We start from the raw sequence: 51,666 nt of genomic DNA on the forward strand, positions 1-51,666 counted from the left end.
TGGCCGAACTCGGCCACGACGTGATCGGCATGGACGCCGACATGGACAAGGTGCACGTCCTGGGCTCCGGCAAGGCCCCGTTCTTCGAACGCGACCTCGACGACCTGCTGGCCAAGCACACCGCCTCGGGCCGGCTGAAGTTCACAGCCTCCTACGCCGAAGCCGCCGCCCACGGTGACCTGCACTTCATTGGCGTCGGCACCCCGCAGCAAGCCGGCGAGAACGCCTACGACCTCACCCATCTGTTCTCCGCCGTCCGCCAGCTCGCCCCGCGTCTCCACGGCCCGGCCGTCGTCGCGGTCAAGTCAACCGTCCCAGTCGGCACCGCACCGCGTGTCGCTGAACTCCTGCGCGAGTACGCACCGGCGGGTGAGAAAATCGAGGTCGCCTGGAACCCGGAGTTCCTGCGCGAGTCGTTCGCGATCGAAGACACCCTCCGCCCCGACCGGCTCGTCCTCGGCTTCAACACTGAGCACTCCTGGGCCGAAGCCGTCCTGCGGAAGTGCTTCGGCAAGATCATCGAAGCGGGGACACCGACGATCGTCACCGACTGGGCCACCGCCGAACTTGCGAAAGCCGCCGCGAACTCTTTCCTCGCCACGAAAATCTCGTTCATCAACGCGATGGCCGAAGTCTGCGAGATCGCGGGCGCCGACGTCGGCCAGCTCGCCGACATCCTCGGCCACGACGTCCGCATCGGCCGCCGAGGTATGCGCCCCGGTCTCGGCTTCGGCGGCGGCTGCCTCCCCAAGGACATCCGCGGCTTCATGGCCCGCGCCGGTGAACTCGGCGCCGACCAGGCCCTGACGTTCCTGCGCGAGGTCGACGCGATCAACAACCGGCGCCGCGCACGCATGGTCGACCTCGCCCGCGAACAGCTCGACGGCACCCTCATGGGCAAGCGGATCACCGTCTGGGGCGCCGCCTTCAAACCGAACACCGACGACATCCGCGACTCACCCGCCCTCGCCGTTGCCCAGCAACTCCACGAGCTCGGCGCCACCGTCACCATCACCGACCCTAAAGCCCTCGACAACGCCCGCAAACTGCACCCCGAACTCGGTTACGTCGACGACCCGATCGCCGCCGTCCAGGACACCGACCTGCTACTGCACCTGACCGAATGGACACAGTTCAGCCACGCCGACCCACACCGGCTCGCCACCCACGTCACCAGCCCGAAGGTCATCGACGGCCGCGGCACCCTCGATGCCGACCGCTGGCGCGAAGCCGGCTGGACCATCCGCACACTCGGCCGCCCCTGACCTCACGGTGGCTGCGACCGCAGACCGGCGCAGCCCACCGGCGTGGCCCGATGGTGCCGCTCGTTCACCCAACTCTTGGTTTCGTGGCCTGCGGTCCGCCCCCTCCCCTCATGAACCCCCGGTAGCACTGCCCTGTGAGCGCCAAAATGCCACTAGCCCTGGGCTTTTCCATCCTGCTCGACACCATGGCGGAGTGGATGAGGCAACCAGCGGCACGGCGCCCGGCACGAAGGCAGCCGTCCGGCAGGGCCGGATGCAATCGCGCATTAGCACGCCAGAAGGCCTTCTACTCGCGGGATCCGGACTGGAGTTGCCTTCCAGCGACGGCCGCTCGCAGATGTCACGTAGCCGCACGCTTCGAGCACTCTCTGACGCCGTCATCGCCAACCTGACCCAACCCTGGAACTCCGCCCTCGTTGAAGGCCACGTGAACCGGATCAAGATGCTCAAGCGCCAAATGCTCGGCCGAGCCGGACTCCAACTCCTCCGGAAGCGTGGCTGCTGGCATGAACGAGATGTCGAGGTCCAGCGACACTCGAGACCAGAACTGCTGCTAGCCGTGACTCGCGGGGTGGGATGGGGCCGACCGGATTCGAACCGGCGTCCTCCCACATGCGGTGAAGGCGCGACAACCACTGCGCTACGAGCCCCATCCCGCTCGTGATCATATGAGCCAACTGCATTCCGCCGCTCTTGAATTGACGAAGACGACGGATCACTCAGCGTGACAGCGCCACAGAACCTGAGCGAGAACCAGAATTGACGGCGTTGAGGGTCAGAGAAGTGTCTTGGCCATCACCTGCTCCCTGGTCACGCCGTCGGGCAACAGGTCCCCAAGCTCTTCGGTGGTGAGGAACCCGTTGCGTTGGTAGAGGGCGATGGCGGGCTTGTTTACTGGGAGCACCGCGAGCTTCAGTGTTGTGGAGCCCGATCGCAGGGCCCACTTCGTGACCGCCTTGATCAGCCGGTCTCCGACACCGTCGCCTCGCGCCTCGGGGCTGACCCACAACGACCTGAGTTCGCTCGTCTCTGCATCCGCGGGGACGCCCCTGACCATGCCGACAGGGAGACTGCCCCGCAGTGCGACGACGTTGTAGGAACCGGGGATGGCCAGACGAGCACGCCACTGCTCCTGGCCACCCCTGTGCCAGTCGCCGAGCCGGGATTTGAACGCATGCGGCGCATCGGTCAGGGCGGCGACACGGATCTCCTGCCACAACGGCCAGTCACCTGCCGTAAGGACTCGCAGATTCACCATGCCATGGAGTTTGTCGTAGGGCCGGCAAACGGGTAGGCAGTACTGGCGTCAGGGGACGTGCTTACGATCAGCCGAACTTGGCGGGTTCCTCTGCTCCGGCTCTTGTGCTGGCGAGGCGGTGACACCTCACGATGCCAAGCTGTCAAGCCGGGGCCGTGAAAGGCCGGTGTAGCCTCCTGTGGGTTCGATTTCAGGGCACGGGGTGGGGGTGCGATGGACGTTGTGCGCGTCATGGAGTCGTTGGCGGAGCAGGGAGTCACGGTGCTGTTCAAGGCCGACGCCGAGCGCATGCGCGATGGTACGAAGCCTTGGACCTTCGTCGCGAGCGGAGCGCCGTTTCGGGATGATCTCCTGGTACGCACAGACGCCGTGTCCGTGGAGGCGTGTCTGGAGGTCTGCCTTCCACGACTGCGCGAGTTCGGCCTGGTGATCCCCAATTGACGGTGCCGTGCCGGCCGAGGAACGTGCCGTGATCGAGCTTCCCGAAGGGTCGTGGTAGGACTACGTCGTTGCCTGGGAACCCGGCCAGCTGCGCCTGGGCGCCGGGCACGACCTCTCCTATACCCACGGCCTGGAGCTGGTGTTCAGCGACCCGGCCTTCGTCACGTGCCCGGCCGCCTTCCAGGATCCGGTGTTTCGCGAGCCGACACCTGACGAGGTCCGCCTCGTTGCCCGGCAGGTCGGTGAGACACCTCCCGTGCTGGTCGCCTTCGAGGCCGATGCGGGCGGGCCAACCCTCGCCTCGGGCCTGGTCGCGGCCGGGCAGCTCGACATCGTCCAGGGAACCGTCTTCCGGTACTCGCGCGAAAATCTTGGCACTAGGTGAACGCCTGGCTCCATGAGTGAGACCTCCGGTGTGATCGGTCTCCGTCCTATGCAGCTGCCGCACCTAGGGCTGCGCCTGAAGTCGGGAAAGCGGCGTGTTCGTCGAACGGCTGGCGGGCCTTGAGGCAGTGGTAGAGCTGGCCGAGCATTCGGTTGAAGAGGTTGCGCTGGGCGGCAGCGTGCCAGTCCGCGTGCTCGTCGCGTCGGCGCCCGTAGTGGGCCTTGGCTCCCGCAGAGGCCCTGAGGGACGCGAATGCCCAGAGATAACCCGCATGGTTGAGCCGGTCATTCTTCACCCAGCGCCGAGAGATGCTCGACTTCTTCCCAGAGGCCTCGGTGATGGGTGAGGCACCGGCGTACGCCTTTAGGCCACGGGCATCGGAGAACCGCTGGCAGTCGTCTCCGATCTCAGCGAGCACGCGGGCGTCGAGCTGGACGCCGAGGCCGGGCAAGCTGAGGATGATCTCAGCGTCCGGGTGCTGCGGGAAGGCTTCCTCCACCGCCTGGGCGAGGTCGTCGGCGGCGGTGCAGGCGGCCGTGAGCCGGCCAAGGAGGGTGAGCATCTGCCTGCCGAGCGCGTCCTCGACCAGCGGCGGCTGGTGCGCCCAGTCCTGGCGCAAGGCGCTCGACGGCTAAGCCCAAGGCCCCGCTGTGCTGGGTCAACGTGCACCGTCCGCGCGCTCGTCGTCGAGGCGGCGGCGGTTGGTCGTAGTAGCCCACGAGGGTGTCCGCCCGGCTGCGTATAGCTGGTCTCCCGGAGCGGAGCGTGGGGGCGGCGGTAATTCGGTGTCGATCTTTCGAATTGTTTCGAATCACGTCTGATTCCGACTTAACGGAATGCCTGCGGGAGCGGGCCGTGAAATTGCATGAATGACAGATTCCGCTTCTGTGGCAGTTTCACTACCTGGGGCGATGAACTCTTTGTCGTAGGAAGGGATTTGATGGCGCCGCAGCTGGACGGGCGCTACCGTTCATTCACGCGACGACGCGATGCTGAGGAGCCCCGGAAGGATTTAGGAAGCCACCGGGGCCCCTCTGAGTTCGACCAATCAGGGAAAGGAAATCCCATGTTTGACCGGTTTTCCGCTGCGCGCACTTTCGTGTCCGCAGCAGGACACGACGGTAACATTCCGCAGCTTGCCCCCAGCGAAACTCAGGCCCTGAATGCCTGGGCTGTCACGCTCGACGCGAGTGCCTTCCTGGCGCTACTTGTCGCACCGTTGGTCGTGATCAGCGGCATGTGGCAGGACCCCGCCGGCGCCGTGGTTCTCCTGACCGCTCTGGGCGTCACGCGCCGCTCACAGATCACACACAAGCGTGTGCGCGTGGGCTGAGCGATGTCCCCGGCTCCGGCGCACCGTTTGGGAATCGCTTCCATTGCGGTGCGCCGGAGCCGGGAGGTTTGGAGAACGCGGAAGAAACAACGTCGAGTTACAAGGAGGGGCAATGGTCCAGCCCGGCAGCTACCGCTCGTGCCGCTATTGCGGGCACCGGTTCGAGGAACGGCAGCAACCTGGCCGCAAAAGGGAGTACTGCAGTCTGGGCTGCCGCCAGCAGGCGCAGCGGGAACGTGATGGCCGCGTGCCGGTTCAGCCCTCCCCCAGCCTGGTGGGGCGGCCCATCGCTGAGGACTTGCAAGGCCTGGCGGCCGGTCTGCTGGCCGCTGAGTACGGCGGGCAGGATCTGGAGACACTGCTGCGTCTGGCCGGAAATCTGGCCAGGGAGGTCGAGCACTATGCGGCGGCTGCGGTCAGTGACGCGCGCTCGGCCGGAGCCGGCTGGGAGCAGGTGGCACGGGCGGCGCAAATCAGTGTCCCCACGGCGCGGACGCGGTGGAACGACCAGGAGGTCATGCGCCGGATGAAGCGGCGTGCTGCAGACAAGGCCGCAGTGCACGACGGAGATGCAGGCGGGCAGAGCGTGGCCGATACGGGGCAGTCGGCTGCCCGGGCGGGCCGCCGGCTTGCCTCGGCGCTGTCGTATCTGCATCGCACCAGCGGGCTGACGATCCGTGAAGTGGCCGAAGAAACGGGCCTGTCGGCTTCCTATGTATCGAGGATCCTGTCGGGAGAGCGGACGCCGACCTGGTCGGTGACATCGGCGCTTGCCACCGCTTTTGGCGGGGAGCCCGAGCAGGTGAGTGTCTTGTGGGAGAGCGCTCATTCGATGACGCCCGTGGCACGTCAGCCTTTTCCTCATCAGGCTGGTCGGCTGCGCTCTGCCTTGTGGGGGCTTTACCTGGCCGCGGCTCGTCCGGACACGGCGCACCTGTGCCGCATCTGCCCGGGCGTGCTGACTCCGGAGGTCGTCGAGGACCTGCTGAGCGGTGATCTGCTGCCGGACTGGGAGACGACCGGTGCGTTCGTCTCGGCGCTGGGGGGGTGGCCTGCCGACATTCGGCCGCTGTGGGAGGAGGCCCATTACGCGTTCCTGTTGTGGGTGCATCCCCTGCCGGACGCCGCGGTGCCGGGCCCGCAGGAGCCGCCCGACGGGGCCCGTCGGACCTGAACCTGCTGTGCCGACGCCCCAGGGAAGGAGATCACCAAGATGGCCGCGAAACCTCACCAGGGTTCATCCGGTCGCAGTAGCGTTCGCGCCCACCAGCCTTCGGGCCTGTCCGAGCCACTGACGATCTGCCTGCCGCTGGACTACACCGCGTTCTGCCTGCTGTACCGGGATGCCTACCTGCGCTATGCGCAGGCTCGTCTGGCCGATGCCGAGACGAGCCGGACAGTGGTGGAGATGGCGTTGGGGCAACTGGCCTTGAATTGGTCTGCGGCGCTTAGTTCCTGCCCTGCTGCCGTCGCCTGGCAGCTGCTCGGACATTTGATCACGTTGTCGTCGGGGCAGGCGGCGGCCGTCGCGACGGGCCGTGAGGACATATACCGGCAGCTGCCAGCCGTGCAGGCCGACGCGGTGATCCTGTGCCACCGCCTGTCGTTGACGCCGGGCCAGGCGGCGGCTCTGATGGGAGTGGAAGAGCCGGCCGTCAACAGTCGGCTCAGTGCCGCCCTGCGCAGATTGCCGGCCGCCTGAGACAAACTCCCGACGCCGCGAAGCACGTTGGGCGCACTGCCTTGTACCGTCCGTGCGACCCACATACGCGGGGGGCATATGCCGAGCGGCCGGTTCACTTCTGCTCGCTGCCGGTTCCCCCTATCGGGGCCTGGCTCTGCTGCTGCTGCCTTGCCTACGATGTGGCTTCACCGAAGCGACGCGCTGTCAAGGCAGCGCGCTGGGGGGCCGGATGCACCACGGGGAGAAAGAACTGTCTACGTCCATCGATGTGACCGTGCCGAGCGTGGCACGCATGTATGACTTCCTTCTGGGCGGCAAGGACAGCTATCCCGCCGATCAGAAAGCCTGCGCACAGCTGCTGGAGCAGGTACCCAGCACGAAGGCCCTGGCCCTGAACAACCGGCGCTTTTTGCAGCGTGTGGTGAAGACGCTGGCGAAGGAGTACGGGATCCGTCAGTTCATCGACCACGGCTCCGGCCTGCCGACCCGCGACAACGTTCACCAGGTCGCCCAGCGCGTAGATCCGTCCTCGCGAGTCGTCTACATCGACAACGACCCGATCGTGCTGGCGCACGGGCGAGCGCTCCTGGAGGAGAACCTCTCCACCACCGTCATCCACGCGGACATGCGCGATACCGATGCCATCTTCGACCACCCCGACACCCGGCGGCTCATCGATCTGAGCCAGCCGGTGGCCGCTCTGTTCGTGTCTGTGCTGCACTGCATTCCCGACGACGACGATCCAGCAGGCCTTATTCGCCGGGTGGCCTCGCGTCTGGCTCCGGGCAGCTTCCTGGTGGTGTGCCAGCTGGTCAGCTCGGACCCCGCGGTACGCAAGTTCGTCACCGACTTCATGGCGGAAAGCACGCAGGGCAACTGGGGACGTGTGCGTGAGGAGAGCGACGTGCACTCCTTCCTCGAAGGCCTGGAGATCATCCGGCCCGGCCTGGTCGAAGTCTCCACTTGGCGGCCCGACTCAGACCTGGCACCTCGCCAGAAGACCATGGAGTGGATCGAGTTCGGCGGCGTGGCCCGCGTTCACTGACCACGACCGCAGGACGGGCATCATGTCGCGAGTTCCCGGATCGTCTTCTGCAGCAGCTCACGGGTGGCGCTGGGGGTGAGGGCTGCCGCGGACAGGCGGTCCAGCAGGGCGCGGTACTCCACTGTCGCCTCAGGGCGCTCCAGGAACTCCGCACCATTGAGCTGTTCCAGGTAGACGACGTCGGGCACGTCCTGTTCCGGGAAGCGAAGATGGGTGAAAGGGGTATTGGACGACAAGGCCTCGGGTGCGTCCTGCGGGACCACCTGGAGTGTGATGGTGGAGTTCTCGTCCGAGAGGGTGGAGACGTCGAGCAGGTGCTGCAGTTGCTCCCGCATCACCTCGGGCTTGCCAAGGGTCCGGCGGAGCGCGGATTCGTCGACCAGCGCCCACAGCGCCGGCGGGTCCGGGCGCTTCAGCATCTCCTGGCGGCGCATCCTGAGCCTCGTTCGGTCCTCCACCTCAGCGCGGCCGGCCATCGGAAGGCCAAGGCTGATCACCGTGCGGGCGAAGCTTTCGGTCTGGAGCAGCCCCGGAATGAGCTGCACCTCGTAGGTGCGGATCGTCTCCGCGGACTCTTGGAGACCGATGAATTGCTCGAGCCAGTCGGGCAACATGCTGTGGTTGTAGCGCTGCCACCACACGGAGCCTTCGGCCTGCCGCAGCAGCTGGCGAACTACGGCCGCTTCGTCCGGGTCGGCGCCGTAGAGCCGGAGCAGGAGCACCACGTCCTGCTCCTCGACCGGCTTCTTTCCGTCGCCCTGCTCGATCCGGCACAGCTTCGAATTGCTGAAGCGGACGCTCTTGGCGGCTTCGCCCTGGGTAAGGCCCGCCTCCTCACGCAGCGCTGTCAGGTGGCGGCCCACGAGCCTCTTGAGAAGGACGGGGGCAGCACTCGGGCGCTGCAGGTAGCGCTCGAGAGACTCAACTCGGTTCGGCAGGGCGGACATAAGGGCTCCAGCTCAACGACAGGGTCGAAGCTGAGTGTCGCATTCAGAACCCCGCACGCCGCCCGATGTCCGCTATGTCGCACGCCCGTTCAAGCGAAGCGATCAAATTGCCCGTCCTTGGCACCGGCGATAAATGCGCCGATCTCCGCGCGCGTATATACCAGCGCAGGCCCCTGCGGGTCACGAGAATTACGCACCGCAACCTGATCGGATGAAACGTCTGCTACTTCAACACAGTTGCCCACAGCGTTGCTGTGCCGGCTCTTCACCCAGGTGACACCGACCAGAGAATCTGCCGGGATGCCGTTGCTGACCTGCCGCATAACACCTCTCCCACCGAACTGTTCGAACCCGCAGCACGACAACACGAACCCCATGGGTGCCACAATCAAAGGAACGGACGTTCCATAAAGGCAGCGGTGGAATTTCTCCTGCAATTGCACGCGGCGTACGGATGACCGGGATACTAGCTTCATCACCAGGCCGCTCACGGTGCCGCCTATCGGCACCTCCCGGGGGAGACAACGTGCCGCCACATGCGACAACCGCGCAGAGTCAAGCCGCTCGCACCACGGCACTCCCCGCGAGCAGACCGGACGGTTCACCCGAAAGAGAGCCGCAAGGACAGCATCCGACCCCGGACTGGGGCATCAATCTGCGGATCAGCGCCGCGGGATTCGCCGCACGCCGCATCACCCACAGCGCCGACGCACTCACCCGGGCACGGTCCCTCACCCGCCACACCCTCAACACCTGGGGCCTTGGCGCCTACAGTGACGACGCGCTGATCATCACCGGTGAACTCATCAGCAACGCCATCCGCCACGCCCTGCCTCAAAACCCCCACGACGATGGCGCCTGGCTCGGACTGATCAACAATCCCAAGCACCTGCTCATCGCCGTTACAGACCCCGCCCCCCACCCGCCAGGCATCGCCTCCCCCGCGCTCCTCGCCGAAACCGGGCGCGGCCTGCGCATCGTGGAGACCCTTGCCGACTCCTGGGGCTGGACCCCACCCACCCGCACAGGAAAAACCGTCTGGGCCGTCATCCGCACCTGGCCCCACCGGCCCTGTCCCTCCGTCTAGGCAGCATCGGGCGGTAACGCCGTCGACCGCGGTCCAAAGGCGCTCCTCGCCTGCCGGCGGGGAAGCTTATTCGTGTCGTGGCGTCCGAGGTCCGACCACGTGACGCCGCAACAGTCCAGCTGAGACACCAGTCTTCCTGCATGGAAGATGGACAAGACACGGGTCCCAGTGATGGCATCCGGCCGCTTTGCGCAGCATCTCTGCTGGGGTCTGGCAGCCCTGGTAGACCGGTCGTGTCCCACTCTGCGCCGCTTAAGGACCGAAGAATGCTGCTCACCGCTGACAGGATCTGCCCGCTGGTACTCAGGGGGCAGCGGGTCCAGGCGGCGATCACCGTCTTCGAAGACGAGGCCCAGCGCCGTGCCGCCGCCGGCCTCGGCGCTCTCGACCAACGGTCGCTTCTCACGTTCCTGTTCAACCTGCCCGCCGGTGTACCCGTCCCTCTCGACCAGTTGGATGCCAGCGATCGACGCAGGGCATCCACCGCCCCTTCCGGTGTCGTGGAAGTGGACCAGGAACATGGCGTCGTTGTACGGCGAATCGTCCCGGTCGTGCGTGTGGAGCAAGTCCTCGTACACGCCAAAGACTGGGACCAAGGAGTGCGCCTGGCTTCCCAGTTCGGTCCGTTCTGCACCCGAGCTTTCATCGTGCCCGAAGGAACGCCGGACACCGACCTGATCGTCCTCAAAGCGCGCTACTACGGCGTCGGCGTTGCCGTACAGGCCCCGGGCGGCAGCAGCCGCTGGCTCCTGGAGCCCGCACCGTACCGGCCCCGTCGGCACTCCCCTGCCCAGTGGCTCTTCCATGAACAGGCATGGCGTCAGATGGGCTCTTGGCGCCGTTGAACGGGAGCGAGCGGCATCGGCGTCGGGCGACGCCAGGCTTGCAGGACTTTCGGGAAGTCGATCTCCATCTCGATCTGCCGCGACAGTTGGCGATGCAGTTCGTAGGAGTCCCCCAGGGTCTGTCGCCACCACTCGAGCCGGTGGTGCCCGCGATGGCAGGCGGCCATGTCCTGGTGCAGAAGATAAAGCTGGCGGACGCTGTGCTGGCGCGCCTGAAGAACATCGGCAGCCTTGTCCGTGAACCGGTCCAGCGCGGCTCCCCTGCACACGGCGCAGTCGCAGGTCCACGGGTCACTGTGCGCGAACCAGTCCTGCAGCGTCGTGACCCTGAAGTAGCGCAGCAACCGGCCGAGGAGCACGACGGTAAACGGATTCCACGGACCGCCACCCCCGTCGCGGGCCGGATCGACGGCGTGGCGCAGGCCGGCTGTCACGCCGACGGCACCGGCGAGGGCGCCGTGCGTCATCGCGTCGAATGCCGCCAGGTCGGTACGCCACAGCACCAGGTCCGGACACGCCCGGCACAGCTGGCGCAAGCCCTCCGGCACCCCTCGGCGTTCCATCGGGTCACTGTCGGCCTGCAGCGTGAGCGCCACCGGATGACGACAAGCCGCCAGCTGCTCGGCGAACTGAACCAGTGCGGGCGGCTGGAGCCACTTGTAGCTGCAGGCGACCAGCACCACGGTGTCCTCGCGCTCCAGACGATTGGCCGCGGCGATCACCGAGCGCAGGACCGGGGTTCCGCCCTCGTAACCTAGGAACGTCGTCGGGGTCACGGCGAAGGAAGCGCCGTTGTGTATCTGGCCATCAAGTACCTCGTTCAGCGCGCCCGAGCCCAAGTGGCGCCATCCCTCAACGCTTTGGATACTGAAGGGAGATTCCTCGGTCGCGTAAGCCCGGGTGTGATTCTCGTAGTCGACCGCCAGCACGAGGTGCGGCGCCACATGCCGCAAGGCTCGGCATTCGGCAAGCGACCGGAATCCAGTGAGGACCATCCCACCCGACCGCTGATCCACGTGAGGGAAGACATCCACAGCCAAGCGTGAGTTGACCATGGTCAGTAACCGGTCGTGCAGTAGCTCTCTGGCCCCGATCCGACCCACCATGAGCCGCCCCCTCTACAGGTCGGGGCGAGCACCGTGTGCCTGATCCCCTGCCTCGCCCCTCCCCAAGTGTCCGGGCCACCACGCATCCCGCACAAGACGGCCTCTTCGGACAAGCCCGCCCGAGGGGCGGGGCCACGGAGGACGTCGGGACTCCCGTCTTCTCTGTCTGTTAGGGACAGCCATCACCCACCAAATATCGACAGGTGCTTTGCGCTGTCGGCAGATCTGGCTTGCGGGTGGTTGCGAATTTCGAAGCGAGCAGCAGGCACCGCTGGGTAGGTAAGGCAGGGGAACAGTGCCTGCACCGTCGCGTAGCCCGTGACTGGCGCGGGACCTAACACTTCCTTTGGAGAAGAAATGCGCCACCTGCGCGTTCCCGCAGCGAAGTTCATCGGCCGCCATCTCGAGCCCGCGTACGAGGCGGCACTCGGCGGCGAGGAAACCCATCGCCTTCTGGCCGCTGCCCACGCCGATCGTATCTGTCCTCCGAGCGGCCACAGGATCTCCTGGAGTGACTGCTACGCCTCAGCAGACCTTCACCCTCTGCCCCGCAAAGCTGGCTTACTGCTCGACCCGTCCGGCGATGCGCTCCCAGTCGTCGAGCTCCTCTCAGGCAAGGCCCAGGACCGGGCTGTAGCAGCTGGCAGGCTGGCTGAGCGGATCCGGCGCGAGGCCCGCCGTTTGGGCGTGGACCGCTAGGCGCAGTCTGGGGCGGGCGGGCCACGTGTCCGCCCCGTCCTGCAACGCGGCAGGAACCTCGTCGCCCGATGTGTCGATCCCGCGACCCTCCAGTTCGTCGAGTCATCGGTTCCGCTGGGGAACCACTCCGCTCACACCAGAGGCAAAGGGCGAGCTCTTTCAGAGGGTGCCCCCTCTGTCGGTCGCAGTCGGCCAGCCCTGGAGCACCGGCACCGTTGAAGTCCTCATTCGTTTAGGGGATTGGTCCGCACGGAGAGAACCAGGGGCAGCTGTGCGACGTCGCCATGGATCATGGACCACATTGACGAACAGCATGTCTCGGCGCCGGGTCTGCTCGTGTTGGATATCGCCGCTGCGGACGAGTCGACCGCGCTCGCCGCCCTCCGCCAGCTGAGCGAGTGCTGGGCTTCCTCCGGCACCCACCGGGTATGGCGGGTGCCGGGCGAAGCCGGGGTGCGAGCACGGCTGTACGCCGACATGCGCCGCCCAGGTACCAATGAGGGATGAGTGATCCGAGCGGGTGAGCTCACGTCGAAGTGTCCAGGCAGGCACCGTTCCCGCAGGCACGGATGCCCAGTTGGCTACGGGACGAGTTCGAAGGTGACGGTGGTGTCGGCGCAGCCTTCAACCAGCAGCTGTAGGGCGTCGTGTTCGGGGGCATCGAGGGTCAGGCCCCAACGCAGTTTGGTGGCAACCCAGTCGGCCGCGTACTGGCAGTGCACTTCGGCGGCCGGAGGCAGCCACTGTGCGGGGTCCTTGTCGGCTTTCGCCCGGTTGGAGCGGGCGGTCACGGCGACCAGGGAGCGTTCGGCGTCGAGGTCGTTGGCGTATGCCTCGCGGCGGACCGCAGTCCACTGCCAGGCCCCCGAGTCCCAGGCTTCGGCGAGCGGGACCATGTGGTCCACGTCCAAGGCGGACGCTGCGGTGACGTGCTGCCCGTCGTAGTACGAATGCCACACGCCCCCGGTCAGCGAGCACCGCTCCCCCACCGTCGGCGCCTCGATAGCCTCGGCGATGAGGACCTCGGCACGGGCGTTGCAGCCGTCGTCAAGTTTGCCTGCGTTCCAGTGCTTGAAGCTGTTGCGCTGGTACCCATCGCGGGACTCGGCAGCGAAAGCAAGCCGCTCGATGCCTTGGGACAGGGGCAGGCTTTCGGCGGCGTGGGCGGGGGCGGGCATCGTCGTGGTCAGGGGCAGGATGGTGAGCGCGGCAACCGAAGCGGCCCGCAGAAGAGACTTGATCACAAACGTATGTGTAGTGCCTTCCGCGAGCCGACCTGAGTCGATGAAGCGGCAACCCACCCATGTGGGTGGTCAAACTCACCGCAGAAACGACCATCTGAGGGCGCTGCGGAGGACGAGCGTCGACCGCGAACCGGCACTCGCGAGAGCTGCTTGAAGTCGGGAGTGGCGCCAAGGGCGGCGAGCCGTTTCACGTGGGGTGAGCAGCCGGCAGGCCGGGGCTCGCGTCGAGCATCGAGAGCGGCACTTCTCCTCAATGCCGAAGTCCGCATCGCTGCCTCCTGGGGTTGATGCTGGCTGATTGCGCGGTTCACCTGTGGGGCAGTGCTCATCAGGGTTCTCCAGACCGGGGGTGGGGCATGGCTCGTAAAAAGTCGCTGGCAGCTCAGGTGGTGCAGGCGTACCGCGATGCGCAGAAGGCGAAGGCGGCAGAGGCGAAGCGTCAGCAGCAGGAACAGGATCGTAGAGAGAAGGCCGCTGCGCTGGCGCAGCGGCAGCGTGAACAGGTGGCGGCCAAGCGGGAGCGTGAGCAGGCGCAGGAGGGGGTGCGGGCGAAGAAGGAGAAGGAGCGGCAGGAAGCGGAGAAGGCCCGTAAGGCGGAGCAGGTGGTGCGGGAGTTGGAGAAGCGTCAGGCGGCTCGGGAGCGTGAAGCGGAGCTGAAGAAGAAGGTGCAGGTGAAGGCAGCGGCAGAGGCGGCGAAGCTTGCCAAGCAGCGTGAGGTCGAGCAGTTGCGGCGTGCGGCGGAGGAGCGGACGGAGGCTGTGCAGCGGCAGGTTGCCCGGATGCATTCCGTCCTGGTGGAACGTCCTGGTGGCTTGCAGGCACACCGGGGTGCGGTGGAAAAAGCATTACTTCACGAGGGGCCTGAAGGGCTCATGGCCGCTGTGGACGAGGTGCTGGCTGCGGTGCCGTATCCGGAAGGGCTGCGGGGAACGTGGCGCTCGGCGTTCGCTCCCGAGACACGAGAGCTGCTACTGGAGATCGACCTGCCCGGCCAGGACGTAGCGCCGACGACGGCGCTCTACCGGTTCAAGGCGTCCGTACCACCGGCGGTGGTGCCGCAGCCGCGGAAGGACTCCGAGGTCAAGGAGTTGTACCGGACGTTGGTAGCTCGGCTGGCGCTGCGGGCTATCGACGAGGCGTTCGCGGTGACTCCCCCGTCGCTGGTGGACGTGGTGGCGTTCAACGGGCACGTGCACTCCAAAGACCGTGCCACGGGGAAGGCGATCAGGCCGTGTCTGGTCAGTGTCCGCAGCAGCCGCGAGACGTTCGAGGACCTGGTGCTGGACGAGCCGGAGCTCGACCCGGTGACATGCCTGCGCCACCTCAACGCCGTGGTGTCGCAGCACCCTTACGACCTGGAACCGGTACGTCCAGTGGTCACCTTTGACCTGAGCAAGTACAAGCGGGCGCCCGAGGTCGACGTCGTGGCCGGCCTCGACAACCGGCCCGACCTCGTGGCACTGGACCCGATCGAGTTCGAGCACCTAGTCCGCCGCCTGTTCGAAGCGATCGGGCTCAAAGCCTGGGTCACCCAGGCCTCCCGCGACGACGGCGTCGACGCGGTCGCCACCAACGAGGACCCCATCATGGGCGGGCTGTGCATCATCCAGGCCAAACGCACCAAGAACACCGTGCCCACCGAAGCCGTCCGCGCCCTGGCCGGTGTCATGCACGACAAAGCCGCCGCCAAAGGCATCCTCGTCACCACCGCCTGGTTCGGCAAAGCAAGCCACGACTTCGCCCAGCGCACCGGCCGCATGCAACTCATCGACGGCCGCGGCCTCAAAGCCCTCCTCCAAGAACACCTCAACATCGACGCGCTGATCGGCCTGCCCAAACTCCCACCCGGCTGGGAAACCCGCGACGTCCGGTAACAACCATCTGCTGGCGATCGGTTGAACCGTTGGCTCGTGAAGTGCATGCGGTCCTGGTGCCCTCACCGAGCCTCATCCACCACCCGCGGCCCGGCCGGTGTTGATGGTGGCGGCTGTTCAGTGTGCATGGCCGCGTTGGTTCAGTGAGAGGAGAGCCGGGCTGGTGACACCCAGGGCAGTTCCGGTGCTGCCCACCAGACGTCGTCCTCGTCCTCAGTAGCGTCGGGCACAGTGAGTTCGGCTTCCTGGAAGATTGGCTCCGGTTCGATACCGAGGGCGGTCAGTGCAGAGATCTGCGGTCCTGTCAGCTGTGCGGTGTTGGTACGGCATTTCCTGATCCAGCGGCCGAGGAGGACGTCGTCGCCGTGGAGGTTCTCCCGGTGCCCGATGGTGACCTGGACGTGCCCTTCTCGCTGGTGGAACTGCCGGGCGGCTTTAAGGCCGCGGTGGAAGGCGCGGGTCCGTGGAGCGGAGGCCGGCAGGAGCAGCAGGCTGTGGGGGTGGATGTCGGGGTGACGGGCGGCTAGGTCGTTCAGGAGCCGGACCTGCTGGGTGTGCAGGTCGCGTAGCTGTGTGATCTGTCGGTCCAGCCAGGTATGGGGGTCTTCGCCGGAAACGGGTGCGGGCTCGAAGGCAGCAGTGTTGGTCTGGGTGGCGAGCTGAAGGCATACGTGGGTGTAGTCGTGCTGCCAGGCCACCCCCCACGGCGGGTTCCACCACGGGTCGACAGCGTTGAGGGCGGCGGTCCGCGCGCTGTGCATGCGTCCGCTGTCGGCCAGGGCGCGCTGGCGGTTGAGCCAGCGGATCATCGGACCGTCGCTGCTGCTGGGGACGATGGTGAGGGCGAGAGTGCCGTGGGTGTCGGCGAAAGTCACCGCAGCTTCGAGGCGGTCTTCGAAGCTGCCTGGAGGATGGGGCCAGGAGATGTTGAGGCTGGACAGCGCCAGGGCCCGGTCGGGGGCAAGGCTGCCGTTGGCGTACAGGGAGCGCTGTTGGCCGATCCAGAGTCCGAGGGGGTAGCCGGACGGGTCGGTGTATTCGCTGGGGACGTTGAGGTGCTTGCGGCGCTCGTAGAAGCGGATGGCGGCGGTCCAGCCTGCCGACCATATGCGGGTGTCGGTCTGGTGGGCGCGCAGGCTTGTGATGGGGGCGATCTCGGCGGCGCGTTCGGGTGCAAGCGGGAAGGGGGCTTTGTCGTCGCGGTCGGGGTCGTGGCCTCCGCCGCCCAGGCGGCGCCAGACTTTGGCGTCGTGCTCGCGCAGCCCGTTGAGGACCTCCCAGAGAATCTTGAACTCTGAGGATTCCAGCGCCTGTTCAGTGGTCTGCCGGCGGCCTACGTATACCGGGATGATCAATACGGCGATTTTGCCGGAGCCCGGCGGCTGGCGGAGTGCGCGGCCGAGGGCCTGGATGATGTCGGAAGGGCTGCGTTTGGGGTCGGCGAACAGGACTGCGTCGGCGTCCGGCACGTCGACGCCTTCTCCCAGGACGCGGACGTTGGACAGTACGGCGCCGTCGACGGCATCAGGATTCCTGGTGCGGCGGCGCAGTAGGGGGATGCTTTCGAATTCGGCGAGGCGGCCGGCTCGCTCGCGCAGGGGCTGTCCGCTGTGGAGGGGGTAGGCCCATAGGCGGCGGATGCCGATGCTTTTGGCGGCTGCGGCGACGGTGTCGTGGAGTGTTTGGCTGAACTGGTGGGCGTTGGCTATGCGGCTGTGGAAGCTGATGACGCGGCGTACCTGGTGTGTGGCCATGGTGCGCAGGAGGCTGACCTGGAGGGCGGACAGGCGCAGTCCGTCGATGTGCTGGGTGGCGCCGCGTGTCTGGAGTACTTCGCGTAGCTCGTCGTCGTCGATGACGGGGACGACGATGCGGTAGTCGGCGAGAATGCCGCGGTCGATGGCGTCGGCGAGGCCGAGCTGGTAGACGACGGGGCCGTAGATCGTGGGGTCGTCCATCGAGGCGAGGGGTTCAGGTGGGCCGTCGGGGGCGGAGGGCTTCCTGCGGCGCTTCTTTTTGCCGGGGTCTTCGAGTCCCCAAGTGCGGGGGGTGGCGGTCATGTAGAGACGCCGCCGGGCGGGCACGGCGCTGTCCTTGTGGATGGCCGCCCACTGCTTGTTGCTACTGCCGCTACTGCGATGGGCTTCATCAATGATCGCGATAGCCCACGGCGGGAGCCGGTACTTCTTGTGGGCGCGGGTCAGTGCCGGGAGGGAGGAGTAGGTGGTGAAGACGACTGTGGGCCCGGTGTTGCCCGCCACGAGTTCGGCGATCCGGCGGGCATTGGTCGTCAGCGGGAGGCGAACGGTGCCGGTCTGGGCCGGGCTGAGGGAGCAGACGCCGAGCATGTTCTCGATGACGCTGTACCTGGCCCAGTGCCCGGCGGTCTGGCTGACCAGGTTCAGCGACGGGACGACGACGAGAATGTTGCCGCGGCTAGCGAAGTGCTCGGCGATCCGCATCGCGGTGATCGTCTTGCCGCTACCGGTGGCGGAGACCACGGTGACGCGGGGCATGTGGGCCAGGCTGCGGACGGCGGCTTTGAACGCTTCGCGCTGATGATCCCGCAGCTGGATGCCGGGGTGCGTCATGGGTCTGCGGGTCTCTCGCTCTCGTACCTGCGCTTATGCGGCACCAGGTTATGCACCAGTACGGCCCGGGTACCGAAAATGGCTCTGCGGCAGCGAAATTACCTTGTCAGGAGTAATCTCGCTCGTCGTTGCCGAAATCACCTGCAGGGGGCGAAGCGCCACACAGGAGTCAGCGCAGGGACGAGGTTCTTCAGTGCACCCACGGTCGCTGCCGCTCAAGGTCCGTTTCCTGGCCGGTGAGTCCACCGGCTCATACATGACACGTCTCGCCACCCGCAACGGACTGACTGCCAGCCGGCTCCTGGACAGCCTCGGCGAAGGGCAGTCCGCACCTGATGTGGATCCGCGCTACACCGAGCTGTACGTCAACCGGGCAGCAAGGGGCCGTCTGGCCGCACTGATCGGCCGGCCCGTCGGGGAACTGACCAGAGCGCTGCCCAGCACCAGTGACGAACATCTGCTACCCGACAACGCTGACGGCGGACCGGTGTGGAAGTGGCCGTGGGTGCCCCACGGCGGGTACCTGGTGCGAGGGTGCGCCCTGTGTGCCACCGTCCGGGAGGTCGATGAACCTGTGTGGCTCATCTGTCCCGACAGGTGGCACATTTGCGTGCGGCACGGGCGGTTCAGTGACAATTCGCGCGACGACAAAGTGCCCTTCATTGACCTGGCCCCCGGCCCCCACGTGGTGGAGGCAGAGCGTCGGCGCGTGGAGCTCGTTCGCAGGCTGGGGCCGGCGGGCCGGGTCCTGGTGGCAGATGCCTTCGGAGTCCTGGCACACGAGGCTGTACGAGCGCCGCGCCTCGGCACCGACCGCACCACACCCCTGCGGCTGCTGCCGACCGTGGTGAAGGTAGCCAGCGCCATGATCTCGGCGGAGCGCCGACGCGTCGAGGGACGCCTGACCCGTGTCCACCAGCGTGAGTGGTTGAGGCAAGCGAAGTCGGAATTTCGCTCGGACATTGGGATGGCTCTTCAGGCGTGGAGCGAGAAGCACACCCTCCCCCGGACGCCGGTTCAGCCGCGACCGCGCGGGACCCACCTGCCCCTCGCCCTACCGCACGAAGAGATCGGCGGAATGCAATCCGTCGACGAGATCACGTGTGTCCCATGGGGAGTCCTCGCAATGACCGAGCGGCCCTATGGCTGACCGAGCGGCCCCGTCGCGGCGAAGCGCCGAAGGCCAGCTATCCGCATACCCGTTCGCTTCACTGCCGTATTCTTGTGGCCAAGAATACCAAGCGCCCTATTTTGCCGGTGTCACCCAGGATTCGGGGATGGCGCTTCTGACAAGAGCACGCGCTTCGGCCTTGCCGCCGCGGGAGACGTATCAAGCACGACCACTGTCGACCAACTGCCAAAATTTTTCAATGTTGCCGTCGTTGACTAATGGCCCATCGCTGACCCGTCGCCAGCATGGTCTGGCGCGTGAAGCCGTTTCGTATCCGGTAAGAGTCCTTCGGAGGCCAGGTTCTCGTGTCGGTCAAGGAGTCTCCCAAAACAGAGTCCATGCCTGTGCTGCGGGCTCTTCCTCAGAGGATCGGCTTTCTGGCAGGTGAGACGAACGGTTCGTACGTGCAGCGTCTCGCCCGGGCCAATGGGCTGGGGACGACCGACCTGTTGACGCTGCTTGGCTCCGGTCCGGCGGGCCCGGTGCAGCCAAGCGAGACGGAGCTGTATCTGAGTGCCGCCGCATTGGAGCGTCTCTCCGTCCTCTCCGGCCGTCCCACAGCTCAACTGCAGAAGGCCCTGCGCTGTTTGCGTGATGGATCCCTGCTGGCAGGGCTCACCCCGCAGAGCGCCTGGCGATGGGAACGCCCTGCGCCGGGACTGCCACGTCTACTGCAGGGCTGCCACAGGTGCGCTGCGGTGAAAGGCTCTCGGCATCCGGTTTTCGTCTGGTGCGACATGCCGTGGCAGGTATGCCGACAGCATGGGTGCTGGCTGGATGCCCAGCCTGAACAGCAGACCATCCGGGCATCCTTGTGCGGTCGCATCCCGCAGGTGATTCGGGCAGAACAGCAGCGGATCCGCTTCGAGCAACGGCTGGGCACCACGGGCCGGCTCTTATTCTCCGATGCCTTGAGCGCCTGTGCCTACTGGTGGAACAACCCGCGTCTTTCGCTTCCTGTGTGGATCGAGCGGCAACGGCCGTTTCCCGCACTCGACTACAGTGACCCGTTTCCCGCGCTCGTCGTCATCTATCCGGAGGTCGTGCGGCTGGCGCAGATGTTCGCGCAGTGGCACCAGGGTCAGATGGAGGGCGGACTGAACCCGGGTGCGTGGGAGCGCCAGATGCGGCAGCTCTTCCGCTCGTGGGGAAGCCCGTTCGAGGTAGACGAGGTTCGTCTACCGGTCGAGCTGTGGCTGCATCGGCATCGCAGCCATACGGTGTCGAGGACCCGTGCGCCGCGCTGGAATCCCCGGACAGGGCTGGCGCGGGCTCTTTCCGAATGCGTTCCCCGGGGCTCCCGCAGACCAGTTGGAAACGTACAGGCGTGGGTTCAGCGGTCCTGCCTGCCGTTCAGATACGGCCGCGGAGTGTGGTCGTTGCCGAAGGAGCGCCGCAGGGACATCCTGCACTTGCGACCCTACTACGACCCTGTCGACGGAGGGGTCTGGGAGATGTTGCCGCAGCCGCTGCCTGGGCACGAAACGCTAGATCCGCGTCGTCTGCAGTGACCTAAACCCAATAATCACCCAAGAGTGCCATTCCAGCGAAATTCATACCAAAAGTACGCCTTGGCGACAGAACCTGTCCGCCGCCGCGAAGCGGCATTCAGTCGACCACGAGCACACCTGCACGTGGCGCCCGGGCCCCAGCCGATCTGTGCCGGCCGGGGCCCGGCCCCCGTCAGCCGGTCTCGCGCCACCAGGCGGGAGACACGCTGAGGCTCCACACGTCACCCGTCGACCCATGGGTGGCGGCGTCCACGCGGACCAAGATCCTCACGCCGGACTCGGGAACCCGGTAGCGGTGGAAGTCCGCGGCCGTCCCGTCGTCGTCCGGTTCGACCGAACAGCCGAGGCGGGTGATCGCGGCGACCAGGTCCTCGAAGGGCATCCGAGGGGCGAAGTCGCCGTACACGCTCCGGAGGGGTGCCGGCACGGCCGACTCCGTGTCCCACCGCAGCCGGTGCAACTGAACGCTGATCCCGAAGCAGGGCCAGGCACCGTGCTCCTCCTGGAACGACAGCTCCACGAGCCCGTAGTCGCGCCGCAGCAGACCTCCGTCCGCGTCGTCGACGTAGTCGGCCCCCAGCCGGCCCACCCACTCGGCGGGCTGCGCGCCGATGCCCACGCCCAGTACGTCGCCGCGGGCGGCGACGTGGGCGTAACAATCCAGATCGGACATCTACATCTTCTCCATTGCCTCAATCAGGGCCTGCAGTTCGGCCGTCCGGTCGTTGCTGAAGCGCCACTGCGGATTGCGGCCTTCCTTCATAGCCTTGGCGCTGGACTCGAAGACCTCCTTGGCACCCTTCGTTACCCTGATCATGTCCGCGCGCCACTTGGGGTCGGACTTGATCGTCGCGACGACGGCGTCGACCTGCTTCTGAGTGGCAGTGCCGCGCGACAGGCGGATCGCCTCGCCCCGGATACCGCCCTTGCCGTCCGGGCGCAGGGCCACCTCCATGCCGTCCTTCATGTTGACGTGAGCGCCCTTGGTGACCCAGTCCTGGTCCACCTGGCCGACGTGGTCGATCTCAAGGCTGCACTTGTTCTTCTTGGCATTGTGGACCAGGACGGGCGTGCTTCCGGCGAGCACGTAGTACGTGTGCAGCCGGGCGACGGTGAGGTTGTGGACCGTCTGTGGAACGGTACTGGTCTCGACCGCGGTGATCTGCGCTGCGGTTCCCGTGCTGGTGCGCAGCCACGTCTCGGGAGTGAGGTCGACCGCGTAGGTCCAGCCGTCGGGGCCGAGCGTCCGGAACGGGTGGTGGTCGGTCGCCGTGATCGTGTCCGTGCGGTCGCCGGCCGTGCCGTCGGTGTCCACGGTGAGAGTGACCAGTCGCTTGTCCCCCGATCCAGTGATCAGGTCGGTCACAGGTTCCGGCCTGGTGTTGCCCGTCTCAGGATCGGTGGCCAGGACCTCGTCGCCCTCGCGTATCCGCTCGATCGGCGTGGCGGCGCCGTCGCCCATGAGGACCAGAGTTCCGGCCGGGAAGCTGTTGTCCGTGACACTTCCAGCCACGCACGTGGCCTTGCGGGCGTCCCTCACGTCGTCTCCGGTGAGGGCCTTCTTGCCGACCTTGAGCCAGCGCAGTACCACCAACGCGCCCGTGGCCCGGTCGAGCCCGCTGAGCTCCTCCTCGGTGGCGAGGTCCTTGCCCGTGACGGCCTCTACGATGCCCTTTCCGTCCCCGATCCCGGGCAGCAGATCCAGCAGCAGACCCATGCGACGCTGCTGCTCGTCGGCGTCGAGTCCGGAGGTGCCGGAGCTCCAGGTGTCCTTGATGTGGGAGAAGTCGAACTCGATACCGGGCATCTCCTTGAGCTTCTCGGCGCCCTTCTTGATGCCCGGCACGTGCTTGTTGAGCTCGTCCATGCCCTTGTTGGCCTGGCCGACCCCCCGATTCATCTCCCCCATGCCCTTGTTGGCCTGGCCGATCCCCCGGTTCAACTCCTCCATGCCCTTGTTGGCCTGGCCGATCCCCTGGTTCATCTGGTCCAACGCACCGTTGACCTCGCCCAGCGACTTGTTCATGTCGTCCATGGCCCGACTCATCTGGCTCAGACCGGCGTTGATCTGGTCGAGGTCCTTGCCCACTCCCTCCAGACCGGTCCTGACGCTCTTCGCGGCCTTCTGGAACTCCGGGTCGCCGACGATGGCAGCCAGCGCGAAGATCACCTGCAGGAAGGCGACGGTGACCTCGGCCAGGGCCAGGACTGTCTGAATGGTCTCGTTGACCTTCGCCAGCCGGTGATCGACATCCGCCCGTGCGGCGGCGTAGGCGGCGTGGATCCGCTTCTCCGCCTCGGCCCGGGTGGCCGGGTCGGCGATCTTGGCGGGCTCCTGCTTCACCGCCTCCTTCAGCTGCTCGAATCCGGCGAGTTCCTTGCGCAGATTGACGAAGTGCTGGGTGCTGTCCTTGTGCAGGTAGTGAATGGCGTATCCGGCCACGCCTACGCCGACGCCGGCCCGGATCGCCTTGTCGGCGAACTCCCGGTAGCAGGCGGGCTTCTCCAGCAGCGGCTTGGCTCCACAGCCGGAGTACTTGGCGGCGGCCTTGACGATTCCCGCGATCTTCTCGGTGGCGTCAGCGGCCGCCTTTCGGTTCTCAATGCCCTCGGCCGCCGCCGCGGTTTTCTCCCCCAGGCCCAGGCAGAGAAAGACCGCCAGGACCGTCAGAAACGCGACAGTATGCCGCGTCATACGGTGATGCATATACGTCCTTCATCGAGGCCCGCGCATGCGTCACGGCTGGTCGACCGGCGGCGCGAACCCAGAGTCCTCGGACGAGAACTCCCCCTTAAGTTGCCAATCAGTAGCATACGTGGGCTGGGCGCCTGATCCGTGTGAAGCTCTTGAACGAACTGCCGGTTGAGCTCCCATGGAGGCCGGCCGCCTGCTGGCCTTCCCAGCAGACAGGCTGGATGAAGCCGTATCGGCTCTGGGCCTTCATGACCTGAGGCTGGCCACGACCATCGTGGGCGTGGCCGCCGCCCCCGAGGCCACCGATTCCTTGGAGTTCCTGGATCCCCGGGGTCAAACGGAGACTGCTTACCGGGTCTTCATCACCCCGGAGTTCGAAAGCTCACCAACTGCGGGTCTGCAGCGTGCCCGGCACCGACGGAGCAATCGCGCCGGTCCTGGTGCAGGTGGTTTGCGGGAGCCGTCGGAGGCTCTGGCGGACACCACCACGGCCGGGGTCTGATGAATCCCCGCAATATTCCCGTGGGCCTACGCCTGTTCCTGGTTATCCTGCCTCGTCCTGAACAAGCCAGGGAGGTCCACCATTATGAGTAGCACCATGTCGTCCTTGCCCGAGCGGATTGAGCTTTCGGGGGAGGGGCTTGTCCTCCGCGACTGGACGGAAGTGGACCTGTCCGCGATGCCGGGGCTGTTTGACCACCCCGACATCGCGTACTGGACACCGATCGTCTCACCCTTCGACGAAGCCGCCGCCCGTGCACCGCTGGACCGGGACCGGCAGATGCGGGAGGAGGGCACGACCATCCTGCTCGCCATCACCGTCGACGGCGGCGCACCGCTCGGCGAGGTAATGCTGCGGCGTGCACCCGAGGGCACGGAGCTCGGCTATGCGGTCGGCCCGGTGCACCGGGGCCAGGGGCTGGCAGCGCGGGCGGTGCGGGTGATGGCCGCGTACGCCTTCGATCAGCTTGGCGCGGAGCAGGTGATCCTGGAGCTGGAGGCCGAGAATGCCGCCAGCGTCGCCGTGGCCACCAAGGCGGGCTTCAGACTGCTCGACGTGCCGCTGATCACGGGTGAGGAGAAGGGGCGGCCATATGCCTTGCAGACGTGGGGTCTGAGCCGCCCCTGACCCTCAGACTCCACCACGCGCACCCGACCGAATCCTTCCTGCGCTGGGCACGGCGGCCGGTACCGGCAAGCAACTGCGTTCACAGGCGCGAGAAGCCGGAAGCCAAACACGGGCGCACACCCATCCACAGCTACTCCCGCAGGACTGACACCCGGACACTACGGCCACGGCCCCCAACTCGACGCTACCTGCGACGACGCGGTATCCGGCACACCAACTCGGAATACAGCTGCCCTCCGACTACCAAGTCCTCGTCGACGCATACGCTCCAATCCATCTCAACGGCCATCTGTATCTGTCCCATCCTGCGACCGAGCGATGGAACCTGGGGCAGTGGATCCGGGACACGGTCCGGGCCTTGAACGAAGTGCCCTGGGACGAACTCGACCTTGACACCGACGAAGATCCCCGCCTGCTGTTCGGACTCAAGGAGCTGAGCTTCGGCACCACCGACGGACTGTGGCCGATCGCGAGCACCGACCGTGGCGAGACCATCTTCCTGGCCCCTGGATCCGTCATCCCACGGCTCCTGGTCGAAGATGGAGAGATCGGCTGGACCGAACACCACATGAGCTTCGCTGAATGGGTCTACCGCTACCTCATCGGCGAGGACATGGCCGGCCCCAACAGCTCAGCCTTCTACCCCGGCCCTGTGCAGCTGCAGCGGCTCCCATGTCCGCCACCGAACGCCCAGAGCCGTGGAGCGGCCCGGAACGCGTCTTGTATCCCCCGTCAGTCACAAGGATCCGGGCACTTCTGGCCGCAGTGGCAAACCAAACGAGACGATCTCTAAGTCCGCCAGATAGCCGCCCAAGGGAGCAATTGCAACCTGTCCTGTGGGCAGCTTGCAATTGCCTATACCATCGGCCCGAGCACGTCACGCCGCCAAGGGCTGCGGGATGACGGGTGCGGGAAGGGTTGCCCTGGCCGATGAACGTACAGGTGCAGTACCGCAACGCGGCAGGCCGGACCTGCCGCGACGAGCCGGCTGGGCTGCGGGGTGTGCCGGTCGAGGAGCGTGAGCCGCTGTCCGAACCCCGCGCTTACAAAGGCCGCCGCTCCATCCTGACCAAGTGGGCCTCGGCCACCACCGGGCAGGTGGTGTGGTGCACGAGCACGGTGCAGATGGCCGCGGCGATGCTCCTCGACTTCGACCCGGACATCGTGTGCTTCCAGTCCGGTGTGGTGCAGGTGCAGTGGGAGCTGGACGGCCGGCGCGGCACCGTAGAGCCGGCATTCGTCGCCCGCACCCGCGACGAACGCCGACTGGTCTTCGCGCACCCGCCCCGCGACGAGGCGGGCGTGGAGGAGCGGGTACTGCGGCAGGCCGGCGACGAGGCGGGCTGGGAGATACGCCCGCTGCAGGTGCCGCAGGGGGTGCTGCGGTCCTCGCTGGAAAGCGCCGCGCACTTCAGCGGCCCGGAGTTCGCCCCCGCCGATCACGTCCGCCATGTACTGCTGGAGGTGTTCGCCACGCCGCGCCCGCTGCAGGCGGGCGCGGCCGCCTCGGGCCTCGGGCTGAACGCGCCCGGCTATGCCTGGCATCTGGTGTGGACGGGCGAGCTGAAGTGTGACTGGACCAAGCCGCTGCTGCCGACCTCGCCGGTGTGGGCCAGCCAGGCGGCTGATGCCGAGGAGGCATAAAGGGATGGCAACAGCCGTGAGGCAGCCGGATACAGGAGAGCAGGCCGGACTGCGGCTAGGGGCGAGGCTGCGCTGGCAGGGCGGCACCTACCGGGTCCTGGTGCTACAGGGTGCAGAAGTGCAACTGGGCTGCCTGGATGAGGAGGGAGCGGATGCCCGAGCCCTGGTCGAGGCCGTGGTCGGCGCCGACGACTTCGCTCTCCTCGACGAGGACCTGCAGGGACTCGAGCGGGAACAGGTGACGGACACTAGCCGTCTGTCCCTCCTGTCGGAGGCCGACTTGAAGCTGGTGCGGGACTGGGAGCGCCATCTGCGGGAGATCGAAGACGGGGTGCCCCCGGATGCCGAGGAGGGCGCGGTACCGCGCCCCGGCTACGACCCCGACCGCTTCACCGTGCGCCAGCGTCTGGCCGCCAAGGCCACGGAAATGAAGACGCTGGGCTTCCGGCATGCCTCGGCCGGCACGCTCGAGCGGCGCAGGCGCGCGTATCAGGCGCGCGGCGTGTTCGGGCTGATCCGCGAGATCGTGCCGGGCTCGCCCTGGGGGCGCACCGACGAACGGGTAGTAAAGCTACTGCTGGCGGAGGTCAAGTCCGGGCTCGGGGAATCCGACGGGGACGCCAGCCGGCTGTACGAGCGGCTGCAGGCCGCCGTGTGGCGCGAACACGAGGCCGAGTACGACAAGTTGATGATCTCTAGGGCCACCTTCTACCGGCTGCTGGGGCGGCTGGGCATCAACGTGGCCTCGCTGCACTGGCCCACCGACCGCCGCCTGGACGAAGCCAACGGCGCGGTGCCTCCCTACACGCCGACCCGGGCTCGACGGCTGGGCGAGCAGGTGCAGATCGACTCCACCGGCCTGGACATCATCGCGATCGGCGACGACGGGCGGCCGGTGCAGGTGGAATTGACCGCGGCGATCGATGTGGTGTCGAGGACCATCATCGGCGCGATGATCGTGCCGAAGGTGCGGGGCCGCGGGCCTAGGGGGCGGCGGCTGGGCGGACGCGCCACCCGCTCCTTCGACGCGGTGCTCATGCTGGCCCAGGCCCTGGCCCCGATGCCTGCCCGGCCCGGCTGGTCGCCGCGGGCGCTGGCGGAACACTCCGAGATGCCGTACGCGGATCTGGTGGCGTGCGATCCGCGGATGGCCGGTGCGGCCGCCCGGCCGGTGATCCGCCCACGGATGGTCGTCGTCGACCACGGCAAGATCTTCAACAGCGAGCACTTCGACGACGTGTGCCGGATGCTGCGCATCAAGGTCCGCCCGGCCCGGGAACGCACCGCCACCGACAAGGCCATCATCGAAAGCACCTTCAACGCGATCAAGCGGCGGTTCTCGCAGTACGTCGCCGGCTACACCGGCTCGGACCTGAAGCGGCGCGGCAAACACGTCGCCGACGGGCCGCTGTGGAGCCTGAACGAGCTGCAGGACCTGCTCAATGAGTGGATCGCCCTGGACTGGCAGCAAAAACCGCACGACGGGCTGCGCAGCCCGTTCTTACCCGGCCTGACCATCAGCCCGAACCGCATGTACGCCACCCTGGTGGCCGCCGAGGGGCATGTGCCGCTGGTGCTGACGGCGCACGAAAACCGCAAGCTGCTGCCGTTCAACTATCTGAAGGTGACGGACAAGGGCGTCAGGATCGGCAACCGCACCTACAACAGCGAGGCCCTGCAGGAGTACAAGAACCGGCACACCCAGATTCCCGGACAGGGCAGGCGCTGGCAGATCCGCTACAGCCCCTACGCGCCGCGGTTCGTGTGGCTGTGGGACCACAACAAGGACGACTGGGTGGAGGCGGAATTCATCCACCAGCGGCTCATCAGCGACGAGTGGACCGAATGGACGTGGGAGCAGGCCACCCTCGCCGTCCTTGAGGACGGCGGCCACAAAGAGGATCAGCGGCGCATCGCCCGCGAGGTGTCCCGTCTGCGTGAGCGGGCCCGGCGCGGCCCGGACCCCGACACTGTGCGAGTGCCGCAGTTGTTCACCGGCCCGATCCTCGATCTGGACGTGCCGGTGGCCGATCCGTACGAGGGCATCCCCGACCCTGACCCCGCCACCGTGGTGCGGGCGCCGGCGCTGACCATGGCCGCCGAACACTTCCTGCACGCACCCCGTCCCGCCCCTCCCCCGCTGCCCGCTGATCCGGGCACGGAGACCGACACGGATGTCGAACCGGCCGTTGCCGGCCAGCCCGCGGCCACCGGCGGCAAGGGTGTGCAGGAACCCGCCCGGGCGTACCGGACGGGCGCGCTGAGCCTGCGCGGCGGTGCGGCCGAGGTATTCGGCATCACCCAGCAACCCGCCCCCCGACCGGCTCCGCCCCCCACCGCAGAGCCTGGTGCCGAAGAAGACGACGGAGAAGCATCATGAACCGAGAAAAGCTGATCAGCGTCTTCGGCCCCGGCGTAGCCGAGGCCGTGACCCAGCCCGTCGACCCCCCGCTGCTGACCACACGGGAGGGCTGGAACCTTGCGGCCTCGCGTCGCCTCGCCCCGCTCGAGCGCGCCGACTGGGCGCCCAAGGGCACCGAGGTCGGGCCCCGTGACCCGCGCCTGATGTACCACGCCGAGATGCTCCCGGTGATCACACCGGCGTTGTGGCGGGGTCTGCTGGACGCACGGCGCCAGCTGCGCAAGAACCGCTTTCGCAGCGTCGGCCGCGCCACGGACATGATCATCGACGGGGACCGGGGCACCGGCAAGTCCACGCTGCTGGTGCAGATCGGCCGCGGCTTCCAGGGCCTGATCGAATCGGACCTGGGCCCTGACCCCAACCGCATCCCCGTCGTCTACGTCACCGTCCCGCCCGAGCGGGGGAGCAATTTGCACTGGTCGCTGCCCTTTGCCGAGTTTCTGGGTCTCAACCACACCCTCCATCCGGACGACCGCAACCGCCGCACCGCCGACATGACCGAGGCCGTCGCCCATGTGATGCGCCAGGCGAAGACCCGGCTCGTCCTCATCGACGGCATCAACCGAATCCAGGACAACGAGATCGCGGCCGCCTTCAGCTACTTCGAAGCCTTGCAGGACCGCACCAACACCACGTTCGTCTTCTGCGGCACCGGCGCTCGCGAGATCGTTCACGAGGCCCGTTACGACAGGCGGCGCAAGAACCTGCCCGACGTGGTCAAGGGCAAGACCTATTTCAGCGACCTGCCGGTGCTGTGGGCGGGGATCATCCCCTACGGCGAGGACTGGCACAGCGTCGTCCAGGGCTTCGACGAGGACCTGTGCCTGTACGACCACAAGCCCGGCACCCTGCTGAAACTCTCTAAGTACCTGCACCAGCGCACCGGCGGCTACATCGCCTCCCTCAGCGACCTGATCTGTCAGGCCGCCCAGGAAGCCATCGAAACCGCCACCGAGAACGAACCGGAAGCCATCACCAAGCGGCTCCTCGACGACATCCGCATCGGCCGCGGCGACAGCCGATAGCCCCCTGCCTCTGCACGTCCGGCTCTCTCACCGGCGGCGCGGTGCCTCCCGCAGCCAAGCTGTGGGAGGCACCGCGCCGGATGAGTTCCGCACGAGGAAGCCGGTCTGCAGGACCCTAGCGCCGGATGTGATCGGGCTTTCAGCCTGCACCTGGAGTGGCGCGCAGCGGTGCCGCGGCACACGTCAGTCCACTCCTCCGGGGAAGACACTGAGCTGGTTCAGCTGCGCTTCCAGATCGTTGAGGCTGGAACTGAGCAAGGCGTGTTCGCTTCCTCTTGCCACCATGCGGGTCGTCTCGGTCAGAAACTCCCTTACGGGTGCGGGCGGCAAGGACAGCAGGGCTGTTCCGGTGGGTGACTTGAGCTGCATGAAAGCGCGCGGATGACCAGAATCGGCAGGGCTGGTCCAGATGCTGATGTCGCCTCTGCCCGCCTTGCCATGCAGCCCGTCCGCCAAGAGATCTCTGGCGAATGTCCACGTCACCTGGTGTGGCCCGGGATCGAACACGGCTTCTACCGCGTAAGGATCCGTCAGGCGGTAGTTGAGGTGTGTAGGCAGCGGCAGGGGGCTGCTGCCGACACCTGGATGGAGATGCGCCGTGATCGAGGCGTGAACCATGCCGTGCCACGATTCGATGCGCGCCTCGCCGGTGTCGTGCTGTTGCTTCTTGTCTGCCGTGGAAGCTGCTGCAGACGCGTGCTGATCGTTGGGCGCGGGATGATCGGTCGTACGGAGCGCCCGGCAGGCCAGTCGCAGCCCACGTACCGTGGCCAGCTCCACTTCGCGTGGTGCGTCGGGCCAAGGTGCGCTGACGTGGCTGGCGTGTCCCATCTCGTTGAAGACGCATGCGTACATAAGCGGCAGCCAGCCGTTGTCGGTGGGCGCCGTGGCGTGCAGCCAGTTAAGCCACCCCTCGGAGCCGGTCGCGGCCAGTCCGTTGCGGTCCAGAGGCCGCTCGCCTGGTGCGGGGCCGAGTCGGGCGATACGACGCAACAGGTCCTGGGGGGAAAAGGGGGCGTCGGGCGGCATCGCTGGGTGCCGCCGGCAGTTGCGCCGAAGGCACCGCATTTGCTTGGTGCGCAGCTGCGGCCCGTCCGTTCTGCTCCACGGCATGCCCGGGAAGGACTGGTTATCGAGGTCTGCCGGTGTCTCGTCCGCGTCAACAAGCCACGAGAAGGCTGTCGCCTCTGGCCAGGCCTGCCCCCAAAGGTTCTGTTCACTTGTGCCGTGCCGCATGTCCGCCATCCAAGTGGCGAGGCGCATAACTGCAGTTGCCCGGCGGTATGCCCTGTCGACCGTCTCGAAGTCGGTGAGGAGACGCCGGACTAGCTTGTCGTGCAGCGCGTCGCGCTCCGCCCCCGCTGGTCGTTCAATGCGGCGCAGGGCAGCCGGGAGTGCGCTGGTCTGGTGGAACAGCTGGCACAGGTCCCCGGAATGCCGTGGGGCGTGCGAACGGCTGGTCACGCGGTTGCTCAGGAGCGCGGCCAGATATCCCTGTACCTGCACAGTGATCGGGTTCGTCGACCGGTGAGCCTCGTCGAGCACATACAGGGGCAGTGAGGCAAACGGCCGGGGCCAGGCGGTGACGGCGAGACGTGCCGGTCGGCTGGTGAATCCCTCTTCGATGTTCGTACGGCGGCGTGCCTGGCTGGTCTGGTCGAGGAAGGCGTGCGTCTTTCCGGAGCCGGTCGAGCATGTGATGAGTCCGACTTCCGTGACCACGGCCCTGCCCTCAGGGTTTGAGGACGTGGGTCGTTGGGTCTGTACACCGGTGTCGGCGGGCGAGTCTGCCGGGGCGGGGCTGCAGGACGCAGGGTGGTGTGCGGCGGTGTTGAAGCGCCGTCGGGCGTCCGGGGTGGCCGAACCGAGCGCGGCGACCACTCGCGGTGCCCCGAGGCTGGAGGCGTCCAGCAGGGCGTCGAAGTCGTCGTAGTCCGGCGTCTCGGAAATGTTCATGGTCCCTTCGCTTCGGACGTTCATCGTGCTCCTCCCTCTCCCAGTTCGAGCTGGCGCACGCGCGGGGCGAGGCGGTCACGCAGTCGGCGGGTGCGGCGCTCGAGTGCTTTCTCCGTCAAGCCGGCCCGCTGCGCTGCCTGTTTCTGGGTGTATCCCATGGCACGCCATCCGAGGGCCTCGCGGACCTGCGGGTCCGTCACCAGCGGGAGGAGACGGTCGAGGTAGTCGTGGGTGACCGCGGTGTGGGCGGGATCGGGGGCCCGCTGGTCGGGCACGAGGGAGAACACGTCGGCGTTCTCGTTGCGGTCCTGGGAGTGGTCCAGTTCAGTCTGCCTCTGCTGGTGGCCGTCGAACCAGCGGATATACACACGGGGGAAGGCGCGGATGACCGCACCGATGAAGTAGGTGTCCAAACTGGCGCCGCCGTCGGGGCTCCAGCGGCCCTGGACGAGCCCGTAGGTGCGAAAGACGTGCAGGCCGCCCAGGACGCTGTCGACGACGACGCCGTGCCGGTCCTCCGGCGTCCAGCCGAAGGTGATCTTCTGTACCGGCACGGGCCGACCGGCCTGGCGGGCCTTGCGGAAGGCCTCGCCGCTGGCGGTCCACTTGTTCATGGTGTGGTAGCCGTACTCCGACAGCCGGTTGACGACCTTCTGGTAGCGCGGGCCCGCGAAGCCGTCGGCGCGCAGCACCTCGACGATGGTGGCGTCCGCCTGCCGGCGCCGGGCGGCGTCCTGCGGGTCCGTGACGTCGCCGAGGTCGCGGTCGAGGCGGGACAGGTCGTCCGGCGTCAGCTCCGCGTCCTCCGCATCGAGGGGGCACATAGGGGTGCAGGCGGTGTTCTCGCCACCCTCGAGCGCTTCCGGCACATCCGCTCCCTTGCATCTGCGACAGGTTCCCGGCGGCCCGTGCGGACCGTCTCGCGTATGTCTTAGACGCCACGCGGCTGCTTCCCCCCGGCATTCCTCAAGAAATTTCCGGTAGCTGACGGTGATTCACGTCACAGGGGGTGACGTGCTCGGTTCCCGCCTATACCTCCTGCACCAGCCGCACCTGGAAACACACAGGTGCATTCCCCTACTTTGCATGGAGTGTGACGGTGCCTCAGCCCAATCCGCAGCCTCCGCTGCTCAGCCAGCGCGCCGCGGTCATCCTGTTGCTCGGCGTCCTGACCGCGGCGGCCGCCGCCGGCCTGACCGTCTGGACCGGCGGTACACCCGCGGCAGGCCTGCTCGCCGGTGGCGCTGCGTTCGCCGGAGGCGTGCTGTTCTTCAACGTGATCATCTCGTGATCGCGTCGGCGCCGTCGCGCCGACCCGGCTCTCCTCGGACGCCGTCCGAACGAGGTCACGGCTGATTACCGCGATGACGCAGCGCCGACTGGGTGGGCACGTGCAGCCACCAGCCGACCGTGTTCGCGTCAGGCGGGGATGTCAGGTGTCGCCCTGCACTGAGGACCGAAGGCTCCTGATCATCTCCACGACGAAATCCGATGGTCCCTTCTCTATCCAGTATCCGTTTTTTGTGCGGTATCCGGGGCCGACGATCAGGTGCACGGTGCGTTCGGCGCGAGTCAGGGCCACGTAGAAGGCGCGGCGCTGTTCCGCCAGTTCCTTCGGGGTGGGGCGGCGCCACCTCCCGCGCTCTACGACGTCACGCGGGATGATCCCGTTGAGCAGGCCGGGCAGGATCACGGTGTTGAATTCTCGGCCTTTGGCGGCGTGGTAGGTGGTCAGGAGGATCTTGCCGATCACTTCTTCGCCCTGGGCCAGGTCCTGCAGCATAAGGTTTTCTCTCTGGCACAGGTCGGCGAGGTCGTCGAGGCAGGTGTGGTTGTCCTGGTCGGGGTGCAGGGCGGCGATGGTATTCAGTGCGAGGCTGGCCCGCAGTCGCTCCAGCCAGGTGGCGGCGGGGGCGTCGGCCGGGTAGGAGGGCATGGGGTCGAGGGTGTGCTGCAGAGCTCTGAGCAGGGCCAGGCGGGAGGCGGGCGGGGGCATCTGTGCCTCGTGTCGAAGTCTCGTGAGGAAGAGGCCCAACGCGGCCAGTGTGGGGGCTTCGGCCCGGCGCAGCATGTCTCGCCGCTCGGTGTGACCGGCTGCGTGGATCTGGTGGTTGGCCACGGCGCGGCTGGCGCAGCGCTGGACGAACTGGGAAAGCGATCCTGCCGGAAGTTTGTCATCCCGCTCGTAGAGGAAGGTCAGCTGGCGCCGGGTCAGTTCGTGCAGCAGGGCATCGAGCAGCGGGCCCCGGTGCGGGTAGAGGATGGCGATCCGTTCCGGTCGCACTTGCCGCTGCTGGGCCTGTTCGACGAGATCGCAGGCCGCCTGGGCATGCTCGTCCAGGCCTCCTTGCACCTGCCACGTGTTGACGTCTCCGGGAGGTGCGCCCTCGCGTGCGCGTCGCCCCCGGTGTTCGCCCAGCGCGGCCTCGGCGGCGGTGATGATGTCCTGGCCGCTGCGGTAGTTCACTTCGAGGGGTAGGTCGAGGAAGTCGTCACGGCTGGCCAGGGCGGTCAGGTATTTTGCGTCGGCTCCGGTGAACCCGAAGACGGACTGATCGGTGTCCCCGACGGCGAACACGGTGATGTCGGCGAGGTCGTGCAGGGCTACGACGAGTTCGTGGAGGACACCGCCGAGGTCCTGGTATTCGTCAACGATGAGGTGGGGGAAGCGGGCGCGCAGGAGATCCCGTACGGGTTCGTGGTCGCGGACGACGCGCACCGCTCGCGTCACCATTGCCTCGAAGTCGATCTCGCCTCGGGCGGCGAGTTCTTCCTCGTAGCGGGCGGCGGCTGCGACTTCGCGGGGGTCGAAGGCGTCGAGGGGTTCGTCACACGCCAGGGCGCGGCGGATCTTGGTGTTTTCGGGCATCCGGAACTGGGCGAGGGTCTCGGCGATGCCGATCTGGTCGAAGCAGTGCTGCAGGAGCACCTGTGTGGCCGTTTCCCCGAGGACTTGCCCGGCATGCGGCGCTGGCTGCCCGATGATCGCCGGGAAGGCGCGCAGGATCTCGTTGAGGCAGAAGGCGTGGACGGTGGAACAGGTGAGGCGGCCCTCGGCGTGCACGCCGCTGTGGAGTACGCGCCGTCGGATTTCGTCGGCCGCCGCGTTCGTGTAGGTGATGCAGGCGACCCCCCGGAAGGCGGACACCTGTGTCTGCAGCAGGTACGCCACTCGGGCGACGAGGGTTCTGGTCTTGCCGCTGCCAGGGCCGGCGCGCAGGACGACGTTGCCGGGGTGAAGCACGGCGGTGCGCTGGGTGGGGTGGAGTTCTTCGAGTTCGCGCAGCAGCGCATCACTGACCTGAGGCATCGGCTTCCCGTTGCTCGCTGGTGCCTTCGCCGCGTGCGAGGGCCGGGAAGAGGGGGGTGCCGCGCACCTGGAGGGAGATGTCGTCGAGGGCCAGGAGCAGGTAGGACTCGGGGCCCAGGCGGCTCAGGGCCTGGGCGTCCATCGCTCGGGTGGTGTCGTCGATGCCGAGGGCCGTGCACAGGCGGGTGCGCAAGTCGCTGCGGCTGATGTGCGCGGCGAGCCGCTGGGCGAAGCGGCCTTTGCCCAGGGCGGCGATGCGGTTGAGCATGGTCGTGCGGATGTCGAGATCCGGGGACAGCTCCTGCTCGTTGGCGACGCCGCGGCGCACGTCGTCAACGGCGCCGGGGTTACCGTTCAGCTCTTCGAACGCGCGCACGATCTCTTCGCCGAACAGCAGGCACAGGTCGGCTTCAAGGGTCTGGGCGCCAACGTAGATGCCGAGGTCTTGCAGTTCCCGGACCAGGGGGCCGCGCCGGTTGTAGTAGTCGGCTTCCTCGTATGGCGGCAGTTGTCGGATGGCGTCGACGAGCGTGGTCCTGCGGGCGGCGTCTGGGTGGAGGCTGGCCCCTCGCCGCAGTCCTGCTTCGCGTCGGTTGAGCTGGTCGGGGGTGGCGTCGCCATCGGTGATGATCACGTGGGGTGTGTTCAGGCCGCTGGGTCCGAGCAGGGCCCGGTAAGGCTTGAAGTCGGTTCCGTGGGCGCTGGCGACGACGGTCCCGTAGGCGTCGAGGTCGAATCCCGCAGCGGCGGCCACGGCGGGCAGTACGTACAGTTCCGCCAGGCCTTCGACCAGGATGACCGCGGAGGCGAAGAGCACCTCGGCGCGGCTGATGTCGATGTAGCGCTCCAGGTCCTGGGCCTGTTCGTCGGTGACCGGCAGGGCGGCGGTGCTGGCCCCCACGGTGCCGCCGTCGGTGGCGCGCAGCACGATGAAGGAGCGGATGGGGGCTACGGCGGCGATGTGCGGGCTGTGTGTGGTGAGCATGAGCGAGGTGCCTGTGCGCAGTAGGTAGCCGAACAGGTGGCGTTGCAGGCTGACGTGGAGGTGTGCTTCGGGTTCTTCCACGGCCACGAGGGTGGCGACGAACTGTTCGTCCAGGCGTTGCTGGCTGAGCGCTTCCAGCAACAGGCCGAGGTAGATGACGTTGGCGCTGCCCAGGCTGGTCTCGGAGATGCCTCTGCGGCGAGCCGTGTCGACGAACAGCCTTACAGAGCGGATGAGTTCGTCGGGTTTGGAGGAGGCGAAGCCGAGGGCGGGGTCGACGGCCAGGCGTGGTCCCAGCATCTCTTTGAGCCGACTGGACAGGTGCTGCTCGAGCTTCGTGATGTTGGCGTCTTTGGTCAGCTGGTCGACGGCGGCCGCGACCGCGGTCGCGGTGGCCTCCAGGTTGGCCGGGTCCAGGGGAAGCCGCTCCAGAAGGTCGCGCAGGGGGTTGCGTCGCCAGTACTGCAGGTCGCTTTCGGCGTCCCGCAGGGCCGGCAGGACGCGCAGGGTCACCTCGCGGCGGATGGAGCGGATGTCGTTGCTCTCGTTGTCGCCGCCGAAGACGACGAAGTCGTAGTCCTGAGGGGTCAGCGGCCGCCCGGTGACCGGCGTCTGCTGCCCGGCGGCATCGATCTCGGTGCGGGGAGCGAAGCGGTAGGTCAGGCGGGCGGTGTAGGGGGCGTAGTCGACAGTGGCCGTGGCCAGGACAGCCTTGGCATCGTCGTCCCTGTCGTAGCCCTGCAGCTCGATGACGACGCTCACCTCAGCATGGCCGGACAGGCCCGTCGGATGGCCTTCCCAGATGTCCTCCTCGCGCAGCAGGCGCCGCGCGTCGGGTAGCGAGGGATCAAGAACCAGGCGGATCGCCTCCAGCAGGTTCGACTTGCCCACCCCGTTCTCGCCGACGATTACCGCGTGGACCGGGAAGTTGTCGATGACCAGGTGCTGGAAGTTGCGGAAGTTCTTGATCTCGATGCGCGAGATATGCAGGCCCATGCGTCCCCTTGCCGGCCTTTGCGTTGGTTCCGTACCAGGTCAGCATCCCAGATCACCATGCGCACCGAGCAGCAATCGTTCCGTTCGGCCACCCCGTCGGCGCGGCCCCTCACGCCAACGGGGAAACTTGCCGACGTAATCTTGCTGTGTGAGCGGGACATGCTTTCGAGACCGCCATCCCGGGTACTTGCCTGACCCGGTTTCGTGTGCTCCTGGAAGCGGAGACGGCTGATCGCCGACATCTCTGGCCTGGTCGGCCGCGATACCCCCGCAGATGCCCGGGATTCCGGTCCCGCCAGGTGTCAACCCTCGGCGGGGAGATCACCCCCGCTCGACCCCCGATGGGAGAAAGTGGGCAGGCCACGTTCTGCCGTTAAGGCAGAGGAGTCCGGGGGCCGTTGCGTTCCGCCCACTGCTGGGAGCTGTTGCCGTGACCGGACTCGCTACGGTGGCCTGGTGACTTTCGTACGACTCGGCGGGCAGCGCTGCCAGCTGCGCCGGTTGCCGTCTCTGTCGGGCTGTCCGTGACTCCTCCCCCACCTGAAGGTGCTCGAGGCACGCGCCGGTACGGCCTTCGACCCGAGTGAAGTACGCGGTCGCCGGGACAGCTTGGGGCTGCGCAGCCGTCACTCGTGCTCAGCCGGAATCTCCGAACAGTGTTGGGCATCCTCGCCTCGTTACCAACCGAGCGAGGTGGGCCGTGCCTGGCCCAGTCTCGAACCGTCAATTCTTGTCGTCCACCGCCCGAAGGCTGCGGGTACGTTCTCAGGCTGGTCGGCAGGCATTCGCGGGTTGGTGTCAGTGGCCACGGCTAGGCTCAAGTACCACCGCTATGGGGGAGGTTGTATGACATACGGTCTGCTGACGCCTGATGTGCCGCTCGGTCCGTTCGAGGGTGTTGCCGTCACCGTGTGGTCGGCTCAGGGCAAGCGATCGAAGCTGCACACCAAATCCTCATGCTCGTATCTGCGTTCGGCGCGCGTCACCGAGCGGGAGGTGCGACTGGACGCTACGACGGTCGGCCGACTCTGTCCCCAGTGCACGGCGTACGGCTCCTTGGCACGTCCCGGCACGGCTCTGGCCATTTTCATGGATGCGGTGACCGGTCTGGGGCTGCTGTATGAACTGGACCGCTGTCACGAGGCGGACGAGGACTCATACAGCGACGAAGAAGTAGGCCAGGCGGCATCCGTGCTCTTCCGGGCCGCTTCGGGCAGTGAGGAGAATGCCCCTGCCGACGGTGAGGAGGAAGTTGAAGACGAAGCGGAGGGCGAACGCTGGGAAGAGCTGCAGGAAGCCCGCCACGTGCGTTTGACCGTCTTCACTGAATGGCTCGCCGCCCTGACCAGTCTGACCCGCGTGTACCAGGTCTTGGACCTGTTCCCCTGGCTGAGGTCCTGGGCCGAGGCAGGAGTCCAGCGCAAGGCCGACCATCTGGAGGCGCTGCGTGCCCAGGCCGCACGGCTGGTCGCCGCGGACTCGCTAGTGCTGGCAGCAGCGGTAGCGGCCATGGAGGAGCCTGGCGTCCCCGCCGATGACCCGGCATTTGCCCTGCTGGGGACCCCTGCCGAGGCGGCAGCGAAGTTGACGTCCTTGTGGCGGCGGTGGCACAGCAAGGTGGAGGACAGCTGGGATTATCCGCGCGAGCAGGAGTACCTCGTCCACGACCTGGCGAGCGGAATGAGCAGCCGGCGCAAGGGATATCACCCAATGCTGGAGCGAGCCCGGGTGCTGCTGAGCACGTGGGAGGAGGCTGCGCGGTCGATCGTGGCCGGCCAGGGCGGCGAGCGTGTGCTCGTCGCGCGCGTTCCCGGCGCTGCTCTGGCGGAGCGCGGCAGCCGTGGGTCGTTGACGGACCGGCTGAGTGAGTGGGAGCAGGGAGTGCTCGCCTCGTTCACGGTCGCCGTGGACTGGGGGGCGCGGCTGGCCGTCACGGTGCGGGTCCCAGAGCCGGTGGCCGCGTGCCTGCTGTCGCGGCAGTCCGTTTTCGCCTACGAAGTGCTGGACCAGGACACGTCGACATGCGTGGCCGTGCCGGAGCCGTCGCTTGGGGCGGACGAGGGGCTGTTGCCCGGGGTGTTCGACGACACGCCGGTCCATGGCCGCCGCCTGCTGAACGCGGAGCATCTGCGCGCACTGCGCAGCACGATGCCCGACGCGGAACAGTTGTATGCGGTGGTCGGTGTCGGCACCGGCGTAGAGGTGGTGGCGCTGAGTGTTCTGGAGCAGCGGTGCGCCGCCGGATGGCAGGGCGTCATCCTCGCCGGCGCAAGCGACCTGCCTGAAGCTCTGCTCGAGACCCGCCTACAGGCCATTTCCGCAGGCGAGCCTGTTGGCGCAAGCGTGTGGACTGCCCGTGTGTACGACCCGCACGATGAGGCATTCGGCCGCAGCCTGAGCGCGGTAGAGGGCGAACGGGTGCTCGTGCGATTGTGCGAAGGGCGCCGGGACGTCGGCCAGGCGCTGAGGTCCCTGGTCCTGGCCCGCTCGGTGCCAGACCTGCGCGATCTTGAGGCTGGCGGATACGACGACCGGGGACATCCGCGCAGTCCTTTCACGCCGGACGTGGAACGGTCTGCTGGCGATGGAGCAGTTGGACCTGGAACCCTTTGAATCCGACTCGGACAACGACTGGCCCGGCTCGGGCCTTCCCCTAGGTGTCCTGGCTTCGGTACAGGCCTACACCACGGACGCGGCCGGCCGCTACCAGGGCCGGGCCCACTCCCCCGGCTGCGCGCACCGGCGCCCCTATGGCGGGGTCGACCACCACGACGAGATGGTGATCATCGAGGAACTGCTGGACAACAAGGAGTTCGACCCGTGCAGCAAGTGCGGCGGGTACGCGGTGCGCCGCCTCACCGACCCCCAGGTCGCCTACTACCGGGCCGCGCATCAGCTGCACTACCTCGCGCAGCGTGTCCGTGCCAGGGTGCGGCACCGGTCAACGAACCGCGAACACCTCGCCACCACGCTGGAGGGGCTCAGCGATCTCGATACGCGAAGTGTCCAGGCGTGGTTCTCGTCCCGTGCCCAGGCTCGCCAGTGGCGGCGGATCGTGGCCAGTCTGTCCCGCGAGCTGCGTGACTCCTCAGCCGGGTGACGGGCCTCGCGTCTCGTCACCACTGATCATTGCCGTCTTCAGGTGATCTCCATGGGGTACGGCCGCAGAGGGCTGGTCATCGCCCGCGCTGCGGTCGTGCCCTGTGCCGTGAAAGGGGTGAACCGCACGATGCGGGGATGCGCCGTGTGTGGCGTGGACATCAGCCACCGGCACGGACTGGCGAAGTACTGCTCGGACGCCTGCGTCCGAGAGGCCCGCCGACTGACCATGCTGGTATGCCAGGAATGCGATGCCCAGTTCACTCGTCCAGACCGTGTTGGGGCTCCGCCCCGCTTCTGCTGCGAGGAACACCGCGTCGCCGCCAAGACCCGCACAGCCGCTGTCTACCATTCAGCGCAGCACGAGAAGCTGCGCGTGGTCCGCGGCGACAGACGGTGCCTGGAGTGCGGCGCTGATATCGCTCACCGCAATGCCAACGCCCGCTACTGCAGTAGGAAATGCAGCTATGCATCTCTCGGTCATGTCCGTCGTCAGCCGGACGTCATACCGCATGAGGAGAGGCTGCGCAGGCGTCGAGCGCGTCGAGCCGCCCTCAGGCCTGCCTCGATAACGCTGTGGTGCGACGCCTGCGGGGGCAGCTTCGACGTTGCTGGCAACAAGCCTGGACGCAAGCCGACGAGCTGTCCGAACTGCCGAAAGCCCTCGCGCCGCCCAGGGGCGGTGTCCTGCAAGGGCTGCGAACGCCCTGTCCCGTCGCACAGAGGTGTCCTGGCGCTCTACTGCTCGATCGAGTGCCAGGTCGACACCAATAACCAGGCGCAGGCGGAACATCGCAAACTTCAACGCGCCGAGGCCAAACAGGGACGGGAGTGCGCCGTCTGCGGCGCGGCACTCGGAGCCGGTGCCCACGCTCTGCGCAAGTACTGCGGTCACGGCTGCTGGTATCGCGCCAACTACACGCCGGTCCTGAGGGACCAGGCTTGCGGATGGTGCGGCGGTCATCTGTCGCATCGTCGAGCCACCGCCAAGTACTGCGGGCAGGAGTGTTATCTGAAAGCCCAGTACAAACGAAAAGTCGGGACGGCCCTGCGGTCACGTCCATGCGTGCAGTGCGGCACGCGGATGCCGCTCAGTACGGCGCACCGGATGTTCTGCTCAGGCCGGTGTTCCCGGCGTGCCTACTTCGAAGCCGATCCGGAAAGGGTGCGCGCTGCGAAGCGACGAGGGAATCATCAGCGGCGGGCGATGCTGGCCGCCGTCCGTCGGCACCTCGTGACTGAACGTGATCTGGCCCGGCTGTGGGGCCGGTACGCGGATGCGTGCGCCTACTGCGGCGAGTCCTCGGCGTCCCTGCACCAGGAGCATGTCCTGCCCATTTCCCGGGGCGGGGCGGACGGGATCGGCAACCTGGTGCCCGCCTGTCCGGAGTGCAACTTGGCCAAGGGGGACCGGACCGTCATGGAATGGCGGCTCGGAAAGAAGGCACCGCGCTACCGCAAGCCGTCTGCCGCGCGCACTGGCCTGTGATCTCAGGGGTTCCAACCCGTGCGCGACGGATACGCGGTGCCGCCGCCTTACCGGCCCCCCAGGCCGCCGCTTGCCGTGCCAGGCACCGGATGCATGACCTCGTCCAGCGCGGCCGTAGGACTTCTCGACGTCAGACCGCCGATGCGCAAGAGACCTGCGCGAGCAGCGAAGGCAGATCTCGGTAGATCGCCTGGTCACCCTGCCTCTATCCAATCCGCATGGGTACGGGTGCTTGTGCCAAACAGCCCAACACACCGCGCTGGCGTCGGATGCGGGGAGCCGCTGCGCCGTGTCCGCGCATCCGGCGCGGCCGCTTCCGCCTCGGGGGCCCGGGGGCGGTTAGGCTGAATGCGGCGGGCGCCGGGGGCGGGCGCAGCAAGCACACCACGCTGGAGGTAAGCATGGGGTTGCGCCCGACGCACCTCGGTTACGCCTACCAGGATCTGCTCACCGCGCTGCGTCTGGTGGACCTGGCGGTGGGACATGCGAGGTCGGTGACCGTGGACACGAAGATGTTCGCCGGGGACCGGTTCGATGACATCACGTGCGAGTGGGGCACCGGCAGCCGCGAGCGACTGCAGATCAAGCACACGGATCACGACCGCGCGTTGTCGGCGGAGAGTTTCATTAAGGACAGCCGGGGCCTGCGCCTGGATCTCCTTTTCTCCTCCATCGACCGTGACCTCACCTCACAGCCCGCTACCTCGCACCGTCTCGTGGTCCGCGACACGGAGCCGGACGAACCTGATCTGATGCGTGTGCTGCGGCCGGTCGGTACGGGCATCGACCCGGGGCCGGCGCTGTATGGCCTGAGCAGCAAGCGGTTCCGGTTCGACGCTGCTGCGCTGCGGGCCCACGATCCGTGGAAGTCCATGCTCGCCGCTGTCAGCGATGACGTGCTCGAGCGTGCCTGTGCCTGCCTGATCGTCGACACGGGCGTTGCGGCGTGCTCGCTCAACATCCGCGAGCCCGGGCCGGCCGAGGCGGCGCTGCTGCACCGCATCACCGAGGAACTCGGTGCCGGACGGCCGCCGAACCGGACCCGTACGGCCGAGGAGGTGGCGCTGGCTCTCATCGAGACGGCCAAGGCGGCCCGCAGCCGGACGGGCACTGTGACGGTCGAGGATCTGCTTCCCCGGCTGGGCTTGGAGACCGACTTCGGGGCTGTGCGTGAGGGACACCCCGTGGACCGTGCCAGCGAGGTGGCCCGCCCCGCCGTACTCACCAGAGTGATCGCGGCCGTGGAGGACACCGCGCAGCAGGGCGGTGTTGTGGTGGTCACCGGCGCTCCCGGTATCGGCAAGTCGTGGTTGTGCGAGCAGCTCGGCGACGCGCTGCATGAGACCTGGCTGGCGGTACGGCATCACTGCTGGCTCGGCGCTGCGGATGCCGACCGCGGTGAGCGGGTGCTGACCGAGGTGGTGATCGGCAGCCTGCTGCGGCAGCTGGAGAGCGCCGTGCCGGAGGCGGTGGCGCAGGTCAGGCCCCGCTACGCGGCCACTAAGGAGACGCTCGTGGCAGCGGTCACGGCTGTGCGCGGCCTGGCCCCGGATCGGCCCGTCGCGTTGGTCGTGGACGGGATCGATCACGTCAGCCGGGTACTTGGGCACAGAAGTGGCGGCGCGTTCGGTGAGCCGGCGGACCCGGCCGCCTGCCTGGTTGAGGAACTCACCTCGCTCAGCCTGCCGCCCGGCGCCGTTCTTGTCCTGGCCAGTCAGCCCGGCCCTCATCTGGAGGCGGTCGACGCCCGGGCCGCCCGTTTGACCGTTCCCCCTCTCGACCGGGCCGAGCTGGGTGCGCTGGCGGAGCGTCTGGGTGTGCTGTCGGCGCTGGCGCCGTCGGCTGCTGGTCCGGGGGCTGCCACGGATGCTGAGGCCGCTGTCACCCTGATCGAGGAGCGATCACGAGGCAACGCTCTTTACGCCACGTATTTGTGCCGTCAGGCCCTGGGCCCAGCTCCTGGTCTTGGCACGCCGCTTGCGCCGGGCGCCGTCGGTGATCCCCTTGAGCGGCTGCGCGCGGTTCCGTCATCGGCGCACGACCTGGACGACTACTACGCCTATCTGCTGCAGGCGTTGACGGTCGAGCAGCGTTACGCAGTCAGCACGCTGGCAGTCTGCGACTTCGCTGTCAGCGCGGACGAGCTGGGGGAGATCTTCCCCATGCCGGCGATGATGATCGGTGCCGCCCTGACCAGGGTGGCACCGATCATCGCGCAGCAGCCGGGGATCGGCGGGCTGAAGATCCACCACGAGAGCTTCAGCCGTTTCGTGCGCCGGGCCGAGGGTGACTCCCGATGGGTGGACCAGGTCCGGACCCAGGCCGCCCAGTGGCTTTCCCAGCGCGGGTTCTTCACGGACGCGCGTGCCTTCCGGCACCTGCCCGAACTCCTGTCCGCTCTGGGCCGTGACGAGGAGCTGGCCCTGCTGATCGGGCCCGACTTCCTCTCCCGTGCGATCGCCGGCCTGCAGCCGCCGCAGGCCATCGTCCATACCCTGGCCGTCGTCGCCCGGCGGGCGGCGGCGTGCCGTGACTGGCCCACGCTGGTGCGCTGCATCGAACTGAGCCGGGCGCGGTCGACCTATGAGGAAGAAGGCCTGCCGGGTTCCCTGGTGCCGTATGCGGATGTGCTGGTGGCGCTGTCGGGAGCCGACCATGTGGCGGCGGGCCTGCTGTATGAGGGTGTGCCGACGCTGTCGGCGCGGTGGGGCCTGCAGTTGTGCGCGGCGGTCGACCGGGCCGGGTTCGCCGCCCCGTGGGAGGCGTATCTGACGGCCTGGGACAAAGATCGCGGTGGTAAGTCCGGCCACGACGGTTCCGCGGGCGATGAGGCGGTGTTCCTGGCGGAGTTGCGAGGGCGGATCAGGCTGCCTGGCCACGGCACCGACCAGCGCGAGTCGCCACAAGACCACCCGCTCACGCTCGCTCAGCGGGTGGCCCGGTTCCTTGATCAGGAGGCATTGGACTCCCCCGAACCGGCGCTCGGTGTGCTGCTGGACTGCCTCGGCGCCGAGCCGCTGCTGGAGAGCGCGGCGCTCATCGAGCGTCCCGAGCGGCGTGCGGCGCTTTTGCTGCATCTCGCCGACGCCAGCGACAGTGCGGGCAACATGCTGCCGTCGGCGCGCACGCTGGCCGCCGCGGCCTGGGCCACAGCTGCGTGCGGCCCGCGGCGTCTGCTGGACCACGGCGTGCCGACGGAGGAACTGGCAGAGGAAGTCTTCCGCGGCAACGTCACCACCATGCTTCAGGAAGCAACCCAAGCGGTGCTGACCAGCCGTTACAGCGACCTGTCAGGGCCGGTCAGCAGGTGGCTGGAGCTGCTGGCGGTGGCCCAGGCAGCTGATCCGCACGCGCCCGCCCGGCTGCTGCCCCTCCTGGACGGCGAGGGTTTCTACCGTGCCTGGCTGCGGTTCGCCGTCACCACGCTCGGTCTTGGCCGCGACGTCGATGCGGGCCGCATCCCCGCCGACCGCGGGTCCACTGCCGCCCGTGTGGCACTTGAGCAACTGGCCCAGCACGCGGCCGCGTTCACGGGCCGGCCCAATACCAGCGAGCTCGGGGACATCCACCGGCTCGTGCGGCAGGTACTGCACGAGGCGGTCGCCCTGCTGCGCGGCAACGACGTCGCCCTGGGCATCGCATCCCTGCAGACCGTCAGCCGAGGCACCACCACATCCCTGATGGGCATGGCCGGATCTGGTCCACTGATCACCACGGAGCTGCTGTCCCTGCTGGCCCACAGCGTGGGCCAGGCCGGGGCCGACGTCATCAACGAGCTGATGCGCACGCTGCGCACGGCACAGGCCGCCAGCCGGTCCATGTATGCGGAGGACGCCGACTTCGAGCTCGAGATGGCCCGCGTGAGTCTCGCCTGCGGCGACCCGGACGAGGCGCAGCGCTGCTGGGAACGTGCCGCCCGCTACATGGGCGCCTATGGCGGCCACAAGGACATCACCATCGAGGAACTGCTGGATCCGCTCCCCCAGCTTGTGCAGGCCGACCCCGTCCAGGCACGGGTGCGGCTGGCACGTACGCAGCCGCTCGTGTATCTCGTTGCGGAGTGCACCGACGGACGAGGCACGGCGGGAACACCAAAGGAGTGGTGGCGTCTTCTCGCAGACCTGGATCCGCGAGCCGCCGCGCAGCTGGCCGCCCAAGTGCTGCTGACCGAGCCGGGACTGCCCGATGCCCGGGTGGACGCGGCCCACCAGCAGCTGCTGGCCGTGCAGGCCGACCCCGTCGTCCTGGCAGCGCTCCGTATCGCCGCTGGTCCCCGCGGCCGCAATCTCGACGCCGACATCGCCCTGCTCGGCAGGCTCGCCGACCTGCCCGGCGACGACGCGGCACACGCGGTGCGTCTCCTGCCGGTGCTCGCCAACGCGATCACCTCCACCTACGACGACCAGACGCTGATCCACGCATCGCACCTGGCCGGCGACACGCCGACCCCAGCCCTACGTGCGGCAGCACAGCGTCTGGGCGGTGAGGGCGGCCCGCCCTGGGCGCCCAGGCCCGTGCCCAGCACATCCTCCCGCAACTGGTCCGGCGCCCAAGAGCGTTACCCCACCGGCGCCTTTCTGCACGCCCAGCAGCGCCCCGTGCTGCCGCAAGGCGCGGCCGGTGTCCTCGCCGCGGTCCGTGACTGCAGCAGCAAGACGTACGACGCTCCGCCGGGGCCCCGGTGGTCGGCCGATGCGCTGGCCAACGCGGTCGGATGGCGGCTGGTGGAGATCACTGAACGCCAGGGTCCCGACGCGGCCGCCCAGTTGTTGCACCGGATCGCCCAGGAGATGAACGCCTCCGGCCCCCGTCGATGTCCTCGCCGATGTGGCCGCCGGGCTTTATCTGCGCCACGGCATCGCCCCCGACGTCTTCGGCCCGCTCGCCGCGACGGCCGGCATGCTCGCCTACACCAAGATCCGAGGCGGCGGCGGATGGCGCTCTTTCGCTGGCAACGATCGCCTGGAGCTATGGCAGCAGGCGCACACCGCGGATGCCGCTGTCGCAAGGCAGGACCTCGCCAACCAGGTGGCCACCGCTGTCGCCAACCCGTCCTACGGCCGCACCGTCGGCGTCAGCCAGGCCTTGGTCTCGGCGTTCGCCATCCAGCCCCCGGACGTCTCCCGGCCCCCGGCTGCCGACGCGCTCGCCTGCTGGGACGCCGCGTATGACGTCATCGCCCACCGTCTGCCCGGCGATGCCCGCCTTGGCGACGGCGCCTACCACCCCGTGCCGGAGCCGGCCACACAGCACGACATCGACACCGCATTGTGCCGCCTTGCCGTGGCCACCATCGCCCTGCCCGAACGCGGCGACAAGCGCCGCGCCCTGCTCGCGACGACGGTCCTGCTGGCCGCTCGCCCCCGCCAGGCACAGGCCGCGCTGGCGCACGTCTTGTCCTTCGACCTCGGCGCCGGGCCTTTGACCTGGCTCCTGACCGTCCTGCACAGTCACCTGCCGGACGGGCCCCTGGATTCCGCTCTGCATGAGCAGCTCGTCGCCCTGTGCACCAGTGACATGCTGTCCGTGCGGGTGGAGGCCGCCGCCGTCCTCACCCTCGCCGGACATCAGCCGCCCTCCCCTCCGGCAACCGCGGCCCATCCGACACTCGCCCACGCCATCGCCGCCGATCTCAGCAGCGAGGACAGCGCATGAAGGACCCCCGGCGCTATGCGGCCCGCCTCGTCGACCACTACCTGGGCGCCCGCATCGACGCCGCCGGCCCCGCTCCTGGGCTGCGTGAGGCCGTCATCGACCTCGTGGCCGCAGCCGTCCCCGGCCATCTCGAGCCGCTGATGCGCACCCAGCTGGACCTGCTGACCCACCCCAGCAGCGACCAGTTCCCCGACGCCTATCTCGCCAATCGGGCCACCGTCGAAGACGCACTGCAGAAGGCCGCGGCAGGTCTGCGTACCGCGCTCGCCCAAGCCGGACATCTGGTCAACTCCCAGGCCTTCGAACGCGGCGCGGCCGCACGCCTGCGCGATGACTCCCGCCCGGCCCTGCGCGGCGAACTTGCCCGCGTTCCCCGGCCCCTGACACGCCCCGGAGCGCTGGGCTGGTCACTCGATCCCGCGCCCTGGTTCAGCGACAGCCACCAGGAGCAAGAGCCCTGGCCGCCGCTCGGTCTCGCTTCGGTCGCGGGCTGGCGGTCCCTGCCGGAAGGCGCCCTGGCCTTTGCCCGGGTGGACGACGGGCCACACGCGGGCTGGGTACAGATCGGACTGATCGAGCGGCAACGCACTCCCGCACGCCGCTACCCCGACCAGCCTGCCCGCCAAGTACTGATCATCGTCGGTCTCGAAGCTGCCGACGCCGATCCACCACCCGGTACGCTGCCCGTCTCCCAGGCTCCCTGGCAGCTGTGGACCCGCCCGTTGCAGCTCCTGGCACCTGCCCTCACCCGGGCGGGTGCGGCAGCCGAGCACATCAGCACCACGGACCAGGCTCTGGTAGCCATCACCGACGCCAGCGCCACGCCCATGGTCGACGCGCCCCCGCGCCGCAGCGGCCCTGGCCTGCCCCCGTACGTCCTTGCACCCGCCGCCAGCGTCGTGGCGGCACTCGGACTCCAACCCACAGGCGGCATCTGCGGGTTCAGCCTCAGCGACGCAGCAGGGGAAGCACTCATCTGCCGCCAGTGGCGAGGCCACCTCGTCCACGACGGAGGCTTTGAACCGCTCCTGCCCGTGGTCGCGGGAGCGGACCTGCTCATCCGCCCAGACCTGTTCACCCGCCTGCACACCACCATCGGCCCCTCCCGCTGCCAGGCAGGTATCAACGTCAGCCACATGACAGCAGCCCAGGACGACGACATCCCCGACGACGAGGACTAAGAACACCCCCGCGACGCTCACGTCCCCGCCCCATGGCTCTCCTCCAAAGCGTCCGCCCCGGACTCATCCCAGAACCTCGACGACGCCAACGACACGCCGGAGTGGGTGGAGGAGGCGCATGCCGTGCTTAAGAGGTGAGCCATGGGTGCAGGACTACGGTCCGGTCGCACATACGGGCCCGGGCAGAGGGGTGGATCGCTACGCTGGTCGCAGGTGCGGCGCTCCCCCCGTGGCGCCGCACCGACCCGCCTTCAGGGGCTCGCCCGTATCGCTGCGGTAGGCGGACATAAGGCGTCTAGTGCCGTATCAGGCAACGTTCGCCCTGTTGTGAGGCCCTGCCTGTCGACCTCTTCGGCCGCTGGCGATAATCGACCGATGAGCGCCATCGAACGTCCCATGCCGCCCCTGAACGTCGTGGGTGGCGTGGTCGGTGCCGTCGAGGGTGAAGTAGCGCAGGGCGGTGAACTGGGCCTCGATGCGGTTGAGCCAGGAGCTGTTGGTCGGGGTGTAGGCGATCTCGACGTTGTTCGCCGCAGCCCAGTCGCCGACGCGCTGGCACCGCTTGGTCGTCAGGTGCGGGGAGAAGTTGTCACAGACGATCGCGATCCGCACCGACGGCGGGTAAAGGCTGCGCAGGTAGCGGCAGAACTCCAGGAACTGGCTGCGCCGCTTGACCGGCTTGATGTGGCCGTAGAGCTTGTCCTTGCCCAGGTCCAGGGCGGCGAAGAGGTGGCGCACTCCGCCGTACCGGTTGTAGGTGGCACGGCGTCTTCGACGCGGTTCGCGGTCGGGGTCCTTGTGCTTGCCACCGCGTTCGGCCCACTGCCAGCCGGGGTGCGGCATCAGGTTGAGCGGGCCGAACTCGTCCATGCAGAAGATGACTTCGGGCTCACCCTCCTCGGGTATGACCTCGCCGTCGGCGATCGCGTAGAGGTGTTCCACTCTTGCCTTCTTGGCCGCATAGTCGGGGTCCTTGGAGGTTTTCCAGGTCTTCAGGCGTTGAAAGGAGACGCCTTCCTCGCGGAGCAGGATGCGCAGGCCCTCGTGGCTGATGTCGTCGACCACCCCCTCGGCGACCAGGAAGTCCGCCAGTTTGGTCAGACTCCAGGTGGAGAACGGCAGGTCGTGCTCGGTCGGCTTGGACTTGGCGATCTTCTTGATCTCACGCCGCTCGGGCAACGTGAAGGTCTTGGGCCGACCGCTGGCTTACTTCGGGTACAGCGAGGCGAAGCCGTCGGCATTGAAGTTGTGGATCACATCCCGCACCCGGTCGTCGCTGGTGAACGACACCTCGGCAATCTTCGCCACCGGCATGCCCTGTGCGGACAGCAGCACCATCTGGGCCCGCCGCCAGGTCACCACCGATCCGGTGCCCCTGCGGATGATCCGCAGCAGCTTCCGGCCCTCGTCATCGTCGATCTCGCGTACGCGTACTCGTTCCGCCATCACGCCAGGATGACGGTTCCATGCCGCCCGGCGCAGCTCCCGGACGGCATGTCACAACAGGGCAAAGGTTCGGTGATGCGGCACTAGCCGCCGCTGGCCTGGTTTTCCTCGCCCTCCCGGCGGACAGGCCCGGCCAGTGCTTCGGCCTCCTGCACGAGCCGGTCTGCTGGAGCGAAGTCCCCCAGCTCGACCGCGAGCGCGGCGCGCACGAACGCGGCGAGCGTGATGCTTCCGTTGCGCACCTCGAAGATGCGGTACGCCCCGTCCGCGTACGCGGCGCGGTGTCGGCACCCGGACTGCACGCAGTAGCCCTCGGCGGCCAGGGCGAGCCGTTTGAAGGCGGCGTTCTTCTCGTCGGTGAGCTGGGCTGGACAGCCCAGGTGATCCAGCGTGATCCGGATGTGGGCGCGCATCTCGGCCGGGCGGATGGTAAGCCGGCCGCCGCCGGGCGTGACGTAGCGGCCCGGTGTCACCGGGGCGTACGGGTGGATCAGCGGCAGATCCTTGTCCACCACGTGCAGGGCGGGCAGCCCGTCGTACTCGAAGTAGGGGCCTGCAATGCCGTTGTGCTCGATTGCCATGCGGTCCTCGTTTCGGTCGCGGGGCGGGCGCGGGCCGCCCGTCACGCGCTGGTGCCGGGCACGTTCCGCAGCAGTGCGGAGGTCATCGCCAGCAGTGTCTCCGCCTCGGCCCGGTCGTACTTGAAGTCCTTGGTGACCGCGTCGTTGTGCAGGGCGCCGCACGTCTGGCCATACAGGGCGTCCTGGATCCGCCACCACCGTTCCGTCTGGTTGCACTGGCTGCCTTGCTTTTTCGCCCCGGGGTTGTCCCAGTCGACGTTCTCCCGGACCCACTCCAGAGCCCGTCTGACCTCCAGGATCGAGGCCCGGATCTCCCCCACGGTCAGCAGCCGCTGCGCCTCCCGCAGCGTCCGTCCGACCTCGTCCCGCTCCGGATCGCCGAGCGGGTACGGCACGGCCATCTCGAACGCCGCGGACGGCCCCAGCTGCGCGAGCTGCTGCTCCCACCGGCTCTTGGCGATCGTGATGTGCGCCGTGTCCTGTGTACTCCCCGGATACCCGGGGGCCTGCGGCAGCGTCGCGTCGAGGTCGATCTCAAACCGTACGTCGCCAGTACGGCCCGCCTCGATCGCGTGGACCTGCAACGACGTCAGCGGGAACGACAGGCTGATGCGGTGGACGGTCACCTTCGGGGTGTACGCCAGGTTCACCGTGGTCCGGGCGAGCCGCGAGCGCTGCCCCGTCGCCTCGAAGCCGAACAGGTCCGCCTCCAGGGCGAGGATCTTCCCGGCCTCGGTGAAGGGCGACACCCCGACGGTGAGCTGAACGCTCAGCTCGTGAGCTCCCAGCGCGCGGCGCAGCCACGTCTGGTCACTGCTGACCACCGCGGTGAACCGGATGCCGTCGTCAAAGCGGAGTTCCTGCATAGCTCCCCCCAGGGGCATGTCGATCACCCGATTCTGCCGGGCGAAGCAACGCATCACCGCCGTTTTCCCCCGGCCACGGGCTCCAGCCCGCAAGCCCAACGAACCCAGCGGCCGTCGACCCGGGCTCGGCGCAGTCAACTACCCAGCCAAGTAAAGGCCTCTCAACGGGCTTGCAGGCTGGTCTCAATCGTTGCAGCCTTGCACGTCAGAGCGCCGTTTGGCCGGTTAGATCTCAACTGATCGCATTCTCACTCCTTGCAGCATCGCAGGTCAGAGACCTGCTAGAAGGCCATCAGGCTGCAATACAGCTGAGACGACATAGCCGGGAGAAGAGCTACGGAACAACGGCAGCCGGTCGGGTTGCGTCCAGGGAAGTGGTGTACGGGTTCGACCTGATCCGGGGGTTTGCTCCGGCATCGGGATGGTGCCCGCATAGACGAACGGCCACCGGCTGATCTTTCAAGACGACCAAGTCTTTGAAGGAGATCAGCACGATGACCGCACCAGACAGTGTGCCCCTGCACGCCCTCGCGGAAGACAATCTCGCCGCGGCGAGTCCCGATCTGCTGCGCGCGATGGTCAAGACGTTCGCCGACGCGCTCATGTCCGCGGAGGCCGATGCTCTCTGCAACGCCGAATACGGACAGGTCAGCGACGAACGCGTCAACCACCGCAACGGCTACCGCCCACGCGAGTGGGAC

Annotated in this window: 39 protein-coding genes, 1 tRNA gene and 2 pseudogenes; 25 read left to right on the plus strand and 17 right to left on the minus strand. The window is 67.7% G+C overall.

Features of this window, described 5'->3' with window-relative positions; genetic code table 11:
• A partial coding sequence (locus J7E91_RS32280; protein ID WP_214910456.1) for a UDP-glucose/GDP-mannose dehydrogenase family protein occupies positions 1-1,265 on the plus strand: 1,265 nt, incomplete at its 5' end.
• A 577-nt stretch (positions 1,266-1,842) separates the two neighbouring features.
• On the opposite strand, the gene J7E91_RS32285 is transcribed toward J7E91_RS32280, so the two are convergent.
• Together J7E91_RS32285 and J7E91_RS32290 are read right to left on the minus strand one after the other, a co-directional pair.
• Positions 1,843-1,916 (minus strand) — tRNA-Ala (locus J7E91_RS32285).
• 124 nt (positions 1,917-2,040) lie between these two features.
• Entirely contained in the window at positions 2,041-2,523 is a 483-nt protein-coding gene (locus J7E91_RS32290; RefSeq protein WP_214910457.1) for a GNAT family N-acetyltransferase, read from the minus strand.
• A gap of 213 nt (positions 2,524-2,736) precedes the next feature.
• Here J7E91_RS32290 and J7E91_RS32295 point away from each other — a divergent pair, with 213 nt between their 5' ends.
• The gene (locus J7E91_RS32295) at positions 2,737-2,964 is read left to right on the plus strand and encodes a hypothetical protein (protein WP_214910458.1); all 228 of its coding nucleotides are present in this window, start codon (positions 2,737-2,739) and stop codon (positions 2,962-2,964) included.
• Between the two features lie 139 nt (positions 2,965-3,103).
• A complete protein-coding gene (locus J7E91_RS32300) occupies positions 3,104-3,349 on the plus strand; it encodes a hypothetical protein (protein WP_214910460.1) in 246 nt (81 codons plus the stop codon).
• Positions 3,350-3,395: 46 nt separating this feature from the next.
• Here J7E91_RS32300 and J7E91_RS32305 read toward each other — a convergent pair.
• Positions 3,396-3,965: pseudogene (locus tag J7E91_RS32305) on the minus strand (transposase); the annotation flags it as partial.
• A 249-nt stretch (positions 3,966-4,214) separates the two neighbouring features.
• On the opposite strand from J7E91_RS32305, the gene J7E91_RS32310 reads away from it, so the two are divergent.
• The 4 genes from J7E91_RS32310 (at position 4,215) to J7E91_RS32325 (ending at position 7,411) form a co-directional block, all read left to right on the plus strand.
• Positions 4,215-4,682, plus strand: coding sequence for a hypothetical protein (locus J7E91_RS32310; RefSeq protein WP_214910462.1), 468 nt, complete (start codon positions 4,215-4,217; stop codon positions 4,680-4,682).
• Between the two features lie 112 nt (positions 4,683-4,794).
• On the plus strand, positions 4,795-5,856 hold the full coding sequence (locus J7E91_RS32315) for a helix-turn-helix domain-containing protein (protein ID WP_214910463.1): 1,062 nt from the start codon (positions 4,795-4,797) through the stop codon (positions 5,854-5,856).
• Between the two features lie 39 nt (positions 5,857-5,895).
• Positions 5,896-6,384 carry a sigma factor-like helix-turn-helix DNA-binding protein gene (locus J7E91_RS32320; protein ID WP_214910464.1) on the plus strand — a complete coding sequence of 163 codons (489 nt, stop codon included), beginning with the start codon at positions 5,896-5,898 and terminating at the stop codon, positions 6,382-6,384.
• A gap of 211 nt (positions 6,385-6,595) precedes the next feature.
• Complete coding sequence (locus J7E91_RS32325) at positions 6,596-7,411, plus strand: SAM-dependent methyltransferase (protein ID WP_214910465.1); 816 nt, start codon at positions 6,596-6,598, stop codon at positions 7,409-7,411.
• Between the two features lie 20 nt (positions 7,412-7,431).
• Here the strand turns inward: J7E91_RS32325 and J7E91_RS32330 are convergent, their stop codons facing one another.
• Together J7E91_RS32330 and J7E91_RS32335 are read right to left on the minus strand one after the other, a co-directional pair.
• Positions 7,432-8,358, minus strand: coding sequence for a helix-turn-helix transcriptional regulator (locus J7E91_RS32330; RefSeq protein ID WP_214910466.1), 927 nt, complete (start codon positions 8,356-8,358; stop codon positions 7,432-7,434).
• A gap of 89 nt (positions 8,359-8,447) precedes the next feature.
• The gene (locus J7E91_RS32335) at positions 8,448-8,681 is read right to left on the minus strand and encodes a DUF397 domain-containing protein (RefSeq protein ID WP_214910498.1); all 234 of its coding nucleotides are present in this window, start codon (positions 8,679-8,681) and stop codon (positions 8,448-8,450) included.
• Positions 8,682-8,884: 203 nt separating this feature from the next.
• On the opposite strand from J7E91_RS32335, the gene J7E91_RS32340 reads away from it, so the two are divergent.
• A complete protein-coding gene (locus tag J7E91_RS32340; protein WP_214910467.1) occupies positions 8,885-9,445 on the plus strand; it encodes an ATP-binding protein in 561 nt (186 codons plus the stop codon).
• 266 nt (positions 9,446-9,711) lie between these two features.
• Positions 9,712-10,290, plus strand: a complete 579-nt coding sequence (locus J7E91_RS32345) for a hypothetical protein (protein ID WP_214910468.1) — start codon at positions 9,712-9,714, stop codon at positions 10,288-10,290.
• On the opposite strand, the gene J7E91_RS32350 is transcribed toward J7E91_RS32345, so the two are convergent.
• Entirely contained in the window at positions 10,266-11,234 is a 969-nt protein-coding gene (locus J7E91_RS32350; RefSeq protein ID WP_308377525.1) for a hypothetical protein, read from the minus strand. The two genes, J7E91_RS32345 and J7E91_RS32350, sit on opposite strands and share 25 nt — an antisense overlap.
• Positions 11,235-12,386: 1,152 nt before the next feature.
• Between J7E91_RS32350 and J7E91_RS32355 the strand changes: the two genes are divergently transcribed.
• Positions 12,387-12,602: a DUF6207 family protein gene (locus J7E91_RS32355; protein ID WP_214910470.1), complete on the plus strand. Its 216-nt coding sequence runs from the start codon at positions 12,387-12,389 to the stop codon at positions 12,600-12,602.
• A gap of 74 nt (positions 12,603-12,676) precedes the next feature.
• On the opposite strand, the gene J7E91_RS32360 is transcribed toward J7E91_RS32355, so the two are convergent.
• Positions 12,677-13,339 (minus strand): HNH endonuclease family protein, encoded by a 663-nt coding sequence (locus tag J7E91_RS32360; RefSeq protein ID WP_214910471.1) that lies wholly within the window; start codon positions 13,337-13,339, stop codon positions 12,677-12,679.
• Between the two features lie 287 nt (positions 13,340-13,626).
• On the opposite strand from J7E91_RS32360, the gene J7E91_RS36495 reads away from it, so the two are divergent.
• Entirely contained in the window at positions 13,627-15,213 is a 1,587-nt protein-coding gene (locus tag J7E91_RS36495) for a restriction endonuclease (RefSeq protein WP_251016594.1), read from the plus strand.
• Between the two features lie 140 nt (positions 15,214-15,353).
• Here J7E91_RS36495 and J7E91_RS32370 read toward each other — a convergent pair whose 3' ends face one another.
• On the minus strand, positions 15,354-17,804 hold the full coding sequence (locus tag J7E91_RS32370; protein WP_214910473.1) for a DEAD/DEAH box helicase: 2,451 nt from the start codon (positions 17,802-17,804) through the stop codon (positions 15,354-15,356).
• On the opposite strand from J7E91_RS32370, the gene J7E91_RS32375 reads away from it, so the two are divergent.
• Complete coding sequence (locus J7E91_RS32375) at positions 17,803-18,954, plus strand: TniQ family protein (RefSeq protein ID WP_285439162.1); 1,152 nt, start codon at positions 17,803-17,805, stop codon at positions 18,952-18,954. The two genes, J7E91_RS32370 and J7E91_RS32375, sit on opposite strands and share 2 nt — an antisense overlap.
• A 326-nt stretch (positions 18,955-19,280) precedes the next feature.
• The gene (locus J7E91_RS32380; protein ID WP_214910475.1) at positions 19,281-20,486 is read left to right on the plus strand and encodes a TniQ family protein; all 1,206 of its coding nucleotides are present in this window, start codon (positions 19,281-19,283) and stop codon (positions 20,484-20,486) included.
• Between the two features lie 172 nt (positions 20,487-20,658).
• Here the strand turns inward: J7E91_RS32380 and J7E91_RS32385 are convergent, their stop codons facing one another.
• Complete coding sequence (locus J7E91_RS32385) at positions 20,659-21,159, minus strand: hypothetical protein (protein ID WP_214910476.1); 501 nt, start codon at positions 21,157-21,159, stop codon at positions 20,659-20,661.
• A complete protein-coding gene (locus J7E91_RS32390; protein ID WP_214910477.1) occupies positions 21,160-23,181 on the minus strand; it encodes a pre-toxin TG domain-containing protein in 2,022 nt (673 codons plus the stop codon). It abuts the gene before it with no gap.
• A 586-nt stretch (positions 23,182-23,767) separates the two neighbouring features.
• Between J7E91_RS32390 and J7E91_RS32395 the strand changes: the two genes are divergently transcribed.
• The 5 genes from J7E91_RS32395 (at position 23,768) to J7E91_RS32415 (ending at position 29,401) form a co-directional block, all read left to right on the plus strand.
• Positions 23,768-24,310, plus strand: coding sequence for a GNAT family N-acetyltransferase (locus J7E91_RS32395; protein ID WP_214910478.1), 543 nt, complete (start codon positions 23,768-23,770; stop codon positions 24,308-24,310).
• A 358-nt stretch (positions 24,311-24,668) separates the two neighbouring features.
• The gene (locus tag J7E91_RS36500; protein WP_251016591.1) at positions 24,669-25,103 is read left to right on the plus strand and encodes a hypothetical protein; all 435 of its coding nucleotides are present in this window, start codon (positions 24,669-24,671) and stop codon (positions 25,101-25,103) included.
• A 137-nt stretch (positions 25,104-25,240) separates the two neighbouring features.
• A complete protein-coding gene (locus J7E91_RS32405) occupies positions 25,241-25,954 on the plus strand; it encodes a hypothetical protein (RefSeq protein WP_214910479.1) in 714 nt (237 codons plus the stop codon).
• A 4-nt stretch (positions 25,955-25,958) separates the two neighbouring features.
• Positions 25,959-28,334 carry a Mu transposase C-terminal domain-containing protein gene (locus tag J7E91_RS32410; RefSeq protein WP_214910480.1) on the plus strand — a complete coding sequence of 792 codons (2,376 nt, stop codon included), beginning with the start codon at positions 25,959-25,961 and terminating at the stop codon, positions 28,332-28,334.
• Positions 28,331-29,401, plus strand: coding sequence for an ATP-binding protein (locus J7E91_RS32415; protein WP_214910481.1), 1,071 nt, complete (start codon positions 28,331-28,333; stop codon positions 29,399-29,401). The genes J7E91_RS32410 and J7E91_RS32415 overlap by 4 nt, the downstream gene beginning before the upstream one ends.
• Positions 29,402-29,584: 183 nt before the next feature.
• On the opposite strand, the gene J7E91_RS32420 is transcribed toward J7E91_RS32415, so the two are convergent.
• Together J7E91_RS32420 and J7E91_RS32425 are read right to left on the minus strand one after the other, a co-directional pair.
• Positions 29,585-31,381, minus strand: coding sequence for an SsgA family sporulation/cell division regulator (locus tag J7E91_RS32420; protein ID WP_214910482.1), 1,797 nt, complete (start codon positions 31,379-31,381; stop codon positions 29,585-29,587).
• The gene (locus J7E91_RS32425) at positions 31,378-32,226 is read right to left on the minus strand and encodes a sigma-70 family RNA polymerase sigma factor (RefSeq protein ID WP_308377526.1); all 849 of its coding nucleotides are present in this window, start codon (positions 32,224-32,226) and stop codon (positions 31,378-31,380) included. The genes J7E91_RS32420 and J7E91_RS32425 overlap by 4 nt, the downstream gene beginning before the upstream one ends.
• 230 nt (positions 32,227-32,456) lie before the next feature.
• On the opposite strand from J7E91_RS32425, the gene J7E91_RS32430 reads away from it, so the two are divergent.
• The gene (locus J7E91_RS32430; RefSeq protein ID WP_251016598.1) at positions 32,457-32,648 is read left to right on the plus strand and encodes a hypothetical protein; all 192 of its coding nucleotides are present in this window, start codon (positions 32,457-32,459) and stop codon (positions 32,646-32,648) included.
• Between the two features lie 141 nt (positions 32,649-32,789).
• Here J7E91_RS32430 and J7E91_RS32435 read toward each other — a convergent pair whose 3' ends face one another.
• Both J7E91_RS32435 and J7E91_RS32440 read right to left on the minus strand, forming a co-directional pair.
• The gene (locus J7E91_RS32435) at positions 32,790-34,667 is read right to left on the minus strand and encodes an ATP-dependent helicase (RefSeq protein ID WP_214910484.1); all 1,878 of its coding nucleotides are present in this window, start codon (positions 34,665-34,667) and stop codon (positions 32,790-32,792) included.
• The gene (locus J7E91_RS32440; RefSeq protein ID WP_214910486.1) at positions 34,651-36,648 is read right to left on the minus strand and encodes an ATP-dependent endonuclease; all 1,998 of its coding nucleotides are present in this window, start codon (positions 36,646-36,648) and stop codon (positions 34,651-34,653) included. The genes J7E91_RS32435 and J7E91_RS32440 overlap by 17 nt, the downstream gene beginning before the upstream one ends.
• Before the next feature lie 846 nt (positions 36,649-37,494).
• On the opposite strand from J7E91_RS32440, the gene J7E91_RS32445 reads away from it, so the two are divergent.
• The 5 genes from J7E91_RS32445 to J7E91_RS32465 all read left to right on the plus strand — a co-directional run bounded on the left by J7E91_RS32445 (position 37,495) and on the right by J7E91_RS32465 (position 48,072).
• The gene (locus tag J7E91_RS32445) at positions 37,495-39,261 is read left to right on the plus strand and encodes a hypothetical protein (protein WP_214910487.1); all 1,767 of its coding nucleotides are present in this window, start codon (positions 37,495-37,497) and stop codon (positions 39,259-39,261) included.
• Positions 39,233-39,748 carry a hypothetical protein gene (locus tag J7E91_RS32450; protein ID WP_214910488.1) on the plus strand — a complete coding sequence of 172 codons (516 nt, stop codon included), beginning with the start codon at positions 39,233-39,235 and terminating at the stop codon, positions 39,746-39,748. Before J7E91_RS32445 ends, J7E91_RS32450 begins: the two co-directional genes overlap by 29 nt.
• Positions 39,749-40,981: 1,233 nt before the next feature.
• Positions 40,982-41,236, plus strand: coding sequence for an HNH endonuclease (locus tag J7E91_RS32455; protein WP_214910489.1), 255 nt, complete (start codon positions 40,982-40,984; stop codon positions 41,234-41,236).
• 401 nt (positions 41,237-41,637) lie between these two features.
• Positions 41,638-46,407: an ATP-binding protein gene (locus tag J7E91_RS32460; RefSeq protein WP_214910490.1), complete on the plus strand. Its 4,770-nt coding sequence runs from the start codon at positions 41,638-41,640 to the stop codon at positions 46,405-46,407.
• 480 nt (positions 46,408-46,887) lie between these two features.
• Positions 46,888-48,072, plus strand: coding sequence for a hypothetical protein (locus tag J7E91_RS32465; protein ID WP_214910491.1), 1,185 nt, complete (start codon positions 46,888-46,890; stop codon positions 48,070-48,072).
• Between the two features lie 306 nt (positions 48,073-48,378).
• On the opposite strand, the pseudogene J7E91_RS32470 reads toward J7E91_RS32465, so the two are convergent.
• The 3 genes and pseudogenes from J7E91_RS32470 to J7E91_RS32485 all read right to left on the minus strand — a co-directional run bounded on the left by J7E91_RS32470 (position 48,379) and on the right by J7E91_RS32485 (position 50,965).
• Positions 48,379-49,518, minus strand: a pseudogene (locus J7E91_RS32470) (IS630 family transposase).
• 83 nt (positions 49,519-49,601) lie between these two features.
• The gene (locus J7E91_RS32480; protein ID WP_214910493.1) at positions 49,602-50,099 is read right to left on the minus strand and encodes a DUF6420 family protein; all 498 of its coding nucleotides are present in this window, start codon (positions 50,097-50,099) and stop codon (positions 49,602-49,604) included.
• A 41-nt stretch (positions 50,100-50,140) separates the two neighbouring features.
• Positions 50,141-50,965 carry a hypothetical protein gene (locus tag J7E91_RS32485; protein ID WP_214910494.1) on the minus strand — a complete coding sequence of 275 codons (825 nt, stop codon included), beginning with the start codon at positions 50,963-50,965 and terminating at the stop codon, positions 50,141-50,143.
• Positions 50,966-51,459: 494 nt separating this feature from the next.
• Between J7E91_RS32485 and J7E91_RS32490 the strand changes: the two genes are divergently transcribed.
• Positions 51,460-51,666, plus strand: a 207-nt coding sequence (locus tag J7E91_RS32490; protein ID WP_214910496.1) for a transposase, incomplete at its 3' end; no start/stop codon positions are given.

Source organism: Streptomyces sp. ISL-99, assembly GCF_018614005.1.
GTDB classification, from domain to species: domain Bacteria; phylum Actinomycetota; class Actinomycetes; order Streptomycetales; family Streptomycetaceae; genus Streptomyces; species Streptomyces flavidovirens.

Bases quoted from the DNA above. Each gene is read 5' to 3' on its own strand.
- J7E91_RS32290 (WP_214910457.1), bottom strand. From the start codon at position 2,523: ATGGTGAATCTGCGAGTCCTTACGGCAGGTGACTGGCCGTTGTGGCAG.
- J7E91_RS32295 (WP_214910458.1), top strand. From the start codon at position 2,737: ATGGACGTTGTGCGCGTCATGGAGTCGTTGGCGGAGCAGGGAGTCACG.
- J7E91_RS32310 (WP_214910462.1), top strand. From the start codon at position 4,215: ATGAATGACAGATTCCGCTTCTGTGGCAGTTTCACTACCTGGGGCGAT.
- J7E91_RS32315 (WP_214910463.1), top strand. From the start codon at position 4,795: ATGGTCCAGCCCGGCAGCTACCGCTCGTGCCGCTATTGCGGGCACCGG.
- J7E91_RS32320 (WP_214910464.1), top strand. From the start codon at position 5,896: ATGGCCGCGAAACCTCACCAGGGTTCATCCGGTCGCAGTAGCGTTCGC.
- J7E91_RS32325 (WP_214910465.1), top strand. From the start codon at position 6,596: ATGCACCACGGGGAGAAAGAACTGTCTACGTCCATCGATGTGACCGTG.
- J7E91_RS32330 (WP_214910466.1), bottom strand. From the start codon at position 8,358: ATGTCCGCCCTGCCGAACCGAGTTGAGTCTCTCGAGCGCTACCTGCAG.
- J7E91_RS32335 (WP_214910498.1), bottom strand. From the start codon at position 8,681: ATGCGGCAGGTCAGCAACGGCATCCCGGCAGATTCTCTGGTCGGTGTC.
- J7E91_RS32345 (WP_214910468.1), top strand. From the start codon at position 9,712: ATGCTGCTCACCGCTGACAGGATCTGCCCGCTGGTACTCAGGGGGCAG.
- J7E91_RS32355 (WP_214910470.1), top strand. From the start codon at position 12,387: ATGGACCACATTGACGAACAGCATGTCTCGGCGCCGGGTCTGCTCGTG.
- J7E91_RS36495 (WP_251016594.1), top strand. From the start codon at position 13,627: ATGCTGGCTGATTGCGCGGTTCACCTGTGGGGCAGTGCTCATCAGGGT.
- J7E91_RS32375 (WP_285439162.1), top strand. From the start codon at position 17,803: ATGGGTCTGCGGGTCTCTCGCTCTCGTACCTGCGCTTATGCGGCACCA.
- J7E91_RS32370 (WP_214910473.1), bottom strand. From the start codon at position 17,804: ATGACGCACCCCGGCATCCAGCTGCGGGATCATCAGCGCGAAGCGTTC.
- J7E91_RS32385 (WP_214910476.1), bottom strand. From the start codon at position 21,159: ATGTCCGATCTGGATTGTTACGCCCACGTCGCCGCCCGCGGCGACGTA.
- J7E91_RS32390 (WP_214910477.1), bottom strand. From the start codon at position 23,181: ATGACGCGGCATACTGTCGCGTTTCTGACGGTCCTGGCGGTCTTTCTC.
- J7E91_RS32395 (WP_214910478.1), top strand. From the start codon at position 23,768: ATGAGTAGCACCATGTCGTCCTTGCCCGAGCGGATTGAGCTTTCGGGG.
- J7E91_RS32405 (WP_214910479.1), top strand. From the start codon at position 25,241: ATGAACGTACAGGTGCAGTACCGCAACGCGGCAGGCCGGACCTGCCGC.
- J7E91_RS32410 (WP_214910480.1), top strand. From the start codon at position 25,959: ATGGCAACAGCCGTGAGGCAGCCGGATACAGGAGAGCAGGCCGGACTG.
- J7E91_RS32415 (WP_214910481.1), top strand. From the start codon at position 28,331: ATGAACCGAGAAAAGCTGATCAGCGTCTTCGGCCCCGGCGTAGCCGAG.
- J7E91_RS32420 (WP_214910482.1), bottom strand. From the start codon at position 31,381: ATGAACGTCCGAAGCGAAGGGACCATGAACATTTCCGAGACGCCGGAC.
- J7E91_RS32435 (WP_214910484.1), bottom strand. From the start codon at position 34,667: ATGCCTCAGGTCAGTGATGCGCTGCTGCGCGAACTCGAAGAACTCCAC.
- J7E91_RS32440 (WP_214910486.1), bottom strand. From the start codon at position 36,648: ATGGGCCTGCATATCTCGCGCATCGAGATCAAGAACTTCCGCAACTTC.
- J7E91_RS32445 (WP_214910487.1), top strand. From the start codon at position 37,495: ATGACATACGGTCTGCTGACGCCTGATGTGCCGCTCGGTCCGTTCGAG.
- J7E91_RS32450 (WP_214910488.1), top strand. From the start codon at position 39,233: ATGGAGCAGTTGGACCTGGAACCCTTTGAATCCGACTCGGACAACGAC.
- J7E91_RS32460 (WP_214910490.1), top strand. From the start codon at position 41,638: ATGGGGTTGCGCCCGACGCACCTCGGTTACGCCTACCAGGATCTGCTC.
- J7E91_RS32465 (WP_214910491.1), top strand. From the start codon at position 46,888: ATGAAGGACCCCCGGCGCTATGCGGCCCGCCTCGTCGACCACTACCTG.
- J7E91_RS32480 (WP_214910493.1), bottom strand. From the start codon at position 50,099: ATGGCAATCGAGCACAACGGCATTGCAGGCCCCTACTTCGAGTACGAC.
- J7E91_RS32485 (WP_214910494.1), bottom strand. From the start codon at position 50,965: ATGCAGGAACTCCGCTTTGACGACGGCATCCGGTTCACCGCGGTGGTC.